The following is a 57,671-nucleotide window of genomic DNA, read 5'->3' on the forward strand; positions in this document are numbered from 1 at the left end:
GGCGGAAAGGCCGGCTCCAGCCCGTGCTCCCCCACACGCAGACCGGTCCAGCCGAAGATCAGCTGCTGCAGAAAGCCACCAGCCCCGGTCACGAAGTCCACCGCGTCGTTGGTGGGCGTCTCCGACAGCATGTGGAACGGGCCCTTGAGATGGCCCTGGTAGCTGTGAGGCAGGAGCGAGTCGATCATCCGCCGGTCGCCCAGCTCCGCCGCGTCGACCGCCAGCAGGGTCGAGCCCATCATCGCGCCGGGCCCCTTCGCCAGGAGCTTGCGCGCGGCCTGCTCCAGTTGGGCCCGCTTGGCCCGGGCGCTCATCGGGAGACCGAGCGGGTAGCTCAGCAGCGGGGTGACGTCGCCCAGGGTCGAATCGGGCGCGCCTTCGTAGGTGCGGAAGTACTGGCTCGCCGAATCGTAGGGGAGATGAAGCCTGCTGGCGCGGTGGATCCAGCGTGGGTCGGGGGGCTTGCCGAGCCGTTTGGCAGCGGCCGCGGCGATCTGCAGATTGAGCCGCGCGACCGCGTTGGTGTACGCGTCATCGGTCACCCCGATCAAGCCCTCGGCCACCGATACCACGTTCTTGATATGGTATTGGTCGAGGGCCCGGTCGTACACCGAGCGGCTCATCCAGAACTCGGCGGTCTGCCGGATCACCGGAAAGCCTTCGTTCGCCAGCCAGGCGGAGTCGCCAGTGGCCAGGTAGTACTGCCACTGGGCCAGGGCGACGTCGCCGGTCACGTGGATCTCGGAGCTGGCGTTCTGTGCGGCGAAGCGTGGCGTCGTCTCCTGGCCTCGCTCGTCCGCTTCCCAGGGATACATCGCGCCGCGAAAGCCGTTCGCCCGCGCCCGGCTGCGCGCGGCGGCGAGGGTATGGGCGCGGAAGGCGACCATCGAGTGCGCGATATCCGGGTGGGTGAGGAGGAGCGAGGGGAACATCCAGGTGTCGGAGTCCCAGAAGATATGCCCGTAGTAGCCCGCGCTCGAGAGCCCCATCGGGGGGATGCCGAGGGCCGTGCCGGAGTCGGCGCTGCAGAGGAGATAGAACAGCATCGAGCGGGCGACCTGCTGCAGGGCGGGATCACCGTCGATCTCGATATCGCTTTCCCAGCGGCGGCGCCAGGCCCGCGCGTTGTCCGCGGCCAGGCTGTCATAGCCGCGCGACCTGGCCGTGTCGGCAGCGCGAGTGGCCTGGGCGAGCGCGGCTGCCCCATCGCTAGACGACAGCACGCTCACCGTCTGGGCGAACTGGTAGCTCGTGCCGGCGGAGGCATCGAAGGCGACCTCCAGCAGGGCCGAGTCCCCCGAGGCGACGGTCCTGGTCTTCGCCCCGGGCAGGTCGGCCGGCCAGGAGACCGCAGCCGCCTCCGCCACGGTGGTGGTGCGGCCCTCGGGAGTCGAGGTCATGGAGAGTCGTCCGCCGCCAGGACCGGGAGCCGCGGCCCTGGAGCGAACGACCATGCGCCCCGGATACCAGAGGTCCGCCGGTCCCCAGCCCGGCTCGACCCGCTTGAGTCGGTCGAGGGCCAGCCGCCGCGGGGCTTTCCGCCCGGCGAGCGCGAATCGCACGCGCACCCGGCCCTGCTGGCGGGGTGTGAGCTCGAGCCGGGTTGCCGCAAGATGGGGGTTGGCGCGGGAGATGAACGTCTCGATCCGTACTCCCGTCCGCCGGGTCCCGTTCACCCAGTCGTAGCTGGTGCGCGCCGTTCCGGTGCGCATGTCCACGACCTGGTGGTAGCCGGGCAGGGCGCTGGCCGCCGGCGGGATCGCCTCGACCCATCGATTGCCGTGCACGGCACTGTCCGGCGGCGGAGTCGCCTCGAGCCACCCGTCGCCATCAAAGACGGCGATCGCATCCCAGACCGGAACCGCCGCAATGCGCGGCACGTCGCCCGGGGCGTGCTCGTAGACGCCTGCCAGGAAGGAGTTCGACTCACCCATCCCGAGCGCGGGCACCATCAGGCTCAGATGCCCGTTGCCCAGGAAGGGTGAGGGTAGCCGACTTGGATCGTTGGTGCCGAGCAGGAAGGCGGAATCGGCCACCGCCTCCCCTCTCGTCATCTGCGCATCGAGGGGAGCGAAGGCGGGAGCGGCGATGCACCACAGCCCTGTCAGTGCCGCGACCGCTCTCGCCGTCATCCGGCTTCACCCCGGACGCAACCTAAGGCTGCGGCTACCGTTGCGTTGGTCCGACTGCCCGTCCGAGGTCGTACGACACAGACACTTGGAACCGGCGAGGCAAGATGGGCCGGGCGAGAAAGACCGGGCCCGTGCTCACCAGCCTGGGGTTGCCTTCTTCCAGCCCCTTCCCCTGGAATGCGTTCAGCAGGTCGACGTTGATGGTCGTGCCGGTGCTGAGCGCATAGCCGGCCCCGAGGTTGAAATAGTTGTAGGACGGGAGTGAGACGCCGGCCTTCACATCCACTGGTCGCCGGTCCACCCAGTGCCAGTCAGCCTTTAGTTGCAATCCGCGGATCGAGTACAGTGCCGCGGCGTTGGCGATGGACGTGGGTACGCCGCTGATCCGGCTTCCGATGTCAGCGCCAGCGCCGGTGCCCAGCTTGGCCGTGAGGATCGTAGCGCTTCCCAGGAGCTGAAGGCCCCGGGCGGGAGTCGCAACCAGCTCAATCTCCGCGCCGTAGGATTTGTTCTGTGGGGAGGGGACGATGATCCACGACGATCCTCCGGTAACGGGGTCGATCACCAAACCCTGGCTCACGATGTTCTTTAGCTTGGTCCAGAACCCGCCCACAGTGAATCCGAGCGGGCCTACAAAGCCCTTGACGCCGCCTTCGACCGACTGCACCTCTCTCGATGCGAACAGGTCGACCTGCTGCTCGGCCGTCGCGTTCAGGAACTCATCCAGCGCGGGCATCTTGTAGCCCCGCGCGCCGGCCGCGTAGAGCGAGAAGTTCGGCGTGAGCTTGTAGTTGAGGCCCAGGGATGCCGACCAATCTGAGATTCCCCGATCGAAGTGCCGGAAGCTGCCATTCCCGAACGTTTCGTTGTTAAAGGTCGTCGCTGGATTGTTGTCCAGATCGAAAGTAGAGGTTTGCTCCGCGGTCTGCACGTACTTCTCGTACTCCCCCCGCACGCCGAGGTCGGCCCGGAGCTGGTCGGTGAGCTGGATCTCGCCGCCCAGCACGCCAGAAATGACGCTGGTCTGACCGGACCCGTTGTTATAGCCGGACAGCTGGTTCACGAAGCCGTTCTTGGTCACGGTGTCCGGCGTGCCTCCCGGCGGGGTGACCACGGCATCGAGGAAATGCGTCTGGTCTCCGACGTCAGTGAGAATCTGCGTGAAGTTCCAATGATTGTCCTGTGTGTAGTTGGCAAAGTACGTGCCGAAGGACACTGTGTTCTTACCGAAGGTCCGCCGGAGCTGGAGCTGGTCCTGGAATGCCGTGAGAGGCTTCGAGACGTGCCACAGCTGCCCTGGTGCAACCAGGCCGTTGGGTGTGCTGAACGGGAGGTGCTGCTTGCCCGTCACGTCGTATACGTTGGTGTAGAACAGCTGGAGCGTGGTTCCGGCGGGGAAGCCCAGACCGCCCTGGCCCTTGGCTGTGGTAGCGAAGGTGCTCGCCGAAACAGCGCTGGACGGAACCAGGGCATTGTGCTCCTGATAATCCTGCATGTATTGGGCGGTATTCTGGATCCGCCAATTATCGGCCAGATCGAGCGCCACGTCGGCCGTGTACCACTGGCCCTGGGTCATGATCCCGTTATCAAGCGGAAGATTCAGATCACCAACCGGCGTTGGGACCCGAAGGTTCAGCGCCTCGGCGCTGTTGAAGGAGCCGTAGTCGCCGAAGCCAGAGACGAACTGCGGGTCGCCCGGGTTCACGAACGGCAGGTCGAGAATGAACTGGTTGCGGTCGTCGATGACCTTGGCTGACAGGCGCACGTACCCGTTCGACAGGAGTCGGGTGATGCTGCCTTTGACTTGGCCGCCCCGCGTGCCGGGAAAGCCAGGGTCGCGCACGCCGTGGTCGTAGCGATAAAAGCCACCGACGTTGAACCGCCAGTCCTGGCCCAGGGGCCCATTGGCGTTGAGGTCGAAACGAGCAAGGCCCTGAGTGGCGCCGGTTGCGCGCAAGGTACCGTCGAACGCGTCCCCACCGGTCTTGTTGATCAGGTTGATCATGGCACCGGGCGTGTTGGACCCGAAGAGGGCGGACGCACCGCCCCGCACCACCTCCATCCGATCAACGTTCTCGTCGATTCGAAAGAGGTTGTCGGCATTCATGAAGGACGTGTGCATGGTGGGATAGACCGGGAGCCCATCCTCCAGGAAGTTCACGTACTCAATACCAAGAATGCCGCGCACCGAGTAGTTCTCGTTGACCTCGCCGCCGGAGCTCTCGACCCGGGTGAAACCCGGGACATAGCGAAGGTACTCGGTCGTGCTCCGTGGCACCGCCCGCTGGATGTCCCGCGAGGTGAGCGAGGTGACGGCGACGCTGGCATCGAGATTCATCCGAGGGGTCTGGGTTCCCGTCACGACCAGGGTCTGCAGTTGCAGCGGATTCCTCGCGAGCGTGAAATCCTGGCTGGCTCGCTGCCCCTCGGCGACCGTCACGGTGGCCGAATCGGGCCGGAAACCCACCATCCGCACTCGCACCGTCTGGCTGCCAACCGGGGCCCGGGCGATCACGTAGTCTCCACCGGTGCCGGTCTGCGCACCCGCGGTCGTCCCCGGGATGGCCACCTGCGCGCCGGCGATCGGCGCCCCCTTGTCGTCCACCACCTTCCCGGCGATGCTGCCGGCCTGCGCCGCGCCCTGGGCAGCCGCGACCGACGGTCGGACGAGGGGCACCGCCAGCGCCGCGGCGACCGCCACGGCGGCCAGGTGATTCATGAGTGAGGGTCGACCAGAACACAATCTCCGGATCATAGCGGCATCCTCCATCCTCTCAGGGGCTCCGCGATCGAGCGCACCGCACCAGCGTCAGGCAGGGGATATCGGGGCGGGTGATGGCGGAAGGGACCAACGAGGAACATCGAAAGGCAGCGGCGGGGGCGTGACGCACCCCCGGAAGGGGCCAGCGAGCCCCGCTCTCGCACTACTCGCATGGGCGGCCCCGAAGGGCAACACGCCCGCTCGAATTAATCCACCGCATGCCTCGGACTCGAGCTTCGGCCGACGCGACACGCGCCGGTCAGCACCCACACTTCTACACATCTCCGGCGACACACGCAAGGGGCGGGACAGCTTGGCACCTGCTTCGGCGGCAGGGGCCCCGAACTGGTCTCTGCCTCAGTCACAGTCTGGCCGGGCTCCCGCGGCGCCCGCCGGCGCCCGCGCGGCGCACTCCTCCACCGCCAGCGCGAGCGCGACGCCGTTGGACCAGCCGAACCCGTCCTGGGTGGGATACTCGCCTCCGCCGGCCGGCCGGCTCAGGTCCACCACGTCGTACTTCTCGGTCATCTTGCGGGCCGAGCGATAGGTGCGGCGATTGAGTCCGAGCCAGCGCTCACGGGCCAGATCGGCCAGGTCCCCACGGCCATATCGCCGGACCCCCTCGATCGTGAGCCACTCCAGCGGTGGCCAGCCATTGGGCGCGTCCCATTGCTGCCCGGAGGCAACCAGGGTGGTGACGAACCCGCCCGGCTTGAGGAAGTCGTGCTCGAGGCGCGCCGCCACGCCCCGACCCTGGTCCGGCGTCGCCAGGCCGAAGTAGAGGGGGACCACGGCGGCCAGGGTCGGCCGGTCGGTGACTCGCTCGCCCGTGCGCCAGCGGACATCGTAGAAGAACCCGGTCTCCGGGTCGTACGCCGCAGCCAGGAGCGCCCGACGGCGGGCCTCCGCCGCCTGGTCGAATCGTGCGGCCATCTGGGCGTCGCCCGTCCGCCCGCGGAGCCGCCTGAGCGCGGCAATGGTCCGCTCGGTGTGGTACAGCAGGCTGTTCAGGTCCACCGGCGCCAGCTCGGTCGTCTCCAGCGTGCGGAGGTCCTTCGGATCGCGCATCCAGCGGCTGGAGAAGTCCCATCCGCTCTCGGCCGACGCGCGAAGGTTACGGTAGAGCGCCGTTCGGCGTGCCTCCGGCACCGACTGGGCGAGGGTGAAATCCTCACGGTACGACTCGGGTCGCGGCTCGGGAATGTCGTCGAAGTAGCGGTTGAGCAGCGTCCCATCGCGCAGTCTGATGACCCGGCGGTTGGCCGTCCCGGGCACCAGCCGGCTGCCCCCCTCCATCCAGAACGCGTACTCCGCCTCCAGCGCATCGAGGTAGATCAACGCCCTGGTACTGTCGGTTGCTTGGGCGTAGAGCCCGACCATGGCGCCAAAGTACGGCGGCTGGCTCCGGCCGAGATAGTAGGTCCGATTGCCGTTCGGAATGTGGCCGACCGTCCGGACCAGGTGAGCGAAGTTGTCCAGCATGCTGCGCACCAGATCCGTCCGTCCGCTCTCGACCAACCCGAGCATGGTGAAGTACGAATCCCAGTAGTAGACCTCGCGGAACCGGCCGCCCGGCACCACGTACGGATTCGGCAGCGGGATGAGCGACGAATAGGGCTGGGGAGCGTCCGCTGGCCGGGTGAGCACGGGCCACAGCCGCCGGATGTGCTGCTCCATCGAGCTCGACGTATCGGCCGCGACGCCTTCACCCGCCGGTCGGGGCGGCTCGAAGTGCTGGGCGACAAACGCTCGGAGGTCAAACCCCGGGCGCTCGCGCTGCCCGGCGTAGAGCCGCGCGATCTCCGAAGGCGCCTCCAGCGCGCGGGAATCGACGAACGTCTTGGAGTCGGGAAAGAGTCCTGCCATCTGCACGTCATGAAACAGCGGCCCGAGATCGTGGGCTGGATCGTACTGCGAGGCGGGCGCCGCCGCCGGTGCTACACCCGGCGCGGCCGGCGGCGCGGTACGCTGACAGCCGGCACCGGCGAGGGCCAGCGTGAAGGCGAGGAGCAGGCGGCGGAAGATCATGGCGGGGAGAGCGCAGCCGGAGCGCGCAGCTCGTCCTCGATCGCTCCGGCCACTGCGGAGGCGCGGTCACCGAGCACCAGGTGCAACACCGACTCGGAGACCCGCAGCACGCCGGCGGCTCCTGCCGTCTCCAGAGCGCCCTCGTTCACCGCTCCGCGTCGGAGCTCGACCCGCACACGGGTGATCGCACGGCACTCGACCGCCGCGATATTCTCGGGGCCGCCGAGCGCGGCGATCAGCGCCTCCGCGAGCTGGCGGTCCTCCGAGGTGAACCGGGCGCTCACCTCGTCGGCAGGCGCAGGCGCAGGCGCAGGCGTGCCCGCGGCCCGGGCAGGTCCGACCGCCGGCGCCCCGCCGGCCCGCAGGTACTCATCCATATCGGTCTTCAGGTTCTCCGAGCGGGTGCCGAAGATGGCCTGCATCCCGCCGCCGACCTGCAGTACGCCGGCCGCGCCCAGCGCCCGCAACGCGTCCGCGCTGGCCAGAGAGACATCGTTCAGCTCGAGCCGGAGGCGCGTGATGCACGCATCCAGACTCTTGATGTTTGCCCCGCCACCGAACGCGGCCACCAGCCGGGCGGCCATCGAGTCGCCCGTCTCCACTGCGGCGGCGGCCGTCGCGTCTTCCACTTCCCGGCCCGGCGTCTTGAGGTTGAACCGAACGATGAGGGTGCGGAACAGTGCGTAGTACATCACCGCCCAGAGCGGGCCCAGCACCAGAAGCCACAGCCCGCGCGAGGAGTGCGGAAAGAGCACGATGTAGTCGATGAGGCCGTGCGAAAAGGTCGTGCTGTGGCGGATCCCCAGCTCGATCGCGGTAAAGTAGGCGAGTCCGGCCAGCAGCGCGTGCAGGGCATAGAGCAGCGGCGCCACGAACAGGAAGGAGAACTCGATCGGCTCGGTGATGCCGGTGAGAAACGAGGTCAGGGCGGCGGAGACCATGATGCCGCCGACCTTCGCGCGATTCTCCGGCCGCGCGGTGCGCCAGATCGCCAGCGCGGCCGCGGGCAAGCCCCACATCTTGAACAGGTAGCCCCCGGCGAGGTTGCCCGCGGTGGGGTCCCCGGCCGTGAAGCGGTAGATCTCGCCCCGGATGATCTTGCCGCTGACGGGGTCGACGTATTGGCCGACCTCGAAGAAGAAGGGCACGTTCCAGATGTGATGCAGACCGAAGGGGATCAGCGAGCGCTCGACCACGCCATAGAGCGCGAAGGCGAGCGCCGGGTTCTCCGATGCGGCCCAGTGGGAGAAGTGATCGATCGCCCGGCCGATGGGCGGCCAGACCAGGCTCAACGCGATGCCGGCGAACACGGCGGCAAACGCCGTGAGAATCGGCACCGAGCGTTTGCCCGCGAAGAACCCCAGATACGCCGGGAGCTGGACCCGGTAGAATCGGTTGAACAGGATCGCGGCGACGGCGCCGATCAGGATGCCGCCGAACACCCCCGTCTCGATGGATGGGATGCCCATGATAGTGCGCGGCTCGTAGCCGACCAGCGGCGCCATCACCCCCATGGTCGCCACCATCACCGCGAACCCCACGACGGCGGCGAGCGCGGCGACCCCATCGTTGCCGGTGAGACCCAGGGCCACGCCGATCGCGAAGATGAGCGGCAGGTTGCCGAACACCGCGCCGCCCGCCTGCGCCATCACGTTGGACACGACCGGCGGCAGCCAGGTGAACTTGGCACTCCCGACGCCGAGCAGAATGCCCGCTACCGGCAGCACCGAGACCGGCAGCATCAGCGACTTGCCGATCTTCTGCAGCCAGCCGAAAGCCGTGCGTCCCAGTCTCATGCCGGCGCTCCCGCATGCCGCCCGGCCACCAGGGCCCGCACCTCCGCCCCATCGGCCGCCTCGAGAGCCTGCAGCGCCGTGACCCGGCACTCCTCCAGCGAAAGGGCGCGCACCTGGGCCTTCACCGCGGGCACCAGGGGCACAGCCGCGCTCAGCTCGTCCACGCCCAGTCCCACCAGCACGGGCACTGCCTGCGGATCGCCGGCGGCCGCGCCGCAGACGCCGACCCACCGGCCATGCGCGTGCGCGCCCGCGACGGTCCGCTCGATCAGGCGCAGTACCGCCGGATGCAGCGCGTCGACCTGGGCCGCGAGGCCCGGATGGGTGCGATCCATCGCCAGTGTGTACTGGGTCAGATCGTTGGTCCCGACCGAGAAGAAATCCGCCTCCTGCGCGAAGTGGTCGGCCAGGAGCGCGGCGGACGCGGTCTCGATCATGATGCCGATCGGCACCGGCGGCGCCCCGAGGGTGAGACGCTGGAGCTCCACCAGCTCGCGCGCGGCACGCCACTCGGCCACGGTCGAGATCATGGGGAACATCAGGGCCAGCCTGCCGGCGCGTGACGCCCGCAGGATGGCCCGTACCTGGACGGCGAAGACCTCGGGCCGGTTCAGCAGGAGGCGGATGCCGCGCTCGCCGAGGAACGGATTCGCCTCGGCGCTGACGGGCAGGTAGGACAGGGGCTTGTCGCCGCCCACATCCAGTGCCCGCACGACGACCAGGCGCTCGGGTCCGACTTCGCGCAGGATCGCTTCGTAGGCGGCGGCCTGCTCGTCTTCGGTCGGTGCTGTGTGGCGGTCCAGAAACAGGAACTCGGAGCGCAGCAGACCGACGCCTTCGCCTCCCACCGCGGCCACCCGGCGCGCCTCGTCCAGGCTACCGACGTTGGCGCCGACCTCGACGCGATGGCCGTCGCTGGTGACCGCCGGCTGCCCGGCGACGGCGAGCTCCGCCGCGCGCACCCGCGCGGTGGAGGCCTGGCGCCGAGCGATCTCCGCTTCCTCCGCCGGCGACGGGTCGAGCCGGAGGGTGCCGGCGTCGCCGTCGAGCGCCACACGGGCGCCCGATGGAAGTTCGAGCACGCGTGGGTCGATGCCGGCGACCGCGGGGACGCCGAGCCCCCGGGCCAGGATGGCGACGTGGGAGGTGGCGCTGCCCGTGGTGGTACAGAAGCCGCGCACCCGGGTGCGATCCAGCGTCGCCGCATCGGAAGGCGCCAGGTCCTCGGCCACGACGATCGACTCCGCGGGAATTTCAGGCAGTGCGCCGTCGCGACCGACGAGCAGATGGAGCACGCGCCGGCCCACGTCGCGGAGGTCGGCGGCGCGGCCCGCCAGCAGCTCTGTGCGGAGCGCGAGCAGCCGGTCCGACTGCTCCAGGTACGCTTTCCGCCACGCGTAGGCCGCTGTGGCTCCCTCCCGGATCTGCTCGGCGGCGGCGTCCAGCAGAGCGGGGTCTTCGAGCAGCTCCTGATGCGCGGCGAAGATCGCGCCCCGGTCGGCATCGCCTTCGGCGGCGAGCCGCCGCTCGAGCACCTTCAGCTGACGCTGCGCGTCCGCGATCGCGGTGTCGAGCGCACGCCGCTCGTGGCTGGGATCCGCGGCCCGCTCCTGCGGCACCTCGTCCGTGTGGCGCAGGTGGAACACGCGGCCGATCGCGACGCCGGGCGAGGCGGGCACACCGGCCAGCGGACCGCCAGGCGCTCCGCTGGGGCGCACCGGGGCCGCGGATGGCGCGGGGACCCCGACAGGCCGCTTCCGATCGGTCACTTGGGCAGCGGGGGACGCCGGGGAAAGTGCCTGCACCACGGCATCCACCGCGGCAGCGGCGTCCTCACCCCGCGCTACGACGGTCACCGTGTCGCCCCGGCAGACCTCGAGCATCATGATGGCCACGACGCTGCGGGCGTTGGCTTCGCGGCCCTGCTTGACCAGCCGAACGTCGGAGGCAAAACGGCGAGCCGCCGCGGCGACGGTCGCGGCGGGGCGCGCATGCAACCCATCTTCGATCGCGATTACAATCGGGGCCGAGTCGACCGAGCGTCCCTCCTCCCGGGCGGCCGGCTCAGCCCCGACAGTCGCGAGGCGCACCTCGAGGAGCGGATCCCGCGCTCGGGCGACCCGTCCGGTGCGTGGCTGCAGCGCTGCGACGCGATCCATGCTCACCACCAGGACCGGCGTGATGAGGCTCTTGGCATGCCTGGCCACGTAGTCCGCATCGAAGGTCAGGAGCAGATCGCCCGCCCGCACCTCGTCACCTGCCTTGACGCGCGGCTCGAAGCCCTGCCCGTTCAGCGCCACGCTGTCGAGCCCGACGTGAATGAGGACCTCGAGGCCCGACACCGAAAGCGTGAGTGCGTGGCCCGCGCGATGCACATGACGCACCCGCGCATCGCATGGCGCCACGAGCCGCTGGTCGAGCGGGTCGAGCGCGATGCCATCCCCGGCGAGCCGTCGCGCGAACGCGGGATCGGGCACTCGCTCGAGCGGCACAATGACGCCGGACAACGGTGCCAGCAGGGTCAGGCTGGTCGAGGGGGAGGTCATCGCACCTCTGCGGGGACCAAGGTGTGCGCGAAGCTTGCGAGTCTCAGGCAGGCTGCCCTGCTCTCAATCAGCCAAATAATATTGGGACATGTGTGATGCCGCCATGGAAGTCTCCCGGTTTGCCAAGTTGTTCGATCACTCGATCGTCCGCCCCGACGCCACCCGCGCCGACGTGGCGCGATTTGCCGAGACGGCCGCCCGATTGGGGACCGCCACCCTCACCGTGCAGCCGCACTACGTCCGGTTCGCCCGCGGCGTGCTGCGCGGCTCCGGCGTCCTCGTGGGCACGGTAGTCGGGTTCCCGCACGGGAACGAGACGCCTTCGATGAAGGACTACCAGGTCCGGGAGGTCCTCGGGCTGGGCGCCCAGGAGATCGACATGGTGATGAACATCCCCGCCCTCAAGAACGGCGAGAGGCAGTTGTTCATCCGGGATGTGGCCGGGGTCGTCCAGGCCGCCGAGGGCCGGCGGGTGAAGGTCATCCTCGAGACCTGCTACCTAACGACAGAGGAGAAGCAACGCGCCTGCGAGTGGATCATCGAGGCTGGGGCCCACTTCGTGAAAACATCCACCGCGTATGCCGACGGCGGGGCCACGCTGGACGACGTCCGCCTCATGTACCAGGTGGTGAAGGGCCGATGCCTGGTGAAGGCCGCGGGAGGCATCCGGGAGATCCCCGAAGTGCTGGCCTACCTGGAGGCCGGGGCGCGCCGGTTCGGCTCGACGCGGACCGAACAGTTCGTGCAGGCGTTTCAGGAGCTGTCGCCGGGGGAACGCGCGGGCTTTGCGCCGTATCTGCCTGATTGACTCCACGGGCGGCGCGGGGGCACCGCCGGTCGGCCTCCGTTGCGGCCGGCGGCGCCTCCACTGGTCCGACGCCTAGAGCGGAAAGAGCCTAATGCGAGCCGACCATGGACTCCTTGGTCACCAGCACCTCGCCCTCGATGATCTCGGGAGTTCCCAGCTGATCTTTCAGCGGATCGTTGCGGACGAATTCCGCGGACCGCCGGGTGGACTCCTTCGCCCCACTCTGGCTCTCGAAGATGGAGATGCTGACCAGGTCCTTCTCCCCGCGGAGCACATAATAACAGTGGAATCCCGGGACTTCCTGGGCGATCGGCAGGAATGTCTGCTCGATCCGCTGCTGAAGCTCCTGGACCTTGTTCTTGGCGAGCGGCCCGCCCTTGGGGGTATACCGCCGAATCGTTGCGTACATGGGCGCCTCCATCGATATCGGTCTGATGTGGAAAACCAAAAAGCCGGCCGAGCAGTACCTCGCTCAGCCGGTTTCGCGATTGGCTCCACCCGGTACCTGCGCGACCTCCACTCCTGCACCGGGCTTCTCTGCTTCTGAGAGTGGCCCCAGTATAGGGGCTGTTCTCGGACCGTCAAGATGGCCGGACCCGGCAAGCAAAAAGGGGGGCGGCCGAAGCCGCCCCCCTTTTGCTTACCCCAATCGCCTAGTGGAGCGTAATGCCCAGCCCGAGATCGAACACATCGCTCGACCCGCCATCGAAGCTCCCGCGGAACCAATTGGCCACGGGGGTAATGGAGGTGTTGCGGCCGACGCGGATGTCGTAGCCCATACCGGCAAGGATCCCGAAGCCGTTGGCCGAGCCCGAGCCGAAGCCGGTGTCGGCGTGCAGCCGGGCGTAGCCGACGCCGCCCTTGGCGAAGAACCCGCTGTTGAGGGACGGGTACCAGTACGCGGCGCCGGTGAGGCTGCCCTGGGAGAGGCTCACACCGCTCTCGCTCTTGTACCAGCCGTTCGTTTCGACACCGAGCAGCAGGTGCGGATTCAGGGTGCCGCCGAGCTTGACGTAGCCGCTGGCGCCGCCGGTGCGGTCACCACCGCAACCCTCGCAGCCCAGCGAGCCGAAGCCCAGGCCCGCGCCGAACCAGAAGCCCTCACGAGTCTGCGCGTGCTGGGCGGCCAGAGGAGCAGCGCCGATAGACATGAGAAGCGCAAGCGTGGCAAGCAGTCGGGTACGCATGGTGCCTCGCAAAAACGGGTTGGTTGCCGAAGGCCGGCATGGTCCGGCGTGCGCCCGAGTGGGCCTGGAGGAAGCTGCCGGATGTTGTGAGAGAGTTCGCCAGCGGGTGGGGCAACCAGCATACCCCCGGGGGCGGGACCTGCCGAGCTGGTGGTAAGTTCATGTGTCACATCGGGAAAGCCAGCCCGGGTCCGCCCAGACTGCAGAGAGTTGCAGGGCAAAGACCCGGGGAATCTGGCGATCGGCAAGCCTGGCGGTTACCCGCCGGAGATCATCCGATCTTCTTCGCCTCGGTGCGGATCGAGACGTAGTTCAGCGTGGGCAGGATGTTCGCGTTCGCCGCCTTCCCGGCAAGCTCCTTGGCCCTGGCCTTGTCGCCCTTGCCCTGATACGCCAACGCCGTCGAGTAGACCACGTAGGGGTCCTGCTGGCTGGCCTGTCCCAGCTCGCTGATGGCCTGATCGAACTGTTTCTCCGCCAGCGCGATGGTGCCCGCCAGCTCGTGCGCCTGCCGGATCCGGAACGAGTTGTGCCTCGCCTCGGCACCCTTCAGATACTCGGCGGCCTCCGACTTGGCCGTCGCCAGATCCTTCCTGGCCAGCGCGACCCGCCCGCCGAAATAGTGGCCGGCCAGCTTGGTGTCCTCCTTCACGTCGGCCGACTGGCTGGACGCCATGATCAGATCGACCGCGCGGGTGAAGTGCTTCTGCGCCTCGTCCGATTTCCAGGCGTCGAGCATGATGTTTCCCATCGCGACCTCGTCAGCCGACATGTTGGCCGTGTCGGCGATCTTGAGGGCCACGGCGTGCTCCTGTTGCATCGCCTCCATCGCCTTGGCGGTCTTTCCGGCGTCGACATAGATCAGCGCCTGGGTGAATTTGGCCAAACGCCGGTCGCCGTCATCCCGGGCGGCATCGAAGAGCTTCTGCGCTTCCGCGACCGCCTGGTCGTGCTTGCCCTGATACATGAGATTCGAGGCGATCGCGAAGTACGAGTTGCTGAAGTGGGGATCGATCGAGAGCGCCTTCCGGTACTGCGCGATCGACTCGTCGAACCGCCCCGTCTTCATCAGCAGCTCGGCATAGGAGTCGTACGGATTGGGATCGTCCGGGACCAGCTCGATGTACTTCTTGAAGGCCTTCTCCGCGTCGGCGTACTTCTCCAGCGGCCGGTAGGCGTAGCCCAGGGTGTTGTACGCCGGCGAGAAACTCGGGTTGATCGCGATCGACTGCTTCAGCTCATCGATGGCTTTCTCGAACTCCTGCTGGCCGAGATACTGCCCGGCCAGAGTGAAGTGCGCGCGCTCGTCGCGGGGATACTTGGCCGCCAGCTCCTCCGCGTAGGCCAGCGCCTTGGTGGGGTCCGCATCGCTCCCCGCCTTCAGTGCGAGGATCAGCAACCGCTCTCCTTCGGAGACTTTTTCCGAGAGGGCGACCGCCTCATTCAGATGCTGCAAAAAGTCCTTGGCGGTGGCAGAGCTCAGGGCGAGGCTGTAGTGCGCGAGAGCGAACGAGGGATCCTTCGCGACGGCCTGCCCGAACAGCTGGCGGGCATCGTGCAGCTTGAGCTGGTCGGCCAGGGCTCGACCCTTGGTATAGAGCGTCCGCGCCTCATCGGAGGCGGTGGTGATCGCGATCTTTTCGCTGGTGGTGGGGGTAGCGGCGCCGACGGACGCGGTTTCGGTATCTGGCTTCTTCGTGTCGCAGCCGGCGAGGAGGGCGAGCAGCCCGCAGGCGCTGAGCCAGACCGGTGGCGAGGACAATGAGCGTTTCACTTTGATCCTCCTGGTCCTTCATGGTTGTCGTGGTGGGCATTAGGCCCTACGCCCGGCCCACATGCCGGTTTCACCACGGCCACCCAGCTGCGACAAGAATGTCGGAGGGAACCGCCTCGGGATGCAGGATTGTTACCCGACCGCGCCACTCACGGCGGCCGCCGCCATTACCCTTCGTGCTCGCCGCCACGCGGCGTACGGGGGACGTGACTTGTCAGGCTCGACCCCGACCCCGCATGACCCGACGGACCAGGAGAGAGGGAGAGACGCATGAAAAAGTTTCTGCTGGCCAGCGACTTCGACCAGACGCTGAGCTTCAACGATTCCGGTCTGGTGCTGAGCGAGATGCTCGGCATCGGCGACTTCGCCGAGAAGACGGCGGGGCTCTCGGAGATTCACCTGGTGCAGCAGGGGGCCGAGCTGGCCTATCTGCTGCTGCACGACCCCGAGTATCGCCGGGTCCGGAGAGAAGATCTGGTGGAGGTCGGGAAGCGGATCCGGCTCAAGCAGAATCTGGGACTCCTGTCCCGCCTGCTGGAGGCGATCGATGGCCACCACTTCGCCTTCTACGTGATCTCGGCCGCCCCCGAGGAAGTGATCCGCTCCGCCCTGGAAGGTCTCGTTCCGGAGAGCCACATCTTCGGCACCCGGTTCCGCTACGCGCCCGACACCGGGGAGATCGAGTCGATCGTGCGGGTGCCCGCCGGGTACGGCAAGGTGGCGGTGCTGGAGGAGCTGCGTCGAACGCTGGGGGTGAGCTACGACCGGGTGGTGTATGTGGGCGACGGCAGCTCAGACGTGCACATCATGCTGCACTTGAACCGGCTGGACGGATTGACCATCGCGGTGTCGGAGAACCGCTATCTCACTCCCATCGCCCGGCGCACCATCCTGAGCGACGACGGGTTGAGCGTGATGATTCCCATCCTGGAGGAGATCGCCGGCTGGGACAGCGGCCGGATCCGCTCGCTGTTCGCCACCCATGGGTTGGTGCTGCAGGACTGGGATAAAGTCCGCACCGACTCGCTCACCATCCGTGATCTCGCGGCGGCCCCCAAGGCCGTCGCGTGATGAGCTCATCCACGCGCTCCAGGTGGTGGTGGCGAATCTGATCGTGGCGGGCGGGGCGCTCTACTCGTCGCTCGCACGGTCACCGCGTGACGCTGGCCATCATCCACCAGCGGAATCCCGCCTCCCGGCGTCACCCGCCCATCGATAGCCACTTCGGTCACGCCCGCCTCCGTGGCTTCCTCCTGGCGCACCACGATGACATAGAGGCTCTGGCCATGGCGGTACTCGATGGTGTACTCCCGCCACGCGGCCGGCGCGCGGGGCTCGATGAACAGGGTATCGCCCCGCTTGGTAAAGCCCAGGATCCCTTCCAGCCCGACCCGGTACATCCAGCTCGCTGAGCCGGTGTACCAGGTCCAGCCGCCGCGGCCCAGCTGGCCTTCCGCCGTGTACACGTCCGCGGCCACAACGTAGGGCTCCACCTTGTAGGTCTCGACCTCCTCCGGCGTTTGCGCATGGGTCAGCGGGTTGAGCATCTGAAAGAGCTCGAACGCCCGGTCCCCCTTTCCCCTGAGCGCGGTGGCCAGGACCGCCCAGAGCGCGGCGTGGGTGTATTGCGCGCCGTTCTCCCGGACGCCGGGCAGATAACCCTTGATGTAGCCCGGGTCCTGGGCCGTGGTGTCGAAGGGCGGCGTGAGCAGCATCAGCAGCCGCCCGTCCTCCCGTACCAGGTACCTCTCCAGCGAGTCCATGGCTTGCACCTGCCGGGCCGGATCGCCCGCGCCCGAGATGACGCTCCAGCTCTGGGCGATGGAGTCGATGCGACACTCGTCGCTGCCCAGCGATCCTAGCGGCGTGCCATCGTCGAAGTACGCCCGACGATACCAGGCCCCGTCCCACCCGTGCTTCTCCACCGCCGCGAGGTAATCATCGGCCTGCCGCCGGAGCTCGGCGGCCACCGCGACTTCGCCCCGCGTCTCACTCCGTTCGGCGAAAGATCTGAGCGTGGCGATGAGGAACCAGGCCAGCCATACGCTCTCCCCCCGGCCCTCGACTCCCACCCGGTTCATGCCGTCGTTCCAGTCGCCGGTCCCGATCAACGGCAGCCCGTGGCCGCCGGTGGTACACGCCCGCCGGAGGGCGCGGAGGCAGTGCTGATACACGCTGGCGCGCTCCGGGCTGACCTCGGGCAGATCGTAGACCTCATGCTCCTCCGGCCCCAGGGCCCGCATGCTGAGGAAGGGAACGTACTCGTCGAGCACCGAGGCGTCACCGGTGACCCGGACGTAGTGATCGACCACGTACGGCAGCCAGGCCAGGTCGTCGGAGATTCGGGTCCGCACCCCGCGCCCGCTCTGCGGGTGCCACCAATGCTGCACGTCGCCCTCCACGAACTGGCGGCCAGCCGCGCGCAGGATGTGCTCCCGCGCGAGCGCCGGCTCCGCGTAGACGAATGCCATCACGTCCTGCAGCTGATCGCGGAAGCCGTAGGCGCCGCTGCTCTGGTAGATCGCCGAGCGGGCCCACATGCGGCAGGCGAGCGCCTGGTAGAGGGTCCACCGGTTCAGCATCGCGTCGAAGGAGGGCTCCGGCGTCCGGACGGTCACGACCGAGAGGCGCTCCCGCCACCGGTCGCCGGCCCGGACGAGAGTGGCACGGGCGCGGGGCACGTCGCGGTACTCGGCGAGCGCCGCCTGTGCGGCGGCCCGATCGGTGCCGGCCCCGGTGAGGATCACGATCTCGCGGGTTTCCCACGGCGCCAGCTCGATCAGGCACTGCAGCGCCGCGCAGGGATCGTGACCGGCGCCCGTCGTGCCGCGGAGCGCCTCGCCCCGGAGGGCCGCCGGGTCGCTCACGGCGCCGTTTCGGCCGAGAAACTCTCGCCGGTTGCCGGAGTAGGCGAGGACCGGCTCGGTGAACGCGTGGAACGCCACCTGGCCGGCGAACTGCGGGTCGAAGAAGTTCTGCGCCAGGATGGCGCCATGCTCGGAGTCGAACGCGGTGCACACCTGGTGCTGGGTATGCTCCCGGAGCACGCCCAGCGTCCATTCCACGTAGCTCGTCAGCGTCAGCCGCCGGGCGCGCGACTCCTGGTTGGTCACCCGCAACAGCGCGAGCTTGACCGGCGCGTCATCCGCCATGCCCAGCGTGAGCCGGGTGCCGATGCCGCCGCGCTGATGCTCGAATGACGACGATCCCGCGCCGTGGCGCACGGTGTACGCCCCGCCGGAGCGGACCGGGCCGGGTGTGGGGCACCACAGCTCGCCGTTTTCCATGTCCTGCAGGTACAGCACCTCGCCGGGCGGATCGCTCACCGGATCGTTGTGCCAGGGCGTGAGCCGGAAGAAGTAGCTGTTCACGGTCCAGCAGAAGCCGCCGCCTCGCTCAGTGATCACGAACCCGCCATGCGGGGTTGCGATCACGTTGGCCCAGGGCGCGGGCGGCAGCCGGTCGCCGACGATGCTGATCTCGTACTCGCCGTCGGGCCCGAGCTGGCCGAACCCGTTGAGCGATGCCACCGGCGGGAGCTCTCCCTCGCGGGTCGGCCGTGCGGTCCGGGTCGAGGGGCCCGCGCCCAGATGGGAGGTCAGCAGCCCGGGCAGCGCCCCGATCCTCCGCACCACCTTCGCCACCGCGGAGTCGCTCCGGGCCGGCGCGCGGGGAGGGACGTTGGAGCTGTCCCGCTGCTCCACCGGCGGCTCCACCGGCGCCGGCGCCATGGCCGCGCTCAGCACTCGGCCAAGCGGTCGGCCGTCGCAGGGCACGTGCACCCGGGCCGTGGCCCGGAGCATCAGGAGATCCTCGGCACCCAGCAGGTCCCGGCGCCGGATGAACACCCCGCCCGAGCGGTCGATGGCGCCGGGATCGCTCAGCGCATAGGCGGCGGCCGTGATCCGGTCGTCCAGATCCTGGATGTAGCTGGATGCGCTCGCGCTGACCACCACGAGGTCCACCATCATCCCGCGGCGGTGCCAGTACCGGTGTGCCGCCAGCAGTTGCCGGAGCGTCGGCAGGCCCTCGGCGTTCTCGATGGTGGCAAGCAGGATGGGCCAGTCGCCCGAGATCCCATGGGCCCACAGAAGCGGCTGGGAGCCCTGGTTTCGGCGCAGCTCGCTCTGCGGCGCACGCAGGGCCGGCGAGCCGTAGAGCAGGAGCCCGGCGATCTCCTGAAACACCGCCGCATCTATCGGAGAGATGTTGAGCTCGCGGAGCTCCACCTGGCTGGAGGTCCAGGCCAGGTCGAGCGCCCGCTGCGCCGCGTGCGGATCATGGTAGCGATCGGCCAGCTCGAACGCCCGCTCGCGGCTGGTGGCCACGAGCGTCGTGTACGCGACCGAGGCGGACTGGCCCGGGTCCAGCCTGACCCTCGTGCGGAGCGCGAAGATCGGATCCAGCACCGGGCCGGTCGTGCCCGACAGCGCCCCGTCGGTTTCCAGGGCGACCGGGTCGCGGGTGGTGCGGCCCCGGCCGAGGAAGCGGGCCCGATCGGTCTCGCAACTGACCGCCCCGACCCGCTCCTTGCCGCTGTCGACCACGTGCACGCACCAGAGCTCACGCTCCCCGGCCGAGCGCGGCCGCCGGGTGGCGGTGATCGCGCTACACCAGTCGTGCCACTCGGTCTCGACGAACAGGTTACCGAACGCGGGGTGGATCCGGTCCGCCTCCGGCGGGCCGAGCACGATCTCGCCGTAGCTGGTGAGCTCGAGCTCCCGGACCTGATCGCCGTTGTTGGTCACCGTCACCCGCCGCACCTCGGCCGAGTCCTCGGGAACCACCGCGATCTCGGTGCGGGTCTCGATCTCGCCGTCGAAGCGCTCGAAGGTGACCCGGTCGGTGGCCAGGAGGGCGCGATATCGGTCGGCCGGGGCGCACACCGGCTGATGCGCCGCCGACCAGAGGCGGCCGGTGGCAGGATCCTTGACGTAGCAGAACTGCCCGGTGGCGTCGCTGGTCCCATCCGAGCGCCAACGAGTCACCGCGAGCCCCTCGAAGCGACTGTAGCCCGAGCCGCCGTGACTGACCATGATGGTGTACGGCAGGTGGCCCAGCAGGGCGACATGCGGCTGCGGCGTGTCCACGGTATCGAACTGACGTACGGTCGGCCGGTAGAGATCCGCTTCGGGTCTCGCTTGGTCCAGCCGATCGTCCTGCGGTTCCTGCAGTACCAGCCTGCGGGGGATCCGCTCGTGCAGCAACAGCTCCGCCGAGCGCACCACCGGGTCGGCGTGAAACCGGCGCTGCCACACGTGGGCGGTCATGGCGTTGGTCAGGGCCACCAGTCCCATTCCCAGATGATGCGCCATGTAGGTGTGGACCAAGGCATAGCGGCGAGCGGGATCGGGACGGGTATAGTCCAGTGCGTCGCGGAAACCGTAGGGGCCGAGGGCGCCCTTGCTCTCCAGCAGCGTGAGGTTGGCGAGCGCTCGCTGGGGGTCGATCATCATGGCCAGCACTGTGGCGTACGGCGCCACCACCAGCTCGCGTCCCAGGCCGCGCTTGAGCGCCAGATCGGGCACGCCGAAGGCGCGGTACTGATAGGTGTGGTGCCGGTCGCGCAGGTTGTACGCGCTCTCGCTAACGCCCCACGGGACACCGCGCTCGCCGCCATAAGCGACGTGCCGGCTCACGGCGCCCTGGCAGGTCTGCGCCAGCAGCGTATAGGGGAACGAGCGCATGACCAGCATCGGCATCAGATACTCGAACATGCTCCCGCTCCACGACACCAGCGCCGGCGCTCCCGCCGCGTAGGTCAGGGTGCGGCCGAGATGGAACCAGTGGTCCACCGGCGCGTCGTCCTTGGCCACGGCGAGGAAGCTCGCCAGCCGCGCCTCGGAGGCGAGCAGGTCGTAGTTGGAGCTGTCCAGGGCGTGCGCGCTCTGCTGGAACCCGATGGCGAACAGCTTCCGCTTCTCATCGAAGAGGCAGCGGAAATCCATCCCCATGGCGTAATCCCGGGCCCGCTCGGCGATCACCTCCAGCCGCGAGATCAGCTGCGCGGCCTCTGGCGAGTGGGGCGCGAGCTCCCGCAGGCTGGCGAAGGGCCTGGCATCGAGCCTCGCCGTCCAGTCGCAGTGCGTCGTGATCAGCCTGCGGGTCCAGGAGATCCAGTCGAGCGCCGGCTCGACCAGGTCGCGCGGCAGCCCGACCCCGCCCAGCACCGCTGCCGCGCGCTCCAGCGGCTCGGCCACGCGGGAGAGGGCCGCCGTGGAGGCCGGCTCCCGCCGGGAGGCGACCAGAGCGGCGCGCGCGGCACGAAGCGGCTCCCGGGCGCCCGACGCCTGGGGCACCGCCGAGGTCCGTTCCTCGACCAGGGCCAGCGCCGTATCGAGGGCGCGCCAGATGCGCGAGTCGAACGCCGAGTCGTCCGGCAGCTCCAGACAGGCCTGCCTCAGCGCGATGAGGTGCCCTGCGAGATTGCCGCTGTCGACGGTGGAGATGTACGCCGGCTCCAGCACGCTCAGGTCCCGCAGGTCGTACCAGTTGTAGAAGTGTCCTCGGAATCGGCGCATCCCCTCGAGCGAGCGGAGCACCAGCTCCAGACGGCGAACCAGGTCGTCGAGCGGGATGAAGCCCAGGTCCCAGGCGCTCACGGTGGCCAGCAGCTGGAGACCGATGTTGGTGGGCGACGTGCGCAGGGCCACCACCGGCCCGGGATCCTCCTGGAAGTTGTCCGGTGCCAGCCACTGGGTCTCAGCGGTGACGAAGCGGTCGAAGAAGTGCCAGTGGAGCAGGGCGTAGCGAAGCGCCTGGCGCCGGCTGTCGGGCGGCAGCCGGTGCTCCCGGGGCAGCGCGGGCGCGCCCAGGGCGTGAGCCACCGCGGGCGAGACCAGCCACGCCAGCGCCAGCGGGAGCACGGCGATGCCCCATTGCCAGAGGGGGATCGGCGAGACCGGGCCATGCCCGCTGGCCCGCCCCATCACCAGCAGCAGCACCACGCCGGCGAGTCCCACCGCCGGCCACATGCTCCGCCAGTAGGTCCGGAACGAGTCCGACATGCCGCGCTCGGTCTGGGAGGCCGTCCGCCACTCCAGCAGGTGGCGCCGGGTCACCAGCAGGCGGATCAGGGTGCGGACGATGGCATCGGCGGACACCCACGCCTGGTGCGGCAGGAAGACGATGGCGAGCGTTACCTGCTGGGCGCTGGTAACCGCGTCGCGTGCCACCGCCGCGTAGTAGGGCCGCCAGGACTTGTCCAGCGGGGGCCGCAGCAGCGCCAGGAGCAGCGACACGATCCAGGGAGCGGCGATCGCGCCGAGGCCGAGCAGGGTCCAGCGGAGCGCCCCGCCCGGCAGGACGATCCAGCCGGCCAGCAGGAACGCCAGCTGGGCCAGCTCGATCGTGCTGCGTCGGAGGTTATCGATGATCTTCCAGCGGGACAGGAGCGAGAGCCGGTTGGGCTCGGCGCCGTCCGGGCCGGGCACCCGGCGCATGAGCCACGGCAGCAGCTGCCAATCGCCCCGAATCCAGCGGTGCTTGCGGCTGGTGAACGTCAGGTAGCGGGTCGGGTATTCGTCGTAGACGATGACGTCGGTGGCGAGACCGGCCCGGGCGTAGCTGCCCTCGATCAGGTCGTGGGAGAGCAGGGTGTTCTCCGGGAAGCGTCCGTGGGTCGCCTGCTCGAACGCGTCGACATCGTAGACCCCCTTGCCGGTGAAGCTCCCCTCGCCATACAGATCCTGGTAGACGTCGGACACCGCCGTGGTGTACGGATCGACCCCCGGATGGCCCGAATGGATGGAGGCGAACACCGACCGGTGGGCGCTGGGAAGCGACACGCCGACCCGCGGCTGGAGGATGCCGTAGCCGTGCACCACTCGGCCGAGGGCCGGGTCGTAAACCGCGTGATTGAGGGGATGGGCCAGCGCGCCGACCAGCAGCGGAGCCGCGTCCGGCGGCAGCACGGTGTCGGCGTCCAGCGTGATCACATACCGGACCGCGCGAAGCGGCTCCATGTCTCCCACCGTCACCAGGAACGCACCCTTGGCGCCGCCCCGGATGAACCGGTTGAACTCGGCCAGCTTTCCCCGTTTTCGCTCCCAGCCCATCCAGACGCCTTCAGCGGGATTCCATCGCCTCGGCCGATGGAGGAGGTAGAACGCGTCCTCCCGTCCGCCGCCGTAGCGGGCGTTGAGTGCCCGCACGCCGTCGACCGCGGCCTCGACGATCGCCGCGTCGCCCTCGCGGGTTTCGGCTGGCGCGTCGGTGAAGTCGCTCAGTACGGCGAAATGGAGGTGGGCTTCCCGGTTGGCCAGGAACTGGACCTCCAGGTTCTCCAGTGCCTCACGGACCGCGTCCACACTGCCGAACAGCGTCGGGATCACCACGGCGGTGCGGAACTCGGGGGGAACCCCGTGCTCGTGCAGGTCCAGCTTGGGAAGCGGCCGGGGCGGCAGGAATGCCGTGACCAGCTGGTTCACCAGGTTGACGGCGATGTCGTTGGCGGGGATCAGGCCGAGGAGGAGGACGGCGACCCAGGCCTGGCGGGCCGGCGGTCCGCCCAGCCACAGCACCGCGGCCAGCGCGCCGAGCGTGGCCGCGAGCACCCCGCCCACGAACACGACGTTGGGATGCTGCCGCACCCAGCGGTCCACCGCCTGGGCAGGTGTCGGGCGATAGCCGGTGATCCTCTCCAGCTCGAGCAGCCCGGGGCCGATCAGGTAGTAGCCCACGTGTCTCCGCCGCGGTTCTCCCGGATCCGGCTCGCCGGCGGTGCGGGCGCACTGGAGCGCGGCCCGCGCCACGGCCTCCTCCGCGCGTCCGGTGCGCTTGGCGATGCGCTCCACCTCGTGGCGATATCGATCGCGGGTCGCGAACGTCATCCGAGGGTAGAAGCCGGACGGGTCCTCCCGGAGGATCGGCTCCATCCGGCTCTGCTCCTCGACGAGCGCGCGCCAGTTCATCCGGGCGATCGCGCGGAGGCTGGTGATGCTGTTGGCCATCCCCACCTGGGTGAGCGCCAGCCGCTGGGTGGCCCGGACGGTGGCCTCCTCTGCTCCCAGCGCCTCCTCCGCAATCCACTGCTCCAGGCGCACGACGGCGGGAAGCGCGCCGCCCTCGATGCGGAGCTGCTGCAGGAAGCGGGAGACGAACGTCGGCGTGAGCGGCGGGGGATGAGAGGCGAAGCGGGTGAGCGCCTCGTCGAGAGCGTCGCGGTCGGTCTCGCCCGCGCGGGCGATCCGCGCGGCGGCGGCATCCGCGGCGGCCAGCTCGTCGAGCCGCAGCACCGCGCGCAGCGCCATACGGCGGACGTTCTCGATCAGGCCCAGCCGCAGCATCGCGGGGACGGCCCAGAGCTCGCCGATGGTGAGCGGGGTCGCCCGCTGGAACGCCGCGACGAAGCCGCTCACGTTGTCCAGGTCGACCCGGCCCTCGCTGTGCGAGATCAGAACGATCGCCAGCTCGTAGACTCGGGGATAGCCGGCCAGCGGTCCGCTCGCCAACTCGGGCAGCTCCCGGTAGTAGCCTCGAGGCAGGCTCTCCCGGACCTCGCCGACGTGCTCCTGGATGACATGGTAGTTGTCCAGCAGCCATTCGCCGGCGGGCCCGATGTCCTCGCCTCCATCGGAGGCCGCGGTCAGCCGCGCGTGGGCATCCTCCAGGATTCGGCGGGTCTGGTTGAGCCGCGCCAGCAGGGGCGTGCGCCGACGTCCGGGCCGCCGGACGCCGGTGAGCCGCTGCTCCGCCGCCACCGCCTGGGCGCGCTCGCCCAGGTGCTCTGCGCCCAGCAGCTCGCCTCGGATCGGCCCGGTGAGCAGGTCCTCACGGGTGTCCGGGCGGCGGACGATCAGGCGGGAAAGGAGGCGCGGGTTCAGCGACGGGATGGGATGAACCCCGGGGTGCTGGCCGGCGGGCCCGCGCCCCCGGGAGGCTCGATGAGGAACAGCGGGTCGGTCGGTAGGCGCATGAGCGCAGTATAACCGAAGCGCGGTAAAGCGACCCTGTCTTTGCTATTCCACCTTGAATTGTTTGATCATCCCGTGCGCGAGGTGAGGTTTGCCATCCTTCACGTCGGGTACGAAGCAGATGAGCCCGTAGTCACCGGGCGTGAGATCAGTCATGAAGACGCCGCTGGCATCCTTGTTGATAAAACCGACGCCCCCCATCGGCATCGCCGGCGGTGGTCCCTTCATCCCCTCCATGGCCCACTTGCCGAAATCACCGACCGATCTTCCCGGGACGAGCTTGAGGAGCACCAATTCGTGGGGTTGCGGACCCGTGTTCTCCACCCGAATCGTGTGATGCCCCGGGGTGAGCGGTTGGGAGGGCTCGAAGCTGTAGTCCGCCAGCTTTATGGTGACGTCGGCGGCCGGAAGCTCAGCCGCCGCGGCGCCGCTCGCGCCCGTGACCTCGAACGGCTGGATCATCCCCTTCATGACGTGAGGGACGCCGTCGAGTCCGGGAATGAAACACAGCACCGCGTAATGACCCGGGGTCAACACGGTCGCCGTGTTGCCGTCCGTACCAGGGGCGATGCCGTTGGGACCCCCGACGAACTTCACCCAGGAGGGTGGAGGGCCGTTCTCCTTCATCGCCTTGGAGAAATCCGCCACCGTTTTGCCATCGTCCAACCGGATGATCTGGGCCTGATGAAGCTCCTTGCCACGATTGACGAGATGCAGGGTTACCGCACCCGCCGGGATCTGCGCCGGGAGATCCAGCTTGAACTCGCTCGCGGTTACCGTCACGGTCGCTGGGACGGAGGGGGTGGCCGCGGACGGGGCCGGTGCAGCCGGGGATCGGGTGGTCTCGGTGACCGGCCGGTCGGATTTGCAGGCCGCGAGCAGACTCGCCAGGAGGAGCAGGGCCCCGGGCAGGGGGTGGCAACGCATGGTAACTCCTTGCAATGGCTGGGACATGGGGACGAGCAGCGGCGGCAAGATGCAACCATCGCCGCTGCGCCGCCAGATGGGCCGCTGAGGAGGGATCCAAAAGTACATCGCAGGCGTTATTGTGGTGTCTCTATATCGGAGCGTCGCACCCATGCGTCATCGTTCGTACCTCACCGGCATCGCCGCCGTCGGACTCATCGGGCTCTCCATCCTCGGCTTCCGGCTCTCCGGGGCGGGGCCCGCGGGTGATCGGCTCGCTCGTGCGCCGCTCCCGGTCCCGACTGCCAGGCAGCGGCTGGCCACCTTCGCCGGCGGGTGCTTCTGGTCGATGCAGAAGGCGTTCGACGGTGTCGCGGGCGTGGTCAAGACCACTGCCGGCTATGCCGGCGGCAAGAAGGCCAATCCAGCCTACGAGGATGTGGAGACGGGGGAGACGGGCCACGCCGAATCGGTGCAACTGGTCTACGATCCGGCCAAGATCTCCTACGAGAAGCTGCTCGATATCTATTGGCACCACATCGATCCGCTGACGCCCAACGCGGCGTTCTGCGATCGCGGACCCCAGTACCGCTCCATCATCTTCTATCACGACTCAACGCAGCAGCGGCTGGCCGAGGCGTCGAAGCGGGCCCTGGACGAGTCGCACCGATTCGCCACGCCGATCGTGACGGCCATCCAGCCGGCGACGCCGTTCTACCCGGCGGAGGAATACCACCAGCTCTTCTACAAGAAGAACCCGGCCCGCTACGAGGCGTACCGGATCGGGTGCGGGCGGGATCAGCGGACCCGGGAGCTCTGGGGCGACCTGGCAGTCTCGAAGGGAGGCGGCCAGTGAGACTCGCTCTGATCTTCGCCTTGGCCGCGGCGGCGCTGGCATCGACCGGCGGCACCGCGGCGGCGCAGGCCCAACCCATTGGATGGAACCCGATGACCTTCAAGAAGCCGAGCGATGCCGAGCTCAAACGTCAGCTCACGTCGGAGCAGTACACCGTGACCCAGCACGAGGGGACCGAGCGGCCGTTCCACAATGCCTACTGGGACAACCACGCGGCGGGGATCTACGTCGACGTGGTCTCCGGCGAGCCGCTGTTCAGCTCGCTCGACAAGTACGAATCGGGTACCGGGTGGCCCAGCTTCGTCCGGCCGATGGAGCCGGCCAATCTCCAGACCAAAAGTGACCACCGGCTGCTGGAAGACCGGACCGAAGTGCGCTCGGCCCACGCCGACTCCCATCTGGGGCATGTGTTCGACGACGGCCCTCCGCCGACCGGGAAACGCTACTGCATGAACTCCGCGGCGCTCCGGTTCGTCCCGGTTGACCGGCTGGAGGCGGAGGGGTACGGCAAGTACCTGCAGCTGTTCAAGCCGCGCTAGGGTCAGAGGGCAGCTGTCGTCCGAGCGTCGGGTGGATGACAACCCGGCGCTCCCGCTCCTCGGGATGACCGGCCCCGCTCACACGAGCACATACCGCCCGCCCCCCGTCGTCGCGATCACCAGGTTCATCGCCACGAAGAGGAGATCGTAGTGCCAGCCGTCGCTATGCTCTCCCCAGAATCCGGTATGCCAGACGAAGAGCTTTTTCTGGATCGCGCCGAGCATGATGAGAATGAGCCCCAGCGCGGCCACCTGGGGCAGCACGCCCAGCGCCACGCCCAGCCCGCCCGCCACCTCCGCGACGCCGAGAATGCGGGTGAACCCCGGGCTCGCCCCGATGCTCTTGCCCCGGGCGACGGGGTCTTTCACGTGACTCCGTCCGCTGGTGATGAACACCAGGCCCACCAGCAGCCTCATGAAGAGGAGCGCCGGGTCACTGAACTGGAGCAGCCAAGGAATTTTCGCCATATTGGGGCCCTCCGCTCGGGGGGTGCGCCGATCTTTCCTCCAGGAACCTGCCTAGGGCGATGAGTCGGCAGCCCATCGCCGAGTACGCCCTGCTGTCCGACTGCCGCTCCGCCGCGCTGCTGCACCGCGCGGGGTCGGTGGACTGGCTCTGCTTTCCGCGCTACGACGCGCCCTCGGTCTTCGGCCGGCTGCTGGATGAGCGGGCGGGGCACTGGTCCATCGCCGTGCCCGGTGCCACGGACATCCGCCGCCGCTATCTCGACGGCACCCTGGTCCTGGAGACCCGCTACGAGACCCCGACCGGACGGGTCACGCTCACCGATGCGCTCGCAGTAGGTGCCAACGAGCGAGACCATCAGCTGGCCACCCAATCGCCCCACGTGCTGCTCAGACGGGCGGAATGTACCGCCGGGAGCGTCGAGCTGGAGATGGAATATGCGCCCCGGCCGGACTACGGGCGCGCGGGGCACGATCCCGCTGGCGCCTCGGACCTGGTCTTCTCCTCACCGGTGCCGCACGCGAGCGGGGACGGGGCCGCGCGGGCCCGGATCACCCTCCACGCGGGCGAGTCGCGGGCCTTCGCGCTGCAGTTTCAGCCCGACGGTGGGCAGGATGCCTGCTGGACCGAGCAGGAGGTGACCGATCGCCTGCGGGAGACGATCGCCGCGTGGCAGAGCTGGTCCAGCCATCACCAGCGCTATGACGGTCCCTGGCCGGAGCTGGTGAAGGGCAGCGGCGTGGTGCTGCAGGGCCTCACCTATCAGCCGACCGGCGCCATCGTCGCCGCGGCCACCACGTCGCTGCCCGAGGTGGTGGGAGGGGAGCGCAACTGGGACTACCGCTACACCTGGATCCGCGACGCGAGCCTGACGCTGGAAGCGCTCTGGGTCGCGGCCTGCCCGGACGAGGCGATCCAGTTCTTCGACTTCATCGCCCGCACCGCCGTCCGCCAGCTTCACGAGGAAGGCGACCTGCAGATCATGTTCGGGGTGGGCGGCGAGCGCGACCTCTCGGAGCGCGAGCTCTCCCACCTGTCCGGCTGGCGTGACAGCCGGCCGGTCCGGGTCGGCAATGCCGCCTGGAGCCAGCGCCAGGTCGACGTCTATGGCGAGCTCCTGAGCGCGGTGCACCGGCTGCGCGGTCAGCTGGGAACGCTCGCGCCCACCACCGCCGGCTTCCTGGCCGACGTGGCCGACGCGGCACTTCGCCGCTGGCGAGAGCCGGACCACGGCATCTGGGAGATCCGGGACCAGCCCAGGCACTTCGTGCATTCCAAGCTGCTCTGCTGGGTGGCGCTCGACCGTGGGGTCGAGCTGGCCGATCTCCTCGGCGCCGAGCCGGAGCGGGTGGGTCGATGGACCAGCGGGCGCGAGGAGATCCGCCGGGCGATTCTGGAGCGCGGCTGGAGCGACCGCGCGGGCGCGTTCACCCAGACGTTCGATGGCGACGCGTTGGACGCCTCCACCCTGCTGATCCCGATCATGGGCCTGCTGCCGGGTGACGATCCCAAGGTGCGCGCCACCGTGAACGCGATCGCCACCCGGCTCACCGACCCCCGAGGTCTGGTCTACCGCTACCGGGTGGAGGACGGCCTGGAGGGAAGGGAGGGGGCGTTCCTGCTCTGCACCTTCTGGCTGGCCCACGCGCTCGCGCTGAGTGGGGAGACGGCGCGGGCCCGGGAGGTGTTCGGCCGGGCGGCGGCGTTCGTCAACGACGTCGGTCTTCTCTCGGAGGAGGCCGACGGCGCCACCGGCGAGCTGCTGGGCAACTTTCCCCAGGCGTTCAGCCACGTCGGTCTGGTGAACGCGGCGTGGGCGATCCAGCAGGCCGAGCGGGGCCGCGCGGCGCCCAGCACGCAGCCGCTGGAGTGACACCTACTCTCCCCGGGTCATCGCCTCCGCGTTCATCTCGGCAAAGTCCAGCTCCTCCTCCACCCGGTGGAAGGCGTCATCCCCGATCACCCCCCGCGACCGTAGATCCGAGAGCCGGCGCCGCTCCGCCTGCTGGGCTCGGCGCACCGCGCCCCAGTAGTCCGCTCCCCGACCGTCGTCAGGGGCCGCCGCCCCGCCGGATTCGGCCCGATCCACCCGCGCCTGGTATTTCTGCTGCAGCAGCCGCACCATCTCGTTTCCACTCGCCACGCCGTCCATGGCCGCCAGCCCGGCCCGCGCCGTCTCCGCCCGGGCCAGCCGGACCTCGCGCTCGACCGTATGGTCGTCCTGCAGCCGAAGCGTGCGCATGAGCGGACTCACCGTCATCCCCTGAACCACCAGCGTGGCGAGCACCACCGAGAACGCGGTGAAGAGAATGAGGTCGCGGTAGGGAAACCGCGCGGGCAGCGCCAGCGCCGCGGCCAGCGTGACGATGCCCCGCATGCCGCACCAGGCGATCACCGTCGCCGTCCGGAACGAGGGATACCGCCGGCTGCCGGGACGGACCAGCCAGCGACCGACTGCGGCGTAGCCCATCACCCACACGATACGCACCAGCACCACCGCCGCCGTGACCGCCGCCGCCACTCCCAGGTAGGTGATCAACTCGGCGTGTCCCAGCCGCTGCAGGATCGGCTTGAGCTGGAGGCCCACCAGGATGAATGCCAGCACGTTCAGCACGAAGACGGCGACTTCCCAGACCGCGTACGAGGGAATCCGGAGCCGGGCCGGGAACTGGTCGGGCGCCGTACGGGCCACCAGGATCGCGTAGACCACCATCGTGATGATGCCGGAGAGCCCGAGCCCCTCGGCGATCATCCACACGGCGAAGGTGGACACGAACTGCGAGATGACGGCCGTGGACAGGTCGTCGATCCGGGAGTTGAGGAAGAGCGAGGCCCGACAGAGCACCGCCGCCAGCAGGATGCTGCCGGCGGTCACCACCGCCAGCATCGGGATGGCGCTCCATCCGGAGAAGGTGCCGGTGAGCGCTGCCGCCACCGCCAGCCGGTAGGTCAGGAGCGCGGTCGCATCGTTGAACAGGCTTTCGCCCTCGAGAATCACGAAGACGTTGTGCGGCGCCCGGAGCTGGCGGAGCACGGCGGTGGCCGCGGCGGCATCGGGCGGCGCCACGATGGCGCCGAGCGCGATCGCGGCTGGCCAGGAGAGCTCCGGAACCATCCACCGCGCTACCACCGCCACCGCCACCACCGTGAGTCCCACCGCGACCAGCGCGAGGCCGGTCACCGCCCGCCAATTCTGTTTGAGGTCGCGCGGGGAGGAGTCGAAAGCGGCGTCGAGCAGCACCGGGGCCACGAACAGGGTCAGGGCCAGCCGGGGATCCAGCATCACGCTGGGCACGTTGGGCAGCAGCGCGAGCACCGCGCCCGCCAGCGCCAGCAGCGCGGGGTAGGGCGCGTTCATCCGGCGGGCGAACGCCGCGAGGACGGCGCCGACTAGAAGCAAGGTGATGACCAGCTCGAAGACGGGCATGAGACCCGAGTGGATGCGTCGGGGTACGATAGCAGGGAGGCGGGAAACGCGGGAAGAGGGCCCGCGGCCCGCGGTCAGCGCGGGCGCGCCGCCTGGAACTCCTGGGTCATCCGGTGCCGGGCGGTTCCGGGCAAGAGGAGCGCGCCGAGAAAGGTGACCGTCGCCGCCAGCGCGAGATAGATCCCGGGCGCCAGGTTCACCTGGGTGCGCGCCACCAGCCAGGCGGCGATCATCGGCGTGGTCCCGCCAAGCAGGGCGAGCGACACGTTGTATCCCACGGACAGCACGGTACAGCGGACCCGCCAGGGCGCCAGCTCCGCCATGGCGGCCGGAAGCACAGCGCCGGTCGTGCCGACCAGCAGGGCGAGCCCCATCTGACCTCCGAGAATGGCCAGCGGAGTGCCGTGGGCCATCAGTGCCATGAGCGGCCAGGCCAGCAGTGCGAGTCCTCCCGCCGCCCAGGCCAGCACGACGCGCCGTCCCAGACGGTCACTCGCGAGCCCGGCCACCGGAGTGATCACCAGCAGCAGCATCATGGCGATCGTGTTGAGCTCGAACGCCCTGATGGCCGGCACCTGGGCCACCTGCTGGAGCCAGATGGCGGAATAGACGAACGTGGTGTAGAACCCGACGCTGATCCCCGCCGTCAGGGCCACCAGGTGCGCCATCGTCCGCCAGTGCGCGCGCAATGCCTCGCTCAGCGGGGACTTGGCTGGCGCCTGCTGGGGCACCCGTTCGACGTAGTGCCGCCGGATCGCCAGGCCGCCGAGCCCGACCAAGAGCCCCACCAGAAACGGGATCCGCCAGCCGTAGTCATTCACCGCCTCGGGCGACATGCTCGCGTTCACCAGCCAGCCCGCCGCCGAGCCGAGCAGAGTCCCGGACGCCGCGCCGAACGGCCCCCAGCTCCCCATCCAGCCACGGTGGCCCGGCGCCGAGCCCTCCACCAGAAACACCGCGGACGCCATGTACTCGCCGCCGACCGACACCCCCTGGAGCATGCGAAATAGCACCAGCAGGATGGGCGCCGCCAGACCGATCGTCGCCGCGCCGGGCAGGAGCCCGATGAAGAATGAGGGGAACGCCATGGCGAGCACCGACCCGACCAGCGCCTCCTTGCGGCCGAAGCGGTCCCCGATCCAGCCGAACAGCGCCCCGCCCACCGGCCGCATGAGGAAGCCGGCCGCGAACGTGCCGAACGCTGCCAGCAGCGATGCGGTCGGATTTCCGGCGGGAAAGAAATGGGTGCCGATCTGCCGGGCGAAGAACCCGAAGAGGGCGAAGTCGTACCACTCGAGCATGTTCCCCACCACCCCGGCGATGACGCCCCGGCGCACGCTGGCGGGAGTATGGAACTCCTGGGTGTGGACGAACGCGGGAGTGAGCGGGGTGGCGGTCGCGGTCATGGAGATACCGGGGCTGAGCCTCGCGTCCGCAGTCGCCGCGCAATCCGCTCAGAGCTGACGCGGAGATCGGCCTGGGGAGCCGAGGGGTCTATGAGAGAGTCCGGGAAGGCTCTAGCATACTCATACCCGGAGGGAGGGGCTAGAGCCATGTGGCGGGGATCGTTGGCAGTGCGCCTTGGCACAGTGTGGATCGCCTCGACGGCAGGTGCGGCCGCGGCGCCGGTGTGCGCCTGGGGCCAGCACGCCGCGGACGGCAGGGTGCAGGCCCGGATGGGTCACGTCGACTTCCATATCGATTCGAGCGTGGTGCTGCGGATCCACTCGCTCCGCGGTGCGCTCCTCCGCGCCGCGCCCGAGCACCTGCCCTATCTGGACGACAAGCACTCCTTCATCCTGGCCATCGACACGGCCAGGATCGGGATTACCCCGGCGTCCCTCAGCGGCCTGCTCAACCGTTACACCTTCGCCTATCGCGGGTCACCGCTGCGCAAGCTGACCGTCACGGTGAAGGAGGGGCATGTCGAGCAACGCGGCCTGATGAAGGGAATCTCGTTCACCATGGTGGCCGATCTCACCATCACTCCCGAGGGCGACCTCCGGCTGCACCCGACGTCCATCAAGGCGGTGGGGATCAAGGTAGGGGGCTTGATGAAGTTCTTCGGCCTCAACCTGGAGAAGATGGTGAACACCAGCGGGGCCCGCGGCGTCCGGATCGAGGGCAACGACTTTCTGCTCTCGCCCACGGGGCTGCTGCCGCCACCCAAGGTGCAGGGGCGGGTGGTCGCCGTCGAGGTGACCGACACGGAGCTGGTGCAGGTGTTCGGGCCCAGGCCCGAGTCGGAGGCGCATCCGCGCGCTCCTCCCGAGCCCAAGGCGCCGAATTACATGTTTTTCCGTGGCGGGGTGCTGCGCTTCGGGAAGCTCACCATGACCGACACCGACCTGCTCATCGTCGACGCCGAGCCGAAGGATCGCTTCGACTTCTTCCTGGATCACTACAACGAACAGCTGGTCGCGGGCTATTCCAGGAACACCCCCGATCACGGGCTCATCGTGACCATGCCCGATTACGCGGCGCTCAAGTCGGACCGCCGGTTGCCTCCGCCGGCGGTCCGCTAGCGGCGTGCCGGCCCCGGACCGAGCTACTTGAGCTCAGACTCGCTGCCGACGGATGCTGCCGCCTGGTTGATGCCGCTCTCGCCGATCTGGGTGAGTTTCTGGTCGGCGGCCTCCTCCTCCTCGAGGGTCTGTTGCAGCAGCCTCTCCGCATCTGAGTAGCCCAGGAGCTGGGCGTAGGTCCGCAGACAGCCGTAGGCGGCCATCTCGTAGTGCTCGACCCGTTGAGCTGCGGCGATCAGGGCCGCGTCGATCACGGCGCCTTCGCCCTCCTGCTCCAGGATCTCCTTACCTTCCTCCAATAGACCTTCCATGCCCTTGCACTTCTTGCCGCGGGCCGTCTGCTCGAGGGCCTTGAAGATCTGCTCCAGGCGCTGCACGTGGCCCTGCGTCTGCTTGAGATGGTGCGTGAAGGCCTGTTGCAAGTCCTGCGACTCCGCGGCCTTAGCCATGCGGGGCAGGGCACGCACGATTTGCTTCTCGGCGCTGTAAATGTCCTTCAGCTCTTCCAGAAAGAGCTTGTCGAGGGAATCGAGACTCATGGGATGCTCCGACACCTGAGGAAAAAAGTCGTGTCACACTCCGCGTGTCACACAGTGGCGGCCCATGATATTGTGCAATCCGAGCCCGGGATGTGATGGTGCTCTCACTGGCGGGGTATCGGCCGCTCGGCCCGAACGGGCGGCTGGCGCCAGCCCACCTGGGCTGCTATTTTGCTCATGTGGGCAACCCCTCGAGCGGGAGGCGACGGTGTCGAGCTACCCCGATGTCGGCAGAGTCGTGCAGCACCTGGGCGGGCGGAAGGTGCTGCGGGAGCACCTCGCCAGCGTGGCGGATGTGGAGCGCGCCGTGGGAAAGGGGCTGCCGTACGCGTCGCTCACCCATGTGATCCGAGGCTATCCCGAGCGGCAGCAGCGCCACGTACAGGAGATCGTGCTGCCCCGCTCCACCCTGCAGCGCCGGGAAGGAGAGGGTCGCCTCAAGCCGGCGGAGAGCGAGCGGTTGGAGCGCATCGCCCGGCTCACGGCGCTGGCCGAGCAGGTGTGGGAGTCGCCGGAGGAGGCGCAGCGGTTTCTGACCACGGACCATCCGATGCTCGAGGGCCAGGCCCCGCTGGACCTCGCCGCCACCGACCTCGGCACGCGCCGGGTGGAAGCGCTGCTCTGGAAGCTCGAGTACAGTCTCCCGGTGTGAGGCCCCGCCGATGACGGTCTACCGGGTGGCCAAGCGGAGGTATCCGGTGTACGACGGCAGCGGGGCCGCGCTCGAAGGCGGCAGATGGAACTCGCCCGGGCGGACCCTGATCTACACATCGGAGCATTACGCCACCGCCATCCTGGAAAAGCTGGTGCATGGGGGACGCACGCGCCTTCCCGGCCGGCATCATGCGGCGGCGATTCACCTGCCCGACGATCTGCCGATGGAGCGGTTCGATCCGGCACGTCATTCAGGCTGGGATCATGAAGACTCCCCCGTGGCCAGGAATTTCGGGGACGCCTGGCACAGCGAGGCCCGGACCGCCGTCCTGTTCGTGCCATCCCTCGCGGGCCAGCCGGTGGAGTGGAACGCCATCATCAACCCCGCGCACCCCGATGCGGGTCGGCTGACCGTGATGCCCGTGTTCGACGTGATCTGGGACGGACGGCTCTTCGGGCCGGCCCCGTTCCGCGAATCTTGAGCCTGCCTGCTCCGTAGGACAGATTTCAGACCCTTCCCCCCTCTGCCCCGTGGGATGTCTCATGCCACCCAGAACCCTCGTGCATGTCGTGCGTCTGGCCATGCTCTCGGGGGGTGTCCTCTTTTCTATTGGATGCCACCACGGCGGCGGACCGGCGAGCGCCCCCGTGGGAGCGGATTTCCTCGCCGACGACATGAACCCGTCCGTCGATCCGGGCGTGGATTTCTTTGAGTACGCCAACGGCGGCTGGCTCGACCGAAACCCCATTCCACCATCCGAATCGAACTGGGGCATCGGGCAGGTGGTCCGGGAGCAGCTCTACCTCAATCTCCGCCGGATCAACGAGCGGTCCGCATCCGCCGCACACCCCGCGGGCAGCGACGAGCAGAAGATCGGAGATTTCTGGGCGACGGCCATGGACACGGCCAAGGCGGAACGCCTGGGCGTCCACCCGCTCGACGCGGAGCTCGCCAGGATCGACGGCATCACCGGCCCCCGCGAGGCACTCGATGTCGCCTTCGCCCTGCAGCCACTCGGGGTCGGCGCGTTCTTCGGCGTCTCCGTGGGCCAGGACGAGAAGGCGAGCGATGTCATGGCCGTCCATCTGTATCAAGGTGGGCTCGGGCTGCCCGATCGCGATTACTACATCAACCCCGACACGGGGGTGGCGCGGACCCGCGAGGAGTACGTCGCCCACCTGGCGCGGACGCTCGAGCTGCTCGGCCGCGACGCCGCCGGTGCGCGGAGCGCGGCGGCGAGGATCATGGCGTTCGAGAGCTCACTGGCCAGGGCTTCCCGCAAGTTGGAGGATCTGCGGGACCCGCAGGCGAACTACCACAAGATGACGCCGGCCGAGCTGACATCGAAGCACACGCCCTCGATCGACTGGGCGGAGCGGCTCGGCGCATGGAAGCTCCGCCCGGAGTTCGTCATCGTGGGCCAGCCGGAGTTCTTCTCCGCCCTGGACAGCCTGCTGGCGCGGACCCCGGCGCCGGTACTCCAGGACTATCTCCGCTTCCGTCTGGTCTCGAGCTACTCGGAGTATCTGAGCAAGGCGTTCGACGAGGAGCACTTCAGGTTCTACCATCAGGTGCTCGCCGGGCAGGAGGAGCCTCGGCTCCGCTGGAAGCGCGTGCTCGACGCGCAAGGCGACGCGATGGGCATGGTACTCGGCCGCCGCTTCGTGAAGGAGTACTTTCCCCCCGCCGCCAAGCGGCGCTATACCGCGATGGTGGAGGCGATTCGCGCCGCCTACCGCGAGCGCATCCACCGGCTCGACTGGATGAGCGGCGCGACCAAGGCCAGGGCATTACAGAAGCTCGCCGGCATCACCCCCAAGGTGGGCTACCCGGACAAGTGGAAGGACTATTCGGCGCTGGTGATCGGCCGCGAGTCGTATGCCGCCAACATGATGAACGGGGCCCGCTGGCAGTTCGACGACATGATCTCCAAGTACGGCAAGCCGGTCGACCGGACCGAATGGGGCATGACGCCGCAGACGTACAACGCCTACTACAGTGCCGCGAACAACGAGATCGTGCTGCCGGCCGCGATCTTCACCATCATGGGCCTGGCGGACGATCAGATCGACGACGCGGTGGCCTACGGCTACGTCGGTGCCTCGACCATCGGTCACGAGATCACCCATGGCTTCGACGATGAGGGACGCCAGTTCGACGCGGCGGGGAATCTCACCGATTGGTGGACTAAGGAAGACGCCGAGCGGTTCCGCCAGCGCGCCGAGGTGATGGTAAAGCAGTTCGACGCGTATCAGCCCTTGCCTGGCCTGCACATCAATGGCAAGGCCAGCCTGGGAGAGAACATCGCGGATTATGGCGGCATCCTGCTCGGCCTCGATGCCTTCAGGCACACCGAGCAGTACCGGAGCGGCAAGAAGATCGGTGGACTTACGCCGGTGCAGCGCTACTTCATGGGATACGCGCTCGGCTGGCTCTCCCGGGATCGAGACGCCTACCTGAGGAGCCTGCTGTTGAGCAACGTCCACGCGCCGGCCAAATGGCGCGTGCTGGGTCCGATGGCGAACATCCCCGAATTCTACGCGGCATTCGGGGTCAAGCCCGGCCAGCCGATGTGGCGGCCGGAGGCCGAGCGGGTGCGGATCTGGTGAGGTTCACCGTAGCGCCCGCCGCGTACCAGCGAGCATGGAATTGCATGTGAGCATGGAGTTGCACCGAGATCACGACTTCCTGCACTCTTGGCCAATTCCGGCCACCTGACCACCCGGTACCTGCTGTGGCATCACCACAGCCGTGCCACAAACGACCTTCCGGATCGCTCCGCGTAACTCATACTGCGCGGCCCCGTTAGACCCTGGCCAGCGTTCCTGGCCCCCAGCCTGCCTCCCTCTCCCAGCGTTACCGGAGCCGTTGCAATCAGCCCTTGGCCGGTAGCTCACCCGAGCACTCGCGGGAGGTGATATGCAGTCGATCATCGCTCGTTCGATCGTGGTTGCTGTTCGTGCCCGTGTCGAGATGTGTGCGGTGGTTTGCCTGTCCGCCTTTCCCGCCGGGCAGCCGAAGGAGCCCGCGCCGGCACCCCGGAGCGCGGCGCCCGAGGCGCCGGCCTTGCCGGTGTCCGCCGAGGATAGTGCGATGGCCGAAGGGCGACTCACGGCACTGCAGCTGCGCCGGCCGTTGCAGGATTATTTCGCGCGCTTCAGCGACGATCGGGTGCTGGTGCGCCGGGTGGCACGCGCCGTCGCGCTGGAAGCCAAGCGCCAGAATGTGGCGGCATCACTGATCGCGGCCGTGGTGGTCACCGAGAACACCACCCTCACGCCCGAGGCGGAGAGCTCGGTCGGCGCACGCGGACTCATGCAGGTGATGCCGATGCATGCCGGCCGGCTGGGCTGCCAGTCGGACGACCTCGATGAGGTCGAGAGCAACATCTGCCACGGGACCAAGATCCTGTCCCGGAACCTGCGCACCACCAACTCATCGTTCGTGGCCCTGCTGCGCTACAACGGCTGTGTGAAGGGCACCAACACCCCGAACTGCCGGATGTACCCGGTCCGAGTGCTGGCCCGGGCTGGGCGGGTGCGTCAGCAGATGCTGGCGGCCTACGCCGAGCAGCCGGTGCCCGCAGTGGGAGCCGGAGCGGACGCGGCTCGCGTCATCCAGCTGGCGCAGCGCTGAGCTGCTCGGTCAGACCTCGGGCGGCCCCACGCCCGTCTGCCGCCGCCAGATCTCCCGCAGTGTGTCCATCGTATCCGCCTCGGCCGCGGACTTGTCCGGCCGGTAGCCCTTGATCCGCGCGAATCGGAGCGCCAGGCCGCCAGGGTATTGCGGGCTGCTCTGGAGATCGTTGAACGCCACCTCCACCACCAGCTCGGGCCGCACGTACACGGTGTGCCCGTCGCGTGAGACCTCGAGCTCCTGCAGCCGCTCTGTCTGCCAGGCGAGCATCTCGTCCGTCATCCCCTTGAACGTCTTGCCCAGCATCACGAAGCCACCGTGCTCGCTGTCGCGCGCGCCGAGGTGCAGGTTGCTGAGCCAGCCGCGCCGGCGGCCGTGGCCCCACTCGGCGGCCAGGACCACCAGGTCCAGCGTGCGGACCGGCTTCACCTTGAGCCACCGGCGGCCGCGGCGCCCCGCCTCGTAGACCGAGTCGACCGCTTTGGCCATGATGCCCTCGTGACCCCGCCCGAGTGACGCGGCGAGAAACTCACGCGCCTCCTCGACCGACGCGGTCACCAGCCGCGGCACCAGGAACTCGGCCGGCACGGCCTTCACCAGCTCGGCGGAGCGGCGGTAGAGCGGCTCGTCGATGAGGGGAACGCCGTCGAGATAGAGCAGATCGAAGAGGAAGAGCGTGAGCGGCGTCGTCCCACGCGTCCGCTCGACCTCGAGCCGGCGGCCGAACCGGCTCATGGTCGTCTGGAACGGGTGCGGCGTGCCGTCTGGGCGGAGGGCGATCGACTCGCCCTCCAGGATCAGCTCGCGGGCGGGCATGGCGCGGGCGGCCTCCACCAACTCTGGCACCGCCGGCGTGACCTCGTTGAGCCGGCGGGAGTAGACCCGGATCTCGTCGCCGGCCTTGTGAATCTGCACCCGCGCGCCGTCCAGCTTGTATTCCAGCGCCGCCTCGCCCAGCTCGCCCAGTGCCTCGGCTTCGCTCTCCGCGGTCCCGGCAAGCATCGGGAGCACCGGCCGAAAGAGCTGCACGGCGAAGGCGGCCAGGCCACCTAGCCCCTCCACCAGGGCCGCCTTGGCCACCCGGGGAACGTCCCCCGCCATCATGACCGCCCGGCGCACGTCCGTCGCCGGCACGCCGGCGGCGTGCGCGACGGCCTCGATCACCAACCCCTCGACCGCGCCCTGGCGAAGCTCGCCCATGATGAGCCCGAAGAAGAACTGCTGCTCGTCGGCTGTCATCCGCCCGAGCAGCTCCCGGAGGAGTCGCTGCTTCGTTTCCGCCGATCCTTTTCCACTGGCCCGGGCGATGAGCTCGAGGGTGGCGTCCACTTCGGCGAGCACCACCGTGGACGACTCTACCGCCGGACCGGATGCGGCCGCCTGAAGCGCGGCCCAGCCGACGCCGAGCTTGTCCTGCCGGACGGCGCCGGAGAGGTAGGCGGTGGCGATCTCGATCTCCGGCGGCGGCACCGTTGTGAGCAGCGCGGCCAGCAGGCCGATCTTGTCGCGGCGACCGCTGGCCTCCGCCACCCGGCGGGAGGTCTCGACCAGGGAGGCGAGCTTCAGGGGGACGTCCGAGCTCGAGTCATTCAGCTCGATGAATCGCGCCGGAGCCCAATCCCCCCATCGCACCGTCCTCGCCGAACCAGGCCACACCCGAGCCCATGCTGCCCAGGCCGATGAATCCGATTTTCATGACGGTTCACTCAGCTCCGGTGATGCCGGCCGCCCTCCGGGAAGGAAAATATCCCGCGGTGCTTCCCGCTCTCTGTTCGGGCGTGCCAAGGCTTGAGCATCTCATCGACGCTTTTTGGCAGCGGCCACGGGTTCTCTGCCTTGGGAGACGGGTCCGGCGCGAAGACCCGCGGTCTGGGCCCCGCCGCGGTCGGTGCATCCTCCTGCTGTCGACAGGGGCCGATGCCGAGGACGAGCAGGATGCCGAGGACGAGCGCCAGGCGCGAGAGGAGGGTGCGGAGCATGGGTAGGCAAGTATACGTCGATTGAGCGGGTTTGCGGTGGTGGACATCACGACTGCCATTGCGCTTCTCCGCGCCCCTTTGCATCACGCCCTGCATGCCTTGGCAGAGTGCCCCGAACAAGCCCCGAGCCAAGCCTCGGTCGGTGACTGCGCCACACGGCTAAGCTCAGGCCCCCCCAGGGCTTTCTCTCCCCCGTCCAGTTCTGAACCGTCCCGTGGCAGCCCCTTTGCTCACCCCCACCTGCGGACGACCCCATTCGTCCTTCCACGCCTCGCTTCATTCACCAGCAAGAGGGACAACCCATGATGCGTAGCATGATTCGCGGTGCCGCAGCTGGTCTCGCTCTGGTTCTGGTTGCTCAGGCCGCACACGCCCAGGCCGGTCTCAGCCTCGGGCTCGGGGGCGGCGCCGTGCTGCCCAGCGGCACGATGGCCAATGGCCTCCAGACCGGCTGGAACGGCATGATCGTGGCCCGGGTGAAGCCCGCGCTCAGCCCGGTGGGCCTTCAGCTCGACGGCTTCTACGACCGCTTCGCGCTCGAGGGCGGCATCGACGGTCACAGCAGCATGCTCGGCGCCACGGCGAACGTGGTCTTCGCCATGCCGAGCGCGATGGTGGCTCACCCGTACCTGCTGGGCGGCGTCGGGGTGTACAACGGGAAGACCTCGATCGATGGCGTAGGGTCGTCCCCGTCGCAGACCAAGTTCGGTCTGAATGCCGGAGCCGGGCTCGACTTCGCCTTCGGGAGCAGCGCCCGACTGTTCGCCGAGGGGCGGTTCCATGCGATCCTCAAAGGGGTGACCGACCCGACGACCGCGCAGGAGAAGACCGGGTACATGATCCCGCTCACCGTCGGCCTGCGCTGGGCGATGCGCTAAGCGATTCAACTCCTGCCGTAGACAGCCGCCTCGCCTTCGGGCGAGGCGGTTTTGTCTTTCCCGCCCGGCCGATCGCTGCGGCGGCGCAGCCACACTGTGCTCGGGCCAGACCTGAGCGCCGTCCGGCCCACCACCCGGAAGTACAACCATCTCAACCTGTTGGGTCCCGGAGCATCGGCGGGCCCACCGCGTGCGTAATCCCGCTCCGTAAGAGAGCCGACTCCTCGGCTTCTCTGCACTCCCCTGCACCCGCTCTAGCCGACAACCAGAGGGTACCGTGTCGCGCTTTGTGCTTCTCGTCGCCGCGTGCGCCGGTGTGGCGCTGGCGGGCTGCGCTCCAGCAACGCAAGCGGTCCGGCTCTCGGACGGCCCCCAGCCGGTCGAGCTGCGAATGCGCACCGCGATGCTCCTGGCGGACCAGCCGACCGAGATCGTGGTAGAGAGTCCCGGCTCGGACAGCATCGCGATCGAGTCGGACAATGGGCTCGATCGCTACTGGAGCGCCGGCCCGGTCCTCCACGCGAAGCTCACCCCGACCTTCGGTGACACGGCGGGGACTACGCTCGAGGCGGTGCGCTGGCACGGACAGCTGCTCGACCGGCTGAAAAAGCCCGCCAGGATCTCCGCCTGCAGGGAAGGCCGCTGCCGCGAGTTCTATCACGAGTTCCCCCGCCAGCTCCTGGAGCACAACCGGCGCACCGTGGCACTCACCGCCGGGTGGAGCACGGTCTTCGCCCAGCGGTCCATCACCGGGACCGACCGGAGCGTGCTGTTCGAGAAGGCGCTGAGCAATTCGATCTGGTCATTTCAGGCGGAGCTGGCGGAGCGGAGCTGGAGCGCACTGGCTCAGGGCTTCGTCGGCGCCGACCAGCGCGGCGCCTCGCTCGATCTCTCCCGCGTGATCAAGCCGGCCGGCGACGGCCTTCGCTACGGGCTTGCCATGCACTTGGGCCTGACCCACTCGACATGGCTGCCGGAGCAACAGAGTCCGCTGCTGGCCGACCGGACGGTCTACCAGCTCAGCGCGGGTCCCAGCATCATGATCAAAGGCATCACGGCGAGCACCCAGATCGGGGTGCACACCGACGGGGTCGAGACGCTGCAGGTGCTCAGCACCCGCGTGTCCCTCAACGGGAACCTCACCGCCGTCCGAAGCCCGGTCACCCTGTCCGCCGAGAAGACCTTCTCCTTCGGCGGCGGCGCGATCATCTCTCGCCGGCGGGACGCCCTCGAGAGCCTCGGCGGCGCCGTCCATCTGTTCGACGATTTCGCGGTGACTGCCGGCGTGACCACCCACCGGATCGCCTGGCCCAACGAACGTTCGGCCGACGACCTGCGGGGCACGGAGACGCTGATCAGGCTGGGAGGGGAGTATGCGGTGAGTTGGTAAGGTGGACAAGGTGAGGCAGGGTGGGGCAAGGTATCACTAACCCTGCATCCTTCCCCTTGCCCCACTCTGCCTCACCCTGCCCCACCTCGCCTCACTTTCCCAGACTCACCAATATCTCGAACGTCCTCGTCTTGTAGCTCGTGCTGCTGGTCACCGTGGAGACGTCGAGGTTGCGCAAACCGTAGATGTAGCGACCCTCGATGCCGAGGCCGGCGGACGAGCTGCCGAAACGCAATCCGGCCCCCACCACACCAGCGTAATCGGTCTTCTTCCGAGGGGAGTTGGCGGCGCACTCGGCGCCCGCGGCGGTCCTGCAGCGCACCTCGAAGGAGATCTGCGGTCCAGCATAGACGAAGGGTTGGATGCCTCCAGCGGGAATCATTGCCTTCACATACACCGGCACGTCGATGAAGTCGAGCTTGGTCTCGGCGGTGGCGAAGCTCTCGTCGGAGCGGGCACCGCGCTGGGCATAGAGTCCCTCGACGTCGAAGCCGAGGACCGCGGCGCGATAGCCGGCGTAGAGGCCACCGGTGAACCCGGTGCGAGTCTTGAGGTCGCCGGGGAGCACGCCCTTGTTGGAGATGTTGCCGAAGGAGACCCCTGCCTTCACCCCGAATTCGCCTTGGGCGAGAGTGATCGAGGGCATTGCCGGGGCGAGCAGGACGAGGAGCAGCAGGGAGCGCAGGGAACGCATGGTGTCTCCGGATTCTCGAGGGGCTGAGTCGTCACGAGTGTCAACGCAGCATGCCACTCACAGTCGGCTTCCCGCCATGAGCCAGGACACAGAGCGATAGCTCTGCGGGTCGGTCGAGGTGTCGCTCGAGGGCGACCACGCAACACCCGCGTGACCCACGTTACCGCGCCGCGTCCAACTCGTCCCAGATTCAAGAGTTGCGGGCGTAGTCTGCCGGCGTGTCCAGACCCACACGAGCCCAGAGGAAACAAATGGCCAGGAATCGGAAACCTGCGAAGGCCTCAAAGCGGAAGGCCGCGACCCGGAAACCTGCGGCGCGCAAGTCGACCACACGCAAGTCGGCGACGCGCAGCGGGTCGAGTCGATCAGCCGCGACACGTAAGTCGTCGGGCAGGAGAGGTAGCGCTCGGAAGACGACCGGCAAGGCAAAGCGGACCAAGTCGGTCACCACGAGGGCGGCGGCAATGGCGAAGGGCCTGAAGGACAAGGCTCTCCAGGGTATGGACGCGGTCAGAGGTACGGGCGAGCGTGCCTGGGACGCCCTCAAATCAACCACCGGCACGGTGGTCGAAGGTGTGAAGGAGCGAGTCGGCTCTAGTTAGGTGCCGGCCCGAGCGGCTGGCCGGTCACCGCCTGGACCAGCGCGCCGAACGCCCCGAGCACCTCGGCCGCGGTGAAGGTACAGTGCCCGAACCGGTCCACCGGGATCTGCGCCACCAGGAAGTCGCTGGTGCCGGCCGCCTCCACCCTGGCCCGGTAGGCTGCCTCATGCCACGACGGAATGATCGGATCCACCGTGTTGAACAGGGTCACCAGCGGTGACGTGAGCCGACCGGACGTCTCGTACATGGCGGCGAGATGGCTCAATGCCGGCTGGCCCGCCGAGTAGGATGGGACCGCCAGCCCGTCGATGGGGCGCGGGTAGTCGGTCGGCCTGACGTTGTCGTAGGGCGCGCCACCGAGGACGTCCGCGGCGTTGTTACCGAAGAGAATACTGTACCCCAGCAGGCGGAGGACGACATCCACCACCACCGCCTGGTCCGAGGCGTCGAGCTGCAGCGGGATTCCCGCCCGCGCCAGCAGCTCGTTGGTGAGCGCCGGATTGCTCACCACTACCTGCGCGATCAGCTGCGCCAGCGGCCCCGGCTGAGTGGGCGTGCCGAAGAGCTGGGTCACCTGCGCCGGCACCGCATCCAGCGGGCCGAGGCTGGTGAGGCCGAGCTGCGGAAGCAGGGGTGCCAGCACCGGTCCGAACAGCAGATCGAAGACCAGCCGGACGTCACCGTAGTAGTTGAGCTGCCGCTGGAAGTCGCCGATCGGGCCGCACGCGGCCAGGGCGCCGTCGAAGAGCTGAGTATGCCGCTCCGTCGCCAGGACCATGACTTGTGCCCCTTCGGAGACCCCGACGCCGTACGTATGTCCTCCGAGCGGTCCATACAGCTCACGGAACTGGGCCGCGAGTCGCTGCAGGTCCCGGGTACCCTCTACGATGATCAGCCCGTTCTCCCGGTAGCTGGTGGTGGCGAACCCGAAACCGAGCCCGGTGATGAGCTGGGAGACTCGCTGGCCGCCGATCTCGTCGTCCCGGATGAACAGAGGGAGCTGAGGCGGAACCGAGCCGGGGGCGTAGATCACCAGGTTGCCGGTGGCGGCGTCGAATCCCGGTGGCACACAGATGAGGTAAAGGGTTCCGCTGCCGGGGAGCGATCCGCTGGCACCTGTGGTGCCGGCCGGGCACCCTTCCGGGGTACCGGTCGGCACACTCAGAGGCTCCGATCCCGTCGCCGGCGCGCCGAGGTTCGAGGAGGTCGGGGGGTCGCTGCAAGCGGCGAGGGCGATCAGCAGGGCGGGGAGGGCGCGGACGGCGGTCGTCATCGGGGCTGCTCCTTGGGGAACGATGGCGCCTCAATCTGGGATACCGTGAGCGGATAGGCCAGGGGCCGGCCGGGAGCGTCGGAAGTCGCTCAGGTGATAGATTTCTTTCCTGGAACCGTGTCTTTGCCGCGAACCTGAGTCAGGATGTCAGTCCGCACTATCGCTCCACGTCTGCGCCTCGCGCCAGCCCGCCGGTGTTCAGCATGACCGGCGGACTTCCGGGGACCACCCTGCCTGGTGGGCTTCGTCTCCTGGACCAGCTGAGCCTCACGCCCGAAGGGCCACTCTATCGCGCCCAGCTCCCGGACGGGCGTGAGCTCGTGGTCCTGCTCCTCCAACCCGATCAGCTGGGCGGCGACCCTGCCGTGCGTACGCACCTGCGGGACTGGTACCGCCAGGCGTTGCGGATCCGGCATCCCAATGTCGCCGCGGTTCGTGACGTGGGTGAGACGGAGACCGGTCAGATCTACGTGGTTTCCGAGTGCCTCACCGGCGAGCTGCTGTCCGAGCTGCTCGCGAGCTCCGGCGCCCTGGCGCCCGCCGACGCCATGCGTATTTACCGGCAGGTCGTGTCCGGTCTGCAGGCGGCTCACCGAGTCGGCTGGACGCACGGGAACCTGTCGCCCGATACCATCCTGCTGACCCAGACCCCGGACGGCACATCAGGAGTCAAGCTCATCCACTTCACCCTGCCGTTCGCCCCGGCGGAAGCCGGCGCCGATCGGGCAGACAATCTGATTGCAGGCCGGGAGTACGCCAGCCCGGAACGACTCGCCGGGCAGCCGCCCACGGAAGCGGGTGACGTGTTCAGTCTGGGAGCGGTGCTGCATCACCTCCTCACCGGCGCCCCGCCGGGTTCGAAGGCCAGGAAGGCCACCATTCCCCGGGCCATGCGCGCTGTGATCGGTCGGGCGCTGGCGCCGGTGCCGGCCCAGCGGTTTCGGACGATTGCGGAGCTCGCCGCGGCGGTGGAAGCCGCGGTCACGGCCGCGGCAGAGGCTGAACGCAGGAGGGCAAGTGCCGGCGGCCCAGGTCCACTCCGAGTGGCCGCGGCTGTCGTCGCGGTCGTGGCGACGGGAGTCTGGTTGCGCGGGAGCCTGGAGCAGCCGGTGGAGAGCGCATTGCTGCGGGTCTCGGAGGCTGCCAGCACCCCTCCTCCTCCCAAGCCGCCTGTGGCTCCGTCGCCGATACGCCCCTCGGCGCCTGCCAAGCATGAAACCAAGCCGCCCATTCCGCCACCAGCTCCGCGGCGGACTCGCGCCGCGGAGCGCGCACCGGAGCGCGCAGCTGAGCCGCCACCGGTCTCACCCCGCGCTGCAGACAGTGCCGTGAGCTCCCCCGACACTGGCCAGGGAGGTGCGCGGGAGGATGCGCGGGAGGACGCGCCCCGCACGCTGGACCAACGGGCGCAGGTCTATCTGCGCATCGGGCTGGACGAGGCCGCGCGGCAGCTGGGCGGGCCGGTTCATGGCATTGAAGGAATGTCGCCGGTGTTCATCGGGCTGGCGCAGCGTCCGCTGCTGGCGGGCGCGGACTCGATCCAGCCGGTGGTCCGGGCGGTGTATCTCGATCCGAATGGCCGTCTGATCCTGCTCGACCAGCAGCGGATCAGCGCGAGAGCAAGCGTTCCCAAGGCCACAGGGGATCGCTGGCCGATCGGAAGCGTCATGATGTACCTGCACGGGGAGACCTCGCCCCAGACGATCAGGAATCTCAGGGCGCGAGTGCGCTAGCTCTATTGGGGCACGGCCCTCCGGACGATCAGGGTGATGTTGTCGCTCCCACCGCCGTCCAGCGCGTCCTGCACCAGGTCTTCGCACACTTGCTGGCTGGAGGTCATCGAGCGGAGTCGCTCGCGGATCCGTTCGTCGGGGACGTGGCGGGTGAGTCCGTCGCTGCAGAGGAGGACCACCGTCTCCCACGCCAGGTCGAGCCGGGTGACGACCGGGGCGGTCTGCCGTCCGCCGATCGAGCTGGAGAGCGTGTGGGTGTACCGGGTGCCCGGCGCGTCCGCGGGGTTGAGCACGCCGAGATCGATCAGCTCCTGCGCCATGGTCTGGTCGCGGGTGAGCTGGGTCAGCTCCCCGTTCCGGAGCAGGTAGCAGCGGCTGTCGCCCACCTGGAGCAGGTAGGCCCGGGGCCAGACGCCGAGGTACAGCGTGAGTGTCGTGGCCATGCCGCGGTATGCGGGATCGTCCTGGCCCCGTTGTACCAGCTCCTCGTGACACCGGAGCGCCCCCTCCTGCAGCGCGTCGGAGAACTCCTTATCCTCGGCCGATCCGGCGGCATAGTAGCAGCGCATGCTGTGGGAGACGTAGCGGCTCACGGCCTCGAGCGCGCTCCGGCTGGCCTCCTCGCCCTTGGTGCCGCCGCCCACGCCGTCGGCCACCATCATGAGGAGCGCGAGCCGCTGACTTCCCGCGATGAGGTGATCGGCCTGAGGCAGACTGGTCTGCTGCACCGCCACCTGCTGGCGCAGGGAGCAGATGAGGAAGTGATCCTGGTTCTCGTTCCGGACTCGTCCCGGATGGGTGAGGCCGTACACGTCCATCTCATCGTCGCGCGGCTTGCGGTCGGGTGTAGCTGGAGGGGCGGTCGTCTCGCGCGCTGGCATGGGGACCTCGGGGTCGACGCAGGGGATGGCTCCAATGTGGCGGATCGTACCGGAAGGGGCTAGGGCGGGAGGGGCGGGAGGGGCAGGAAGGGCGGTAAGGGCGGTAAAGACGGTAAGGGCGGTAAGGTGATTTTCCGGAAACGAGAACTACTGTTCAGCGATGGTCTTTACGCCCGACCGTCCTTACCGCCCTTACCGCCCTTACCACCGCCGCCCCTGGAGACCTCTTCTTGCCGCCCCTTCGTCCGATCACCCTCGCCGCGGTCCTGACTGCGGCCGTCCTGTCCCCCGGTTTCGCCCAGGCCCCCGCCGCCTTCACCTGCCGCTTCGTCCAGATCCCGATGCGCGACAAGGTCGAGCTCAACACCAGCATCTGCGAGCCCGCCCGCCCGCACGATTCGCTGCCGATCCTGCTCACCCGGACGCCGTACGGGATCGCCGGCGACACCGTGGTGGGCGACGACTACCGCTTCCTCGCTGCGGAGGGATACGTCTTCGTCTACCAGGACATCCGGGGGCGGTTCGGGAGCGGTGGCGAGTTTGTCATGAACCGCCCGCTGCATGATCCGGCCGACCGCAACGGGGTGGACGAGAGCACCGACGCGTACGACACGGTCGACTGGCTGATCCATCACCTCACCGGCACCAACGGCCGCGTGGGTGTGCTCGGCGTCTCCTACCCCGGGTTCCTGGCCACCATGGCGGGCATCCACCCGCATCCGGCGGTCCGGGCGGTGTCGCCGCAGGCGCCGATGACCGACACCTGGATGGGCGACGACTTCTTTCACCAGGGCGCGTTCCGGCTCTCCTACGGGTTCGAGTACTCCGGCTCGCTGGAGCTGAGCAAGGACCTGTCGGTGCCGCTGCCGATCGGAGAGTGGGACACCTACGACTGGTATCGCGAGCTGGGGCCGCTGTCGAACGTGGACGCGAAGTATTTCCATGGAAAGGTGCCGACCTGGGAGGCATTCGTTGCGCACCCCACCTACGACGCGCGCTGGCGCGCCCGGGCGGTGCAGCGCGGGTTGCGGACGCCGGCCGTCCCGACGCTGGTGGTCGGCGGATGGTGGGACCAGGAGGATCGGTACGGGCCGCTCGCCACCTACAAGGCGCTGGAGCGCGGCGACTCCGGCCACAAGAACTTCCTGGTGATGGGGCCGTGGAACCACGGCGGGTGGCGGCGCGAGGACAGAAAGATGCCGGTGGTGGACCCCGGCACCTCCGAGGGATACCTGCGCGACGTCGAGGCGCCCTGGTTCGCCTACTGGCTCAAGGACAAGGGCAAGCTGGCTGAGCCGGATGCCTATCTGTACGACGCGGGGGCCCGGGAGTGGCGGTCGTTCTCGACCTGGCCGGATACGTCAGGCACGAGCAGGAAGAGTCTCTACCTGCACGCGGGCGGCCGGCTCTCCTTCGATCCGCCCAAGCCCGGCGAGGCGGCGTTCGACGAGTACACCTCCGATCCGGCACACCCGGTGCCGTACCGCTCCAGGCCGATCGAGCAGACCTACGACAAGCGCGGATCGAGGTGGCGGAACTGGGAGACGGAGGACCAGCGCTTCGTGGATGGGCGCCCCGACGTGGCCACCTGGACCTCCGAGCCGCTCACCGAGGACGTGCGGATCGCGGGCGACGTGACGGCGAAGCTGGTCGCGTCCACCACCGGTTCCGACGCGGACTGGGTGGTGAAGCTCATCGACGTGCAGCCCGACAGCGTGCCCGGCGACTGGGAAATGGGAGGCTACGAGCTGATGGTGGCGCACGAGATCATGCGCGGCCGCTACCGCAAGAGCTTCTCGGCGCCAGAGCGGCTCGCGCCGAATACGCCGCTCGGTTTCACGGTGGACCTGCACCAGCAGGTCTATTCGTTCAAGAAGGGGCACCGGATCATGGTGCAGGTGCAGAGCACCTGGTTCCCGGTGTACGACCGGAATCCGCAGACCTGGGTGCCCAACATCTTCCAGGCGAAGGCGGGGGACTTCAAGGCGCAGCGGCACCGGGTGTGGCACACGGTGGGGCGGGCGTCGAGGGTGGAGGTGTGGGTGGGGCGGACTACTGGCTCGCGGTAAACAACTCGCAACGATGTCAGTAGCCCTGTGCCGCTCAGCATCAATGATGGGCTCCGCCAACGAAGCGAGTCACGCGTGGCACCTCCTCAACTTACCCCTAAGAGATCCTTGGGGACGCTGCCTAACGGCCCGCAGCTGTACGCGCGGGCTACACCGCACTGGCCCGCTTCTGCACACCAGTGAGTCGAGGCCGCTATGAGAGCCAACTTGGCGCGTTCGAAGTCGTCGACGGACTGAACGCCGACCGCTCGGGGTCATACGGCGTGTCCCGATGCGACCGGATTCGCCCGGCGAAGCGATAACCATGACCTGTGTGGCGGCGTGCCACCTGACAATATGTCACACGGCAAGCGGGAAGCCTGCTGAGCTGGGCGCGATCGCGCCAACCCGACGTACTATGGAGTCGAAGCGCGGGTCACCGCGGAAAGGGTCGAAGGCGGGCTCACACGAGATGAAAATCATAAAGCCGGCTCGATCCTCGTACCCACGCTCGAGGTACTCAAATGCACGGTCCATCTGACCGAGCCGGGCGTAAGCCCACGCGATACCTACAGGCCAGACGTATTCCGTCGACTCTCGCGAATGGATCTCCCGCAGGAGCTCGTACGCCTCTGTGGTCTGGCCGGCCGCCGCGAGGCCCCAGGCGAGCAGTGTCGCATACGACATGATCGGCGCGCGCTTGACCAATTCGCGTAAGGGAGCGATCGCCTCTGATGCTCGGCCGAGCGCGATCAATACGGCTCCGTGCGTCCAGAGTATAAAGACGTCCTCTGGCAGCTGCGACTCAGCGGCAATTATCTCAGCGAGTGCTTCGTCGTAGCGTCGTGCCCAGTAGTTGAACCACATCGCATTGTCGCGCACTGCCGGCGCGGCGGGGTCGAGCTCCACGCCGCGCTGTCCGGCGTCAACTGCTTCAGCCAACCTGCCCACGGCAGCGAGATGGAAGCCGTAGACAATGTGGCCCCACGCGTAGTTCGGATTCAGTGCAAGCGCTCGCTCAAAGCGTGCCTCGGCAGCGTTCCAGTCGAAGTGAATCCACTCTTCGAACTTGCCCAGTATGACATGCGCTTCGGCGACGTCTGGGTCGAGCTCGAGCGCCTTTGACGCGACTACGGTGGCCTTTCCATACCCGTCACGCGGGCGCATGCCGAAGTAGCCGGCACCATACCAGCCATAGGCGATCGCGAGGCCTCCATACGCCCTTGCGAAGCGGGGATCCAGGTCGATGGCACGCTCAAAATACTCGATCGCCTTCGCAAGCCCGTCCGGTTTGGCTTGGTTTTGTTGCCGGGCAAGCAGATAGAGGTTGTAGGCTTCCATATCTTCCGTGGGGCGATGCCCGAAGCGGCGGCGCTCCTCCGGAGAGAGCCGCGTCCGGAGCGCGCCCGTTATCCGCTCTGCCACGTCACTTTGTATCGCGAACACGTCCGTCAGGTCGCGATCAAACGTCTCCGACCATAGGTGCTCGTCGCTTCGCGCCTCGATGAGCTGGGCAACGATTCGCAGGCGAGTCCCGGCACGGCGCACGCTCCCTTCCACGACATGTGACGCATGTAGCTCTTCCGCTATGTCCACGAGCGACCGCTGTAGCCCCTTGTAACGCATCGCGGTGGTTCGCGAGATGACTCTCAGCCCACGCACAAGCGAGAGCTGGGCGATGATGTCCTCGGTCATCCCGTCGCTGAAGTACTCGTCGTCCGAGCTAGCATTCATGTTGACAAGCGGCAGCACGATGATCGTCGGTCGCTCGGGTGCCGCGACGCTGGCGATCGCAGGTCTCGATTGTGTCTCCAGCGTCTGAGCGAATTCCGAGCTGCTGGTGAATCGGTCCGAAGGCTCGACTGCGAGCGCCCTTCTGAACACCTGCTGCATCGAGACAGAGATGGATCCCGGCCAGGCTTCGAAAGGGATCGGCCGGAAACGCTGTAGCAGAACCGCTTGAGGGGTCGGCCCCGAAAAGAGCGGTGACCCTGTCAGCATCTCAAACGTCACGCAGGCGAGACTGTACTGGTCGGAACGACCGTCCACTTCCCCGCCGGCGCCCTGTTCCGGACTCATGTATGCCGGCGTACCCACAAGAAGGCCGGTCTGGGTCAGCCCAGCATGAGTCGCGACACTAACTCCCTTGGCGATTCCGAAGTCGGCTACATGCGCATGGCCCTCAGCGAGCAGAATGTTTTCAGGCTTGATGTCTCGGTGAACAAGCCCGTGCCGATGAGCGTAGTCCAGCGCGTCTGCCACCTCACCAGTGATGCGGCATCCTTCCTCTAGGCTGAGCCGCCCATTGCGGCGAAGTCGGTCACGAAGGCTCTCCCCATCGACGTACGGCATGACGTAGTAGAGAGCGCCTTCGGCATCGCCGGAGTCATGGAGTTGAAGAATGTGGGGGTGGTGTAGCCCAGCCGCGGCCTTGATCTCACGGAGAAACCGTTCGGGCCCCAGGGCGGCGCCCAAGTCCGGGTGCAGGACCTTGAGGGCGACCTTGCGGTCGTGCTTCACGTCGTGTGCCAGGTAGACCGTAGCCATGCCGCCGCGGCCGAGCTCGCGCTCGAGCAGGTAGCGATCGCGGAGGGCGTCGGCAAACGTGGAGGCCGTCACGTCGCGGCCAAGCCTTTGGGAGGGGATACGGAAAATGTGTCTTCGGCAACGTAGGATCGCCAGTGCTGGGGCCGGACGAGTGACACTGATCAAACCGCTTTGAGCCCACTGACGATTGTCTTTATACCTCCGTCGACCCCATGCGCTGGCTCAGGCGGCTCGCCCCGTGTGCGCGGCAATGGCCGTACTCAGCTGCGCCGTAGTCTGGTGCACCTCAGCCCATTCCGGGTGGCTTGCGTCCACCTGGCCCGCGCCCAGTTCCTCGGTCAGGCTGCGACAAAACTCGGCCGCGCGGCGCAGCCGGAAGCGCTCCGCCGTGGCCCGCGGAGCCTCTGCACCTGCCGCAGTGAGCAAGGCCCACACCCGAAGCCGGATGTCGTCCACCAGGCTCTTGAATTCCGGCAGGCCTTCAGGCGAGACCTCTCCAGCATCGAGCCGGCTCTCCAAGTCCTGAAGGATGATACGCATTCGAGCGAGTTCCTCTTTCACGCTGGGGGCCATGGGCGAATCTCCTCGCATGAGTACGTAAGCACTGAACCGGCGAGCTGGATACGGACGTCGGCAGTCGTTCCGACCCGGATGCATCGAATGTGCTTGTAACACAGGGCGATCGCTAGTTCGAGGTGCGATTCCCTCGAAGGCTGGGTCGGCCCCCGCGCCCTTGCCCATCGGACCGCGGTTCTGCCGCCGCGCCCGAGACCTCGGTGTCCGCGCCCGCGCCTCCGCCCGCCGGACCGTGACGCGTGCCGCCCGGCGCGGAGCTCTGTCGCGGCTGCGCGCCCTTCGTCCCGGCCGCCCGCGCTCCGTCCCGGCTGCCCGAGCTTCCGATGACCTGGCGCGGCTCCCTGTCCGCCGCGCGCGGCCGCAGTTCCGGGCCGCCCGAGCGCCCTGCCGATCCGCCCAAGCCTCCGAACGGCGCGCCCGCGGGTCATTTCATCCTCCCGCCGCCCCGTTTCTGCCCGTCGTCATCCGGTTTGGCCCGCCCGCTTCTCGGTGATATGTTCCGCGGTCCCCCCATCCTGAGCCCATGCTCCTGACGAGCTGCACGAGCAATTCGCTGCCGCGCCCGTGGACACTGACGTCCTGATCGTCGGCGCCGGCCCCACGGGGCTGATGCTGGCCAATCAGCTCGCCCGCCACGGCGTGCGCGCGCTGCTCATCGACCGTACCGCCGGACCGGCACGCGAGACCCGCGCCCTCGGCGTCCAGGCCCGCACCCTCGAGATCTATTCCCACCTCGGCATCGCGGAGCGGGCGGTGGAGTTGGGGAAGCGTGCCACCGGCGCCAATCTGTGGGCCCAGGGGAGGCCGACCGCGCGGGTACCGCTGGGCGACATCGGGCGGAGCTTGAGCCCCTATCCCTTTCTCCTGATCCTGGGGCAGGACGACAACGAACGGCTGCTGGGCGAGGCGCTCGCCACCCGCGGCCAGACGGTGCAGTGGAGCACGGAGCTGGTCGGGCTTTCGCAGGAAACCGATCGGGTGGTGGCCCGGCTCCGGCAGCCGGACGGTAGCACCCGGGAGATCACGGCCGCCTGGACGGCCGGGTGCGACGGCGCGCGCAGCAGCGTGCGCGAGATGAGCGGGATCGCCTTCGTCGGCGCGCCGTACGAGCACGTGTTCTTCGTCGCCGACACCCAGGTCACCGGACCGATGGTGCGCGACGAGCTCAACGTCTTCCTCTGGCGCGACGGCTTTCACCTCTTCTTCCCCATGCGCGGGGCCGATCACTGGCGCATCGTCGGCATCCTGCCCGCAGCACTGCGCGGGCGCGACGACGTGACCCTCGACGACGTGGTTCCTTCCATCCGGCATGAGGCGCCCGGCGTTGCGGTCCAGGCATGCACCTGGTTCTCCACCTACCGCATCCATCACCGACGCGCCGAGCGGTTTCGCCAGGGCCGCTGGTTCCTCCTGGGCGACGCGGCGCATATTCACAGTCCGGTCGGCGCGCAGGGGATGAACACGGGCCTGCAGGACGCGTACAACCTGGGCTGGAAGCTGGCACTGGTGGTCTCGGGCCGTGCGGGAGCTTCGTTGCTCGATTCGTACGAAGCCGAGCGGATCCCGGTGGCCGAGCGGCTGCTCGGCACGACCGACCGGCTGTTCTCACTCGCCGTGTCGGCCAACTGGATGGTGGGATTCATCCGGAGCAAGGTGTTCGCCCGGATGCTGGCCCTCGCCATGGGAGTGGAGAGGATCCGGACGCTCGGGTTCCGCACCATCTCCCAGATCGGGATTCGCTACCCGCGCAGTCCGCTCTCAAGCACGCTGCCCGAGCTGCCCCGCTCGGCGCCTCGCGCGGGCGATCGCTTTCCCTGGCTCCGGCTTCGGCTGAGCCCAAACGGCCCGGCAGAGGACCTGTTCCAACGACTGGACGACACTCGATTCACTCTGGTCGTGGTCGGACAGCCCGCGCCGCCGCAGGGTTCCGGGCTGCAGGATCTCCTGGCCACCTTGGAGGTTCCCCTCGATCCCGCCAATGAAGCTGCCCTATCGCGTGTCGGGATTCCCCGTCGCGCGTTCTACCTGGTGCGGCCGGACGGATACGTCGGCCTCGCGGGGACCAGCCTGGTCGGCGCGGCGCTGATGGATTACTTCTCCGAGCGGCTGGGCATAGGGGTCGCCCGCGCGTGAAGCATTCTCAAATGACAACAACCTGGAATACCCCTGTGAGTCTTCAGCGTCGACCCGCGCGGCTCCTCGCGCTTGCCCTCGCCCTCGCCCTGTCCGGTCCTGCGCTGCACGCCCAGGCCTCCCCCCGCGGCCTGGCGCAGCGGATCGAGCGGATCACCTCCCGCCCGGAGTTTCGCCACGCGCTCTGGGGCATCGAGGTCTATTCGCTCGACACCCGCCGACCGCTCTATACAGTGAACGCCGACAAGCTCTTCGTCCCCGGCTCCACCACCAAGCTGCTGACCGAGGGCAGCGCCCTGGGCCTGCTCGGCGCCGACCACCGGTTCCACACTCCGGTCTATCGCACCGGGCCGATCGCGCCGGACGGGACGCTCGATGGCGACCTGGTGCTGGTGGCCAGCGGCGATCCCAACCTGTCGGGCCGGATCACCCACGACAGCATCCTCGCGTTCGAGAATCACGACCACAGCTACGGCGGCGACACCGCGACCCGCGCCGTCCCCGGCGATCCCCTGCTGGTGGTGCGCGCCCTCGCGCGGCAGGTGAGCGGGAAGGGAATCAAGCGGGTGCTGGGCCGGGTCATCGTGGATGCGTCGCTGTTCCCCGAAGGCGAGCGGGAGCTGGGCACCGGCGTGGTGATCTCACCGATCGTGGTGAACGACAACGTCATCGACGTGACCGTGACGCCCGGCGCCGACAGCGGGGCCCCGGCCGCCGTTCAGCGCGCGCCGATTACCGCCTACGCGCGCTTCGTGAACCAGGCCAAAACCGGCGCTCCCGGATCGCGATCCAGCATCGACTGGACCGCCGACAGCACCGCGCCGGATGGCACCCACATCGTGACCATCGGCGGCACCATCCCGGCGCGGAGCAAGCCGCTGCTCTACTCCTACGCGGTGCCGTCGCCCAGCAAGTTTGCGGAAGTGGTGCTCACCGAGGCGCTGAGGGAAGTGGGCGTGCAGGTGCAGACCTGGGAGGCGGGCGCCGGCCCCGGCGGCACGACGTCGATGTACACGCCCGATCACCTCGTCGCCGAGCACGTGTCACCGCCCTTGCGGGAGGAGATCAAGGTCACCCTCAAGGTGAGCCAGAACCTTCATGCCAGCGAGACGCCGCTGCTGCTCGGCGCGGTGGTCGGAAAGGGCGACACGGCGCGAACCGGATTTGACCTCGAGCGGGAGTTCCTCACTCGGGCCAAGCTCGATCTCACGGGGGCGCAGCAGGGCGACGGGGCGGGTGGGAACGCGCACTTCACGCCCGCGTTCATGGTGAGCTACCTGGCGTACATGGCCTCGCGTCCCGACTACCGTCTGTTTCTGGCGGCGCTCCCGGTGCTCGGCCGGGATGGGACGTTGTCCGACATTCAGCCTCACGCGGCGGCGGCCGGGCATGTGTTCGCCAAGACCGGCACCTACTTCGTCGGCGACCCGCTCAATCGTCGCGGCCTGGTGACCGGGAAGGGATTGGCCGGCTACGTCACCACTCCAGCCGGCCACCACCTGGCGTTTGCCGCGTACATCAATAACGTCTCGGTGGCGGACGAGCCGGATGCGATCAAGCAGGTGGCGGGTCAGGCGCTGGGAGAGGTCGCCGCGGCGATCTATGATGCGGGGGACGGGGCCACCGGGCGGTGAGCAGGGACGGTCCTCAGGATGACCTCAGGCGCTAACCGGGTGCTCCGCGCGACTACTTCAGCGCCCCACAGCTACCCTCACCCCACGGCTCCGCACCCCGTCCGATAGCAATAGGTCGAGCTCCCCGGTTCCCGTGGCCAGCTCCGTCTGGCCGCCGCGCGCGAAGGAGAGCACTTCTCCCGTCCGCGCATCCCGCACCACGATCATCGGATGGGCCGCGGCTTCCCAGTGCAGCGCGACTCCTCCTGCGACTCGCCGGGCGACCACGGAGTCCGCGTCCGCCGGTGCCCCGAACGCGGCCACCGCCCGCGATGTGGCGACCGCTCCGCCGCCGGGCCCTGCGAGATGCAAGCTCTCGAGTCGGGCTGCGCGGAGGTGATCGAGCGGCACCGCGAAGGCGAAGTTTCGCCCCCCGCGCGGATCGTCCGGCACCGCCGCCGCCTCGAAGGAGAACCCGAACATCCGCGCCCCATCGGCCGCAGTGCCCTCGACCGAGTAGGGTCCGGATCCCTTCGGCATGCTGGGTCGCGTCACCACCTCGAAGGCCGGCTCCAGCATGGGCTGCCCGTTCACGATACGCCCCCAGACCAGCAGGCATGGCTGTACGCCCGCGGCCGGGGTCCTCGCCGCTTGCGCCAGCTGCGCCGCCCGGAACGCCTCGATCGCCCGATAGTTGTAATCACTGATCCAGGGGTTGCTGCAGTACCCCATGATGTCCGGAAGCGACGGGTCCTTGAGGATCGCATTGGCGACGTCCACGCCGAAGACACCGATCTTGCCGCCGGCGTAGGGATAGTCCGGGTCGATA

38 protein-coding genes (1 of these 38 running past the window's edge) are annotated in these 57,671 nt (G+C 68.5%); 16 read left to right on the plus strand and 22 right to left on the minus strand.

Annotated elements, in window-relative coordinates; translation table 11 throughout:
- The 5 genes from VHR41_15215 to ptsP all read right to left on the minus strand — a co-directional run.
- A partial coding sequence (locus tag VHR41_15215) for a hypothetical protein (GenBank protein ID HEX3235547.1) occupies positions 1 to 2,054 on the minus strand: 2,054 nt, incomplete at its 3' end.
- Between the two features lie 112 nt (positions 2,055 to 2,166).
- Positions 2,167 to 4,851 carry a TonB-dependent receptor gene (locus tag VHR41_15220; protein HEX3235548.1) on the minus strand — a complete coding sequence of 895 codons (2,685 nt, stop codon included), beginning with the start codon at positions 4,849 to 4,851 and terminating at the stop codon, positions 2,167 to 2,169.
- Between the two features lie 399 nt (positions 4,852 to 5,250).
- A complete protein-coding gene (treA, locus tag VHR41_15225) occupies positions 5,251 to 6,921 on the minus strand; it encodes an alpha,alpha-trehalase TreA (protein HEX3235549.1) in 1,671 nt (556 codons plus the stop codon).
- On the minus strand, positions 6,918 to 8,717 hold the full coding sequence (gene ptsG / locus VHR41_15230; protein HEX3235550.1) for a PTS glucose transporter subunit IIBC: 1,800 nt from the start codon (positions 8,715 to 8,717) through the stop codon (positions 6,918 to 6,920). The genes treA and ptsG overlap by 4 nt, the downstream gene beginning before the upstream one ends.
- Complete coding sequence (gene ptsP, locus VHR41_15235; GenBank protein ID HEX3235551.1) at positions 8,714 to 11,263, minus strand: phosphoenolpyruvate--protein phosphotransferase; 2,550 nt, start codon at positions 11,261 to 11,263, stop codon at positions 8,714 to 8,716. Before ptsP ends, ptsG begins: the two co-directional genes overlap by 4 nt.
- Positions 11,264 to 11,366: 103 nt before the next feature.
- On the opposite strand from ptsP, the gene deoC reads away from it, so the two are divergent.
- Positions 11,367 to 12,071, plus strand: a complete 705-nt coding sequence (gene deoC / locus VHR41_15240; GenBank protein HEX3235552.1) for a deoxyribose-phosphate aldolase — start codon at positions 11,367 to 11,369, stop codon at positions 12,069 to 12,071.
- A gap of 88 nt (positions 12,072 to 12,159) precedes the next feature.
- Here deoC and VHR41_15245 read toward each other — a convergent pair whose 3' ends face one another.
- The 3 genes from VHR41_15245 to VHR41_15255 all read right to left on the minus strand — a co-directional run bounded on the left by VHR41_15245 (position 12,160) and on the right by VHR41_15255 (position 15,032).
- Positions 12,160 to 12,480: a hypothetical protein gene (locus tag VHR41_15245; protein HEX3235553.1), complete on the minus strand. Its 321-nt coding sequence runs from the start codon at positions 12,478 to 12,480 to the stop codon at positions 12,160 to 12,162.
- 244 nt (positions 12,481 to 12,724) lie between these two features.
- The gene (locus tag VHR41_15250; GenBank protein HEX3235554.1) at positions 12,725 to 13,258 is read right to left on the minus strand and encodes a hypothetical protein; all 534 of its coding nucleotides are present in this window, start codon (positions 13,256 to 13,258) and stop codon (positions 12,725 to 12,727) included.
- 271 nt (positions 13,259 to 13,529) lie between these two features.
- Positions 13,530 to 15,032 carry a tetratricopeptide repeat protein gene (locus VHR41_15255; GenBank protein HEX3235555.1) on the minus strand — a complete coding sequence of 501 codons (1,503 nt, stop codon included), beginning with the start codon at positions 15,030 to 15,032 and terminating at the stop codon, positions 13,530 to 13,532.
- Positions 15,033 to 15,302: 270 nt separating this feature from the next.
- On the opposite strand from VHR41_15255, the gene VHR41_15260 reads away from it, so the two are divergent.
- Positions 15,303 to 16,103 carry an HAD-IB family phosphatase gene (locus VHR41_15260; GenBank protein HEX3235556.1) on the plus strand — a complete coding sequence of 267 codons (801 nt, stop codon included), beginning with the start codon at positions 15,303 to 15,305 and terminating at the stop codon, positions 16,101 to 16,103.
- A gap of 5 nt (positions 16,104 to 16,108) precedes the next feature.
- Here VHR41_15260 and VHR41_15265 read toward each other — a convergent pair whose 3' ends face one another.
- Together VHR41_15265 and VHR41_15270 are read right to left on the minus strand one after the other, a co-directional pair.
- Positions 16,109 to 24,733: a glucoamylase family protein gene (locus VHR41_15265; GenBank protein ID HEX3235557.1), complete on the minus strand. Its 8,625-nt coding sequence runs from the start codon at positions 24,731 to 24,733 to the stop codon at positions 16,109 to 16,111.
- A 258-nt stretch (positions 24,734 to 24,991) separates the two neighbouring features.
- Positions 24,992 to 25,873, minus strand: a complete 882-nt coding sequence (locus VHR41_15270) for a hypothetical protein (GenBank protein ID HEX3235558.1) — start codon at positions 25,871 to 25,873, stop codon at positions 24,992 to 24,994.
- Between the two features lie 151 nt (positions 25,874 to 26,024).
- Between VHR41_15270 and msrA the strand changes: the two genes are divergently transcribed.
- The gene (gene msrA, locus VHR41_15275) at positions 26,025 to 26,708 is read left to right on the plus strand and encodes a peptide-methionine (S)-S-oxide reductase MsrA (GenBank protein HEX3235559.1); all 684 of its coding nucleotides are present in this window, start codon (positions 26,025 to 26,027) and stop codon (positions 26,706 to 26,708) included.
- Positions 26,705 to 27,247: a peptide-methionine (R)-S-oxide reductase MsrB gene (gene msrB, locus VHR41_15280; protein ID HEX3235560.1), complete on the plus strand. Its 543-nt coding sequence runs from the start codon at positions 26,705 to 26,707 to the stop codon at positions 27,245 to 27,247. The genes msrA and msrB overlap by 4 nt, the downstream gene beginning before the upstream one ends.
- Positions 27,248 to 27,325: 78 nt before the next feature.
- Here the strand turns inward: msrB and VHR41_15285 are convergent, their stop codons facing one another.
- Positions 27,326 to 27,715 carry a DoxX family protein gene (locus VHR41_15285; GenBank protein HEX3235561.1) on the minus strand — a complete coding sequence of 130 codons (390 nt, stop codon included), beginning with the start codon at positions 27,713 to 27,715 and terminating at the stop codon, positions 27,326 to 27,328.
- Between the two features lie 59 nt (positions 27,716 to 27,774).
- On the opposite strand from VHR41_15285, the gene VHR41_15290 reads away from it, so the two are divergent.
- Positions 27,775 to 29,586, plus strand: a complete 1,812-nt coding sequence (locus VHR41_15290; protein HEX3235562.1) for a glycoside hydrolase family 15 protein — start codon at positions 27,775 to 27,777, stop codon at positions 29,584 to 29,586.
- Between the two features lie 3 nt (positions 29,587 to 29,589).
- On the opposite strand, the gene VHR41_15295 is transcribed toward VHR41_15290, so the two are convergent.
- Entirely contained in the window at positions 29,590 to 31,140 is a 1,551-nt protein-coding gene (locus tag VHR41_15295) for a sodium:proton antiporter (protein ID HEX3235563.1), read from the minus strand.
- 74 nt (positions 31,141 to 31,214) lie between these two features.
- Positions 31,215 to 32,546, minus strand: coding sequence for an MFS transporter (locus tag VHR41_15300; GenBank protein ID HEX3235564.1), 1,332 nt, complete (start codon positions 32,544 to 32,546; stop codon positions 31,215 to 31,217).
- Between the two features lie 168 nt (positions 32,547 to 32,714).
- On the opposite strand from VHR41_15300, the gene VHR41_15305 reads away from it, so the two are divergent.
- A complete protein-coding gene (locus VHR41_15305; GenBank protein HEX3235565.1) occupies positions 32,715 to 33,665 on the plus strand; it encodes a hypothetical protein in 951 nt (316 codons plus the stop codon).
- A 23-nt stretch (positions 33,666 to 33,688) separates the two neighbouring features.
- Here the strand turns inward: VHR41_15305 and VHR41_15310 are convergent, their stop codons facing one another.
- Entirely contained in the window at positions 33,689 to 34,204 is a 516-nt protein-coding gene (locus tag VHR41_15310) for a ferritin-like domain-containing protein (protein HEX3235566.1), read from the minus strand.
- 208 nt (positions 34,205 to 34,412) lie between these two features.
- Between VHR41_15310 and VHR41_15315 the strand changes: the two genes are divergently transcribed.
- The 4 genes from VHR41_15315 (at position 34,413) to VHR41_15330 (ending at position 38,495) form a co-directional block, all read left to right on the plus strand.
- On the plus strand, positions 34,413 to 34,856 hold the full coding sequence (locus VHR41_15315; protein HEX3235567.1) for an antitoxin Xre/MbcA/ParS toxin-binding domain-containing protein: 444 nt from the start codon (positions 34,413 to 34,415) through the stop codon (positions 34,854 to 34,856).
- Between the two features lie 10 nt (positions 34,857 to 34,866).
- Positions 34,867 to 35,340 carry an RES domain-containing protein gene (locus VHR41_15320; GenBank protein HEX3235568.1) on the plus strand — a complete coding sequence of 158 codons (474 nt, stop codon included), beginning with the start codon at positions 34,867 to 34,869 and terminating at the stop codon, positions 35,338 to 35,340.
- Between the two features lie 166 nt (positions 35,341 to 35,506).
- Positions 35,507 to 37,468 (plus strand): M13 family metallopeptidase, encoded by a 1,962-nt coding sequence (locus VHR41_15325; GenBank protein ID HEX3235569.1) that lies wholly within the window; start codon positions 35,507 to 35,509, stop codon positions 37,466 to 37,468.
- 310 nt (positions 37,469 to 37,778) lie between these two features.
- The gene (locus VHR41_15330) at positions 37,779 to 38,495 is read left to right on the plus strand and encodes a transglycosylase SLT domain-containing protein (GenBank protein ID HEX3235570.1); all 717 of its coding nucleotides are present in this window, start codon (positions 37,779 to 37,781) and stop codon (positions 38,493 to 38,495) included.
- A 9-nt stretch (positions 38,496 to 38,504) separates the two neighbouring features.
- On the opposite strand, the gene VHR41_15335 is transcribed toward VHR41_15330, so the two are convergent.
- A complete protein-coding gene (locus VHR41_15335) occupies positions 38,505 to 40,127 on the minus strand; it encodes an ATP-dependent DNA ligase (protein ID HEX3235571.1) in 1,623 nt (540 codons plus the stop codon).
- Positions 40,128 to 40,776: 649 nt separating this feature from the next.
- Between VHR41_15335 and VHR41_15340 the strand changes: the two genes are divergently transcribed.
- Both VHR41_15340 and VHR41_15345 read left to right on the plus strand, forming a co-directional pair.
- Positions 40,777 to 41,352, plus strand: a complete 576-nt coding sequence (locus VHR41_15340; GenBank protein HEX3235572.1) for an outer membrane beta-barrel protein — start codon at positions 40,777 to 40,779, stop codon at positions 41,350 to 41,352.
- 277 nt (positions 41,353 to 41,629) lie between these two features.
- Complete coding sequence (locus VHR41_15345) at positions 41,630 to 42,742, plus strand: hypothetical protein (protein HEX3235573.1); 1,113 nt, start codon at positions 41,630 to 41,632, stop codon at positions 42,740 to 42,742.
- Between the two features lie 91 nt (positions 42,743 to 42,833).
- Here VHR41_15345 and VHR41_15350 read toward each other — a convergent pair whose 3' ends face one another.
- The 3 genes from VHR41_15350 to VHR41_15360 form a co-directional block, all read right to left on the minus strand.
- Positions 42,834 to 43,436, minus strand: coding sequence for a porin family protein (locus VHR41_15350; protein ID HEX3235574.1), 603 nt, complete (start codon positions 43,434 to 43,436; stop codon positions 42,834 to 42,836).
- Positions 43,437 to 43,626: 190 nt separating this feature from the next.
- Positions 43,627 to 43,923, minus strand: coding sequence for a hypothetical protein (locus tag VHR41_15355; GenBank protein ID HEX3235575.1), 297 nt, complete (start codon positions 43,921 to 43,923; stop codon positions 43,627 to 43,629).
- A 107-nt stretch (positions 43,924 to 44,030) separates the two neighbouring features.
- A complete protein-coding gene (locus VHR41_15360) occupies positions 44,031 to 45,311 on the minus strand; it encodes a hypothetical protein (GenBank protein HEX3235576.1) in 1,281 nt (426 codons plus the stop codon).
- Between the two features lie 203 nt (positions 45,312 to 45,514).
- Here VHR41_15360 and VHR41_15365 point away from each other — a divergent pair, with 203 nt between their 5' ends.
- Entirely contained in the window at positions 45,515 to 47,044 is a 1,530-nt protein-coding gene (locus VHR41_15365; GenBank protein HEX3235577.1) for a serine/threonine-protein kinase, read from the plus strand.
- A 2-nt stretch (positions 47,045 to 47,046) separates the two neighbouring features.
- Here the strand turns inward: VHR41_15365 and VHR41_15370 are convergent, their stop codons facing one another.
- Positions 47,047 to 47,925 (minus strand): protein phosphatase 2C domain-containing protein, encoded by an 879-nt coding sequence (locus VHR41_15370; GenBank protein HEX3235578.1) that lies wholly within the window; start codon positions 47,923 to 47,925, stop codon positions 47,047 to 47,049.
- 230 nt (positions 47,926 to 48,155) lie between these two features.
- Here VHR41_15370 and VHR41_15375 point away from each other — a divergent pair, with 230 nt between their 5' ends.
- Positions 48,156 to 49,994: a CocE/NonD family hydrolase gene (locus VHR41_15375; protein HEX3235579.1), complete on the plus strand. Its 1,839-nt coding sequence runs from the start codon at positions 48,156 to 48,158 to the stop codon at positions 49,992 to 49,994.
- Positions 49,995 to 50,333: 339 nt separating this feature from the next.
- On the opposite strand, the gene VHR41_15380 is transcribed toward VHR41_15375, so the two are convergent.
- Both VHR41_15380 and VHR41_15385 read right to left on the minus strand, forming a co-directional pair.
- Positions 50,334 to 52,592, minus strand: a complete 2,259-nt coding sequence (locus VHR41_15380; protein HEX3235580.1) for a protein kinase — start codon at positions 52,590 to 52,592, stop codon at positions 50,334 to 50,336.
- Positions 52,593 to 52,742: 150 nt separating this feature from the next.
- Positions 52,743 to 53,093: a hypothetical protein gene (locus VHR41_15385; protein ID HEX3235581.1), complete on the minus strand. Its 351-nt coding sequence runs from the start codon at positions 53,091 to 53,093 to the stop codon at positions 52,743 to 52,745.
- 567 nt (positions 53,094 to 53,660) lie between these two features.
- Here VHR41_15385 and VHR41_15390 point away from each other — a divergent pair.
- Positions 53,661 to 55,229, plus strand: coding sequence for an FAD-dependent monooxygenase (locus tag VHR41_15390; protein ID HEX3235582.1), 1,569 nt, complete (start codon positions 53,661 to 53,663; stop codon positions 55,227 to 55,229).
- Between the two features lie 35 nt (positions 55,230 to 55,264).
- On the plus strand, positions 55,265 to 56,863 hold the full coding sequence (gene dacB, locus VHR41_15395; GenBank protein ID HEX3235583.1) for a D-alanyl-D-alanine carboxypeptidase/D-alanyl-D-alanine-endopeptidase: 1,599 nt from the start codon (positions 55,265 to 55,267) through the stop codon (positions 56,861 to 56,863).
- A gap of 57 nt (positions 56,864 to 56,920) precedes the next feature.
- On the opposite strand, the gene VHR41_15400 is transcribed toward dacB, so the two are convergent.
- Positions 56,921 to 57,671, minus strand: the end of a protein-coding gene (locus VHR41_15400; GenBank protein ID HEX3235584.1) for a CARDB domain-containing protein. The gene runs 1,955 nt beyond the window's last position; only the last 751 of its 2,706 coding nucleotides appear in the window; its start codon lies beyond the right edge, outside the window; the stop codon is at positions 56,921 to 56,923.

This window comes from Gemmatimonadales bacterium (assembly GCA_036265815.1).
Taxonomy (GTDB): Bacteria; Gemmatimonadota; Gemmatimonadetes; order Gemmatimonadales; family GWC2-71-9; genus CAVVWJ01.

Bases quoted from the DNA above. Each gene is read 5' to 3' on its own strand.
- VHR41_15220 (HEX3235548.1), bottom strand. From the start codon at position 4,851: ATGAATCACCTGGCCGCCGTGGCGGTCGCCGCGGCGCTGGCGGTGCCC.
- treA (HEX3235549.1), bottom strand. From the start codon at position 6,921: ATGATCTTCCGCCGCCTGCTCCTCGCCTTCACGCTGGCCCTCGCCGGT.
- ptsG (HEX3235550.1), bottom strand. From the start codon at position 8,717: ATGAGACTGGGACGCACGGCTTTCGGCTGGCTGCAGAAGATCGGCAAG.
- ptsP (HEX3235551.1), bottom strand. From the start codon at position 11,263: ATGACCTCCCCCTCGACCAGCCTGACCCTGCTGGCACCGTTGTCCGGC.
- deoC (HEX3235552.1), top strand. From the start codon at position 11,367: ATGGAAGTCTCCCGGTTTGCCAAGTTGTTCGATCACTCGATCGTCCGC.
- VHR41_15245 (HEX3235553.1), bottom strand. From the start codon at position 12,480: ATGTACGCAACGATTCGGCGGTATACCCCCAAGGGCGGGCCGCTCGCC.
- VHR41_15250 (HEX3235554.1), bottom strand. From the start codon at position 13,258: ATGCGTACCCGACTGCTTGCCACGCTTGCGCTTCTCATGTCTATCGGC.
- VHR41_15260 (HEX3235556.1), top strand. From the start codon at position 15,303: ATGAAAAAGTTTCTGCTGGCCAGCGACTTCGACCAGACGCTGAGCTTC.
- VHR41_15270 (HEX3235558.1), bottom strand. From the start codon at position 25,873: ATGCGTTGCCACCCCCTGCCCGGGGCCCTGCTCCTCCTGGCGAGTCTG.
- msrA (HEX3235559.1), top strand. From the start codon at position 26,025: ATGCGTCATCGTTCGTACCTCACCGGCATCGCCGCCGTCGGACTCATC.
- VHR41_15285 (HEX3235561.1), bottom strand. From the start codon at position 27,715: ATGGCGAAAATTCCTTGGCTGCTCCAGTTCAGTGACCCGGCGCTCCTC.
- VHR41_15290 (HEX3235562.1), top strand. From the start codon at position 27,775: ATGAGTCGGCAGCCCATCGCCGAGTACGCCCTGCTGTCCGACTGCCGC.
- VHR41_15295 (HEX3235563.1), bottom strand. From the start codon at position 31,140: ATGCCCGTCTTCGAGCTGGTCATCACCTTGCTTCTAGTCGGCGCCGTC.
- VHR41_15300 (HEX3235564.1), bottom strand. From the start codon at position 32,546: ATGACCGCGACCGCCACCCCGCTCACTCCCGCGTTCGTCCACACCCAG.
- VHR41_15310 (HEX3235566.1), bottom strand. From the start codon at position 34,204: ATGAGTCTCGATTCCCTCGACAAGCTCTTTCTGGAAGAGCTGAAGGAC.
- VHR41_15320 (HEX3235568.1), top strand. From the start codon at position 34,867: ATGACGGTCTACCGGGTGGCCAAGCGGAGGTATCCGGTGTACGACGGC.
- VHR41_15330 (HEX3235570.1), top strand. From the start codon at position 37,779: ATGCAGTCGATCATCGCTCGTTCGATCGTGGTTGCTGTTCGTGCCCGT.
- VHR41_15340 (HEX3235572.1), top strand. From the start codon at position 40,777: ATGATGCGTAGCATGATTCGCGGTGCCGCAGCTGGTCTCGCTCTGGTT.
- VHR41_15350 (HEX3235574.1), bottom strand. From the start codon at position 43,436: ATGCGTTCCCTGCGCTCCCTGCTGCTCCTCGTCCTGCTCGCCCCGGCA.
- VHR41_15360 (HEX3235576.1), bottom strand. From the start codon at position 45,311: ATGACGACCGCCGTCCGCGCCCTCCCCGCCCTGCTGATCGCCCTCGCC.
- VHR41_15365 (HEX3235577.1), top strand. From the start codon at position 45,515: ATGACCGGCGGACTTCCGGGGACCACCCTGCCTGGTGGGCTTCGTCTC.
- VHR41_15370 (HEX3235578.1), bottom strand. From the start codon at position 47,925: ATGCCAGCGCGCGAGACGACCGCCCCTCCAGCTACACCCGACCGCAAG.
- VHR41_15385 (HEX3235581.1), bottom strand. From the start codon at position 53,093: ATGGCCCCCAGCGTGAAAGAGGAACTCGCTCGAATGCGTATCATCCTT.